Here is a 57,521-nt window from a genome sequence, read left to right on the forward strand (position 1 = left end):
CTTCGTTGACCTTACCAAAATAACCTAACCCTACCGGATTAACACCCAGCCAGACCTTAATTTTACCTTCGGCATACACTGTGGTGACACGTACTCGGTGTTTTTTAAACAGGTTTTTCTTTACCCCGGAGGCATCGACCACCGCTTGGATTAATAACCGTTCGATAAAGGTCGTGTATTTACGTTGGGCACGTTTAATGGCGCGCTTCACATCGACGTGCGTGCGATCTAATCCCATTAACACGTCATTCAGTGAGTCATTAATATCAACCGCGACTTTTAACGCCATCGACTCCCCTCCTTCGGCGCTTCATAAGGAGATAATTTAATAATGGCGATACCGGTATCTTTTTTTAATGGCGGCCAATTAAGTTGGAATTTCTGCTCGTCGATTACCACATATTCATGCTGTTCAAGCGTGCTTAACTCATTGACCGAAACATGTAATTCAGGCGTCGCATAATGTAATTGGATTTTATTCAGCTTCCCTGCCTGATCCCGCCAATAAAAAATACCGGTAATGGTCTGGCCATCCGTTAACATAATCGGACGGCCATACATGGTCATACGCTCCCGATTCAGCTCCTGTTGTAGGCTTTGGAATACACTCATAGCTTATTTTAAAACGTCAGTTAATAACGCCGAGCCATTGGGTCTGGCAGGTACCACTAACGGTGCAGATTGGGTCATCACATATTCCACCGACGGATCTTCCTGCACCCAGGATTTAGGGAAGGTACGCATAGGCCGTAATACTTTGACATCCATTATGGCACCAAAGCACTGCACACCTTCCACATCACCCACAGGCATCACCACACCTTCAGGTAAAAACGGCTGCATGTTGCCTGCATCATCCTGATACTGACGACTATCGCAGTGTAATTTTAAGCGTCCACCACCAAGCGAACCGACAAACACGACATCATCTGCAGCGGTTTGGGGACCACGATCAATGCTCGCATTAGTACCGGCCACTTGGGTATCCAATTGGTCCATTAGCTGTTTATTTTTACGCATGGATTTCCATACCGCTGGCCCAAAATAAATATCCTTGGCTTGCGAACCACCGGGAACGGAAGCCATGGCTACACTAATTTCTTCGATATCATCGACGATGGGCGCATCAACGGCGGTCCAAGGTTTTTTGGCTTTAATGGTCAGCGCCCCGTTTCGACCATAATTGACTTCGCATTTGGGATAATTTTCACCACTGATGGTGACTTTGCCATACAGTAAACTTTGCACCGCCATCCATTCCAAACGATTATCAATGGCTTCGGCCTGTTGGATAAATAATTCCATTTTGTAAATATTATAACGCTGTGCTGGGGTTAAACTGCCTAAATACGCTTCACCGACACGGCGCTTCATCATCGGTTGAGGTTTAACGGCATTTTTCGGTTTGATATACGCAGGCTTGAAGCTTTTTACTTCATAGCCTTGATCCGGTAGTGGTCTACCTTCCAACATCGGCGATACAAACGGCGCAAGACGTCGTTCACCAAACACTAATTCAAAATTAATTTGCTCCTCCTGTGATTCATAAATCGAGGAAAAGTATTTATTTAAATAATACGGAAACGGTTTTTTCTTGAATTCGATCGTACGCACCAGCGTAATCGTATCGCGGTCGATATTCACGGTCATGGCAGTAATTACCTATTAAATAAGCGATGTAAGAAGTGTTTTAAGAAGGTGGGAGGTGAGTAATAAAAGCGAGGATTAAAACAGTCATTTATGTATAACTAGGCGTTTTTAGAAAAATCCCACGCTCACGAAACGGTTGCATAAGGGTTTGTTCCGTATGACCATTGCCTAGGTGCAGTGCGGCAGGATTAAAACAACCAGAGGTATACACACCTGTAGATTGTGCTTGGCTTTTCGCATCCACGGCATACGCTAAAATACAATCGGGCACCTGGCTACCATCAGTCGCAGCCGCATCGGATAACACATATTCACCTTTATCATTACGGCCTAACACCGCATTCGCGGGTAATTGCTGCCCTTTGGCAATGGTGACAGTGATGGTATTAACCTCAGTTTCGCCGGTCATTAAGGGGACTAATGGTTGAACAGAATAATGATTACTGGCGGCATGCATGGCTGTTATCTCCTGTGATTAATTCAAAATCAGATAACATTTGCTGAATCGCGGATTTAGGTTCATTTGTTTTTTCAGGGGTATTTTCTGAAGGAATATTCGGGTGCTGATCATTATTCATGTGTTGGGTAAAGGCATTTTGCGTGGTGTTTTCTTTTTTGGGTGCTGACGCTTCCGCCTTAGGTAAGGTTTCCAGTAACGCTTTGGCATCCTCTGCAGCCATACCAGATTTAACCAGGTGTATTGCCGTGGTCATTCGGCCTTCAGCCGCTTCGCACTGCAGAATACTTAAGCAGCGCTTTCGTTCTTGCTGGATCGCATTGGCTTTAATGGCATCCGTATCAACCGGCTCTACGACAGGTTGAGTCTGTTGTGCATTTACTTTGGGTTCAGTGGGTGTAGTCATAATGGCCCTTGTATCGTTCAGGTGGTGAGTGAATACCGTCAGCACTTGGCTGGCTGGTAAAATCTGGTCAATTAAACCTATTTCTTGGGCTTGTTCGGAGGAGTAAATAGCAGCTTCTGTTTTACGTATCGCACTCGTCTCTAACTGACGATTTCTTGCTACCGTATCGACAAATAAGGCATACAATGAATCAACTTCTTGCTGAAAGCGCTCTTTAACGGCATCGGGTAGTGGCTGAAATGAATTACCATCGGCCTTATGCGCACCGGCATGGATAAAGGTGACATGAATACCCAGCTTTTCGTGGGCTTTACTCTGATCCACATGGGCCATGATCACGCCAATGCTGCCGGTTTGTGCGGTTCGAGGTGCAATAACATGGTTAGCACCTGAGGCAATGGCATAAGCGGCACTGGTCGCTTGTTCATCCACTAACGCCCAGACCGGTTTAACCTGTCGTGCTTCATAAACTGCATCGGCTAAATCCATGCAACCATTGGCACTGCCACCCGGGCTATTAATGTCCAGTAAAATACCACGCACGTCGTCATCTTCTAATGCGGTATCCAACTTGGCTTGTATGCCATCATAGCCCGTCATCCCGCTATAGGGATTTAAATAGCCATAACGGTGGGTTAACGTGCCTTCCACAGGAATCACCGCAATGCCATCCTGGATTTGGTAAAGCTTTCGCTCACGGGCTTGATAATTCGCAGCACTGGCTTTTAAATCGGTCAGTAATAATTGCTCACCATCGGCTAACGTTAAACTCTGTAATTTAAGCCGTTCAGTCAAGGCACCAAAAAAAATCCGGGCATACCCCGGATTCATTAATAATGGTTTATTGATTAATTCATCAAAGATCATTCTGCTGTGGCCTTGTTAACGACTGGATTAGAACTTGAACTAGGAGGTGACAAACCATAGGCTTTAAACTCCTGGGCTTCTCGTTGCCGTTGCTCTAATACCTCCTGATAATCTTTACTAAGTAGCATGCAAATCTCTTCAAAGGTAATGACACCCAGGGCGTATAATCGCTCCAAGCGCTCCACCTCTTTTACGCCATCAATATGGGTTTGGCCTTGCGCGATCCAATAACAGCGGGTCCAAGCTGAAGGGTTTTGATAAAAATTGGCATTACTGGGTAATTCAATCACGCCCTTATTAATCATTTCTTCCAGCCATAACGCATAAATCTGCTGGCAAAACCGGGCGGGAATAATATGCCGGACACTTAAAAAGAATTTCCAGCTCTCCAGCATACTGGCGCGTGCACTGGAATAATTGGTTTTGCTAAAGTCCCGGCTTAATTGTTCAAAGCTGATATTTAAACTGGCAGCAATATGCCTTAACAAGGTGTCTTCGAAATTCTCAAAATACGGGTTGGATTTGGCGGTTTTTAATTCGAGTTTTTCATTAGGAAATAAATGCGGAATACGTGCACCATTATAACGAATATTATTGGCCCCTTGATGATAACTTTGTACCGCTTGCATATAACTGTTCAGCGTATTTTGACCGCCATTATTCATCTCGCCACCACCCAACGCAGACAATACCGCCTGTGGATCAAACTCTGATTGAATCACTGCAGCATACATGGCATTAACAATGGCATTTTGTAAGGTGGCATCCTGGAACTGTTCCAGCATTTTTAGGTTGCGCAAAGTGCTGACAAAGACATTAATGCCCCGCGTTTGGTCCGGGCGTTCAGGCTCAAACACATGCAGGATTTGCAATCGACCCCACGGCTTACGTCGTTTAACCTTTTTCCAGATATAGGCATCTAACGATAAATCGACATCACCTGGATGAGAGCAACGGATATGGTACGCAGTGGCCTGGCCACGAGGACCTAATTCAACACCGGCTCTTAAGCGTTGGGTATCGGCCTGTTCAAATGGATTACTTAAGCGTTCACTGTCGATTAATTTAATACAGGTTTGTGGTCGATGGTTATTTGCATATCGCCGCCATTCTGCAGAGGCTAATATCTCACCTTGGCTGGCATAGTGTCGTACAGACTCTCGTGCCATCATGGTTAAGGTTCTTTTTTCTTCCGCATCAATCCAACAGTCTGGATCTTCTGCCCAGTCGGTAAAACGCGCTTCGACATCCTTGGCCCAATGATTGGCAACCTCTGCATCTACACCCAGTACTTTATAATTGGGTTTGGCCGATAGTCGAAACTGATGACCCACAATATTATCCACATAAATCTGTTCCGCACCATTGGCATAACCATGGGTGCGTTTAATATCCCGTGCCCGACTGTTGCGTAAGGGCATTTCCGGCAAATGTTCACGGTCAATGGACAGTAAGGCAGGTTGCCAAAAATCCATACTTTGCTGGACAGATTGCGTGGATAAAGGACGGGATGCCATGTGTAGGGGTTTTCCCGAGCTGTCAATAATCAGGGACATGGTAATATAGTGAAAAAGTCGATGAGGATAAATTTGACGGTGAATGTCAGTAAAAAAAAGATGTTTTTTATGTTGGCCTTATTTATAGGTACCATTTCGTTAATTATGCTCGCCATGACAGGCTATATTGTCTGCACACTTGATTTTCATTCCAGCCCTTTTTAGTGATTTCGCTAAAATAACACGCTAAATGCTCGCCGTTGTTTGGACTGATTCAGTTCAGCTTCCAACTGGCCAATATAACGCTCTAAATCCTCAGGTTTATGGTAGGTCACCATCGCCCCATCCGCATCACGGATGGATGCCCTTAATTCTCCTGTTTTCAGTTTATGCAAGGCTTGTCGTGCTTCCAATAAACGTTGCTCGGTATTCATCCAAGGGCTCTCCCTAATGCTGATAAATCTAATAGTTTTGGCTTTGAGGCTTCATTAAGATTGGTCACTTCAGGATCAAAAACCAACGTGTTTTCATCCCATGGCTGCGCCCAAGCGGGCGGGTAAGCCCAGTTAATAGTTTCAGCCTGCAGTTTGTGGACACAGGCGCTGTTATAAACGGACAAGTCCCAGGCTTCATTGGGTCCACCCAAAGATTCCCATTTCCCCTCAGCGTTACGAGTTTCAGCCGTGAGTTCTTCATAAAAGCTTAAGGGTAGCCAATCCGGAAAATGAAAATATTTTGGACCGGGTATGTCTCGATCCAATACATTATTTAACGCGTCTTTGAATAAATTGGTGTTCAATAGCTGTAACGGAATATCACCATAGATTTTGGCTTTACGCTGCGAGTTATGGGTATTATCCGGAAAGGTTTCTCGCATTTTTTGCTGAGTATGGCGGTCACCTTTAATCAGCATAAAGCGGTGCTGCAAACCTTGTTTTTTGACTTTGCGGTAAAAGGCATAAGCATTATCCGTCACGCCATCCTCACCACCGGAATCACACGCCACCATGCGTATACCCATTACCCGACCAGAGCCATCGGCCAACGGATAGGCTTTATTCAATACCTTATCCAGCAGTACATCCCAGTCCTCGGCATAAGCACCAGGATGAATCGGTAAACGTTCATTATCTTCATCAGTGCGATACGGGGAATACCGTAACGCTAAGCGATCAATGAGCCATCGCTCTAACCCTTCTCCCCAGCCTTCTACCTGTACCACAAACCGGCGACGACTACCGGCTTGCACATCGATGGCAGCGGTTAAGAACCGGACACCATGAGGTATCGTACGTTTTGTTAAGGGTTCTGCTCGTGCTTTTAAGCCTTTGGCGGTACGCTGATACTCATTAAGAATCGGGAAGTAAGGGCGACCTAAATCGATATTAAAGACTGATTTAAACTTTTCCTGACTTCCTGTTTGTTCATAATGCTGTTCCGCTAACAAGTAGGTATACAACAATTCTTGCCAGGTTTGGTACCCTGCTGCTGGGCCTTCCATCCAAAAGCTGGCATACCGCGATTGTCGTTTTTCCCCAATGACCTCACCTGCCGCAGTTAACTGCTGACCTTCAGCCAACCAACGGCACTGATTGTTAAGCTCATCTTTTTGGCTTGGTTCAATACGCAGCTGACAATGAGGACAGCGCATATAAACACTTTCAGAAGCCTTAACTGGGTCAGTGTGCTTTTCCCAATGCAATCGTTCAAAGATGGGTTGAAACCATTCCTGACAGTGTGGACAGGGCCAATATAAACGTCTTCGATCCCCCTGGTTATATAACCCTAAAATGCCTTGGCAAGGTGGTGCTTCATGAGGGGTACTTGCCTCCCAACGTAAATCAATTATGGGTTTACCTGGAGACGACTCGACTACGGTCATCCCACTCGACATAAAGGTTGTGGTGCGCTTTTTGGCGAGGGTAAACGGATCGCCTTCGGTATCAATATCGACTTTTAAGCGATCATAATCGGTGAGAAAAACATATTTATAGTCTGAGCTGGATAGGATGTTTTTAGTAGGCCAACCGATTTTTAAATAATTGCCCGCCCGAAATATTTTATCATGGACATTGTTGTCATGAGATCGTGGTGACAAACGTTTCGCTAACTCAGGGCTACAGTTAATTGCCCTATCTACCCGCTTTTTGGAGTACTCTTGTGCTTTTTCCTTGGCAATTTGCACAATCAGCATATCGCCCGGATTATGAGCGATAACGTAGCTTAACCAGCCTTCACCAAACGCCAGGGTTTTACCCGTACGTGCCGGACCGACAAAAAAGACAGCGGTATACTCACGACTGTTTAAACAATCCAGTGGCTCGATGATATAAGGGGTGATTTCCGGGGACCATGGATCACTCCCATTGCCGTTATTTTTGGGAACTCTTAAGGTTTGTTTAACCGCCTCACTAACGGATAACCTGCTGGGTGGTTTGATAATTTCAGCAACATCATCGGCAATATTAGTCGTTTCGCAATGCATGTTTTAACTGGTGATACAACGACTGCCGTATATCATTCACAACATTTTCAACGGCTGTTAAAGCTTTAGGAGGTAAGGCACATTTGCGTTCCAAGTGATCTGGCAGGGTCTCACAGGCCTGAATCAGGACTTGAACAACTGTGTTCAGTGTACGTCGTACGTCTTCTGCCTCACAGAGCTGGCTTTCACGCAGCTCAAAATTAAGCCGCTCATTCTCCGCCTGAAACCAGTCTTTACGATCCTTAGGCTTCATTTTTTTTGGGTCATGTAGATCAGATAATTCTGTACTACCAAATAACGCTGGCCCAACCTGGTCAGACGCGTACACATCATAGCCTTTCAGTTTACCAACAGGCTTAATTTCCATCTCTTTCAGTCGCTTTGAAACGGTTTTGCGACACATATTAAAGAGCTGTGCCATTTGGCTAATACTCCATTTTTCAATCAAAGGAGAAGTCATCCTGCTCACCTCAGATGTCGCACCTTTAAGTATCTGTTTTTATTAATGAAAAGGGTATATGGTGGTGCGGCCTATTAGGCCGAAATTTTTGCGTTTATCGCGGGGATTGGACCAGCGTGTTGTAATAAAAGTGTCAGAAGGGACCCGTCGATATTATTTTAATAGCGTTTATAAAACTATTCAATTTCAAGAAGACAAAAATCACAATCATTATTTGCCAGCTCATTTATCGTGCCAGAGCCTATTTCAAACTCCTCAGATACTTGACCTGACATAAAATTTACTAACTCATCAAAGTTACTATTTAAAGCAAAATCTTCGATAACCTCAAAGCTGTTTGTGTATAAAACCTTTTTTGCTCCTAGTTTTCTGCAAATGCCGTTTATTTCACTAATAATTGAACTACGATATTTTTCATCAGCAAGAACTTTAACTCTTGATAACCTCTCAACACAAATCAACTTTCTGTAAAAAGTAACAGTGTAATAGTGAGGCCCAAAAAAGGTAATGCTTCTTTCCTTTAAATACTCTTTCATTATTTCCTGCTTATCTGAAGGAGTCCACTTCCTATTAGAATGCAAAGGCACCCCCTCAAAAGCCTCAGAAAGGTTTAGATTGAAATACCCTAAATCTTGCTCACTAAATGGATTAACAAAATAGATAGCTGTTTCTATACTCATACGATGTTTATTGTAAAAAAATACTATTAACTTAATCAATGTTCTCACTGTAAGCAGATAGCTCATGAACTATGGCTTTAGCTTCATACTCCTTTACTCCACCCTCTCCAACCCATGATGGGGAAAGAAGCAGCAACCACGCAGCGACTCCATAAACAGTTTTGACTTTTTTACTTGCATCAACTGAAACTAACTCAGTTTTATCCTTTCCAAGCAATGTAACTTTATAACCTAGCTCGGCACATCCTACGTAAGGAATGAGTCCTAGTGATAAGACAGTAAGTAGTGGCTCAGCAAAGCATCTTCCTGTATAGACTGACTCCAATTCAACCTCGTATGTCGCGTCTTCCTTACTTGTTGATGCTAATACTACAGTTGATAATTTCTGCTTCATCAATGCTTTTGCTAGTAGTTCCTCAACTTTACCTTCAGGCTTATCAGTTTTAATTTTTACTGGGCCAGTCAAGAGTATTGAATTCGATTGTTTGGAATCAACCTCATCAGGTATTATTTTATATGCAGAGCAAGCTGATAATAAGATAGGAAATATCAGTGATAAAATATACTTCATCTTTATACCGAGTAATAGTCCGCGTAAAAAACCTTGAATGGAATTTTACTCTTTCTTAAATGATTAAAACCTGTCTCAGCCCGCAAGCATAGTAGACAATGAGCCAATTATAGCGAAAAATATAGCCATACACGACTACTTGATTGACTGCTTCTTGTTTAAATTCGCCTGAGTAACGGATACCTTTACCCATGATTTACCTCTTATGGTTTAAGTTACATTTTTACCATAAAGAGTGTCTAAGGTTTTCAGGCCGTACCAGGCGACTTTTTTGCTGAGCTCCAGCGAACGCACAAAAGGTGACAGTTGCTGGGGGTCCGATTGTCTGGCCTTGTTATCACTTTTACTCACGAAACAGTTCTTCCGTTAAAAAATCGATGATGTTTGTAGGCTCAAGATCCATAACTTCATGATGATAAAACTCTTTAAAAAAATAGCCATTCTCAGTTCTTTGATATCCGATCATCCAGCCAGAGTAGTCATCACCAACTAAGACATAGCCTTCTAGTTCTTTAGCTGTTTCTGAATCAAATATTTCGTCTGGATCAATTGGACCACCATAGATTGAAAAACCCATTTGACCATAACTTCCGTACCCAATCTCTTTTAGCAAGGCGAGGTATTCTTCAGGAAGACCGGGAAAGTCCCTAAGGTTCTTATAGATCTCTTCATCGGTAGCCTTAGTAAGGTTCGAATCCGTTAATTCAGACTCTACTTTTTCGCATAATGCTTGAATTGTATTCATGAGTTATAGCACTTAAGTAACCTGCACCACCAAGCGTCAGGTTGACTTATTTGTTATGTGATTTTCTTGATTTGCTACTTTAATGAACTCTTTCAATAATGGATATTTTGAAAAGCGCCCAGATTTTCTTGGTGCATACATTAGATAAGTACCAAACTTAGTCTTGGATCGGAACCATATTTTATAGTATCCGCTAGAAACCATCCTGCTACTCGCTTTAGTTATATTATCCAATCCGATGCTCTCAAACCCATTTTTGGTCTTTACATATATTGAGCTCCCATCAAAGTATATTTCTTTAACTTTTCGTAGGTGGTAAGGAAAATAAAATGCAGCCACTATTATCATTACTAAAGAAACAATGGAATAGGAGGTAATAAAAAGCATATACAAACAAAACGCGAAAAATACTACTGCAAACTTTAGTATGAACTTCGAGTCATCCTTATCCGATATTCGAATATCATCTTCCATACAAATCTCAGTTGCCTCACATAACACCTTAATAAACTGCCCCCCAAGGGTCAGCTTGATTTATTTTTTAGCTGCTTTATACCTTACAATAATTACTTTCGCTTCACTTTCAATTGTCTCAAGCTCTGTAGTTATTAGATTTAGTGACCAATCTTCACCTCGATTACCAGAACCTGTCCCAATTAATGGAAATGCAACACTGGAGAATTTCTCTTTGTTCACTATATTCATAGCATTTCGAACTGAATGGATTACTGAATACTCAGTACCGATCCAAAACATGTTAATACCTGCAACATGAATTATTGCTTTAAATGGCAGACTGCCGGCTGACGTAATCCTAGCTTCACCAAGTGGAATAGCTCCAAACTTTGCCACTTCTTTGAATGGGCCTGTTCCACCTCTTTTTTTAATAGCACCTGATACGCCTTGAGGCAGCAATAGCCACCAGGGAATAATATTCCTATTCCAGCTATTTACTATAACCTCAACATCTTGATCCAAGATGTCTCCATGTACCAATTTGTAATTCATCAGACCCCAATAAAGCTAACGCTTTAATAACCAGACCTAAAAAACCATCAGTTTTTTAGGTCTGGTTGATTTTCTTGTTAGGTTGCCATTCTGCTGTACCGAAGCTGGCATCGTTGAGATATTTTGACCAAACATCAACGCCGAGTTCTTTTGATAAACCGCTGATGATTTTCTGTGCTCTAGCCTCAACTTCATTTGCCCTTTGAAGAAATTTTTCAAAGGGCACTGACACATTGGAGTATTCCTCATCATAGTCAGGGTCGGTCTGCCTTATATGGATATTCTTTCCAACTCGAACAGCATCTATTTGCCACCCCTGATCCAGGTCTAAATATGGTTCTTCCGGGTTATCGTTTAACCAAGAAAAAAACTGCTGCATTTCAGATAGGCTGTCATACCATGGAAAAGAAACATAGACATCTTCTTCGGTATTCCAGAACCATAGCCGCAACCAAAAATCCTGTCTTATTTCGTTGAATGGCTTTTTTAGAGCAACTGACTTTTCAATGATGTTTTTATAGTAAGTAGCGAGCTCACCAACGTTTTCAATGACCTCGCTAGTTCTCGCCATAGTTGGAACAACACGTTCAAAGGGCGGCAGCTCCAAGGGCTCGCGATATTTCTCATCTTGCAATTGCTCATGGTTATTTGAATCACCAATATAAAAGTTATCCTGAAGCAGGAAGCACACTTCAAGATCAAGACTGTCAATTTCTGTTGATTTCTTTACCCAATCCATTTCTCGCTCGATTTTCATTAGCAACCTAATGCCCGCATAAGGGACAGCAAAACGTAGCGGCGATTGGTTTAAACTTAGGCGAAGCACCAAAACTAATCGCCGCGTAGTTTTGATGTCCCAGCCCCCGCTTTTCAGGGGGAGACTTGATGCGCTTGTTAGGTTTCTTGCTACTCTTTCTCAAGAAGGTCACAATCATTAACCACCCAATACCGGCTTTCATCAGGAGTACTTTTAAGCAAATCACCATCGGAAGACCACTCATCCGGAATGAATTTATCAAATATATGCTGCTCGTGGTAAGAGCAATATCTATTTGAATCAAAATCATAAATTACCTGGGGCATAAACGGAGCAATTTGCCACCAATCACCTGTAGGCATGTATGACTCAATTAACTCATTTAGGAAGCTGGTGTCCACCTTTTGAGATGCGATTTTGTTTAGAAATTTATCTATGTTAGATACCGACAATACACCGGTGTCAGCCCTTTCACAATCATCCGACACATAGGATAAATCAAAGCCAGCATCTATAAATGCTTGAGCATAAGTCGCGTTATCGATAACCCAAAGATCAGGCTCATCACACATATAAAATGAGTAAACCCCATGAACTTTGACCATGACGATAAATTCAGTGCTCATAACCGTCCTGAAACCTAACGCGTTGCTAAATTGCGCCGCCAGGCGTCAATTTGAGCAATTTGTTATGCATTTTTTTGTTCCGAAATTTGACGATCCAATTTTGCTATATAGATAGTGAGCATTTCTTTATCCATAGCTTTTTCAATTTCTTCCTTTAAATCCTGTGGATCAAACTCAAGGCCAACCAGATCTCCAGTCCAATTAGTACCGGCTGCTACCCCATCTTCTGCCATGCCCACAAGCCATCGAAAAAGGAAATCGAACAATGACATTGATTGAACTTCATATTCGTTCAATGATTGTTCTTTGGCTCTCTTAGCGTAGGCCTTATCTGAGAAAAACATAATCACATCGCAGTCTTCGAAATCATACGATTCACAAATAGCCGCGCCATTCTCGCCAGACAAATACCAAACCTCTTCTGATGAGACTACTCTACTCACGAATCTCTCATAATTCGCCTGACAAGTTGCACTATCTCTGATCATGTCTCTCCACTTGCATAACTATTAATGAACGTCACTCTGACGCAAGATATTACGTCGCATTGACGTATAACACTCTAATTAATTTTAACTGATTCTCACTATTAGAACCAGATTAATACAATGAAACTTAACATATCTAATTGATAATAATGGGTATTTTGTTTTATGAAGGTGTGTAATACGTCACTTTAGGAAAATTAACCGTCGCTATTTATGAGAGTGATTTTGATGCAGCCCTATAATCAGTCAAGTCTATAATTTACTAAACTAACTGATTAACTTAATTCCTTTAAAAGCATGTTCAGGCTGTATTAAAATAGCACCTCATTTTTTTAGTACCAGATAATCTATAAAAAAAATCCCACCGTAGTGGGCAAGGGACATTACAGGGAAAAGATGTAATTTAATGGTATTGAGCTAATTGATGGGCTATTTTTGCTACGCCTTTAGTTGTTAAACGCACTTGATCAACAATTTTTTCTGAACCATCTTGGCGCTCAATCGCAGTGAACTTATGAACTAAAAAACCTCGTTGAATTTTATCTTGGTAGGCTGTCCAACCAGGTGCGCCTGGGCGACGATAAATCCATTTGTTTGTGGATAACCAACTAAACAAATCCTTTGGCTTCAACTGCAAGTCTTTAGCAGCATTAGTGATACAATAGCTCTCATCCCCCCCTGCTATTTTCTCAAAAGCTTCGACCTTGGGGAGCACTTCTTTAATCTCTTCCTTAGCTGCTTCTAACTGGACCGTTTTTGTTTCAATAACGGATTGAGCCATGAGTAACGCTTTTGCTAACATCAGGCTTGGATCATCTTTTTCCTGACCAGCAATATACCACCATTTTTACGAATACTGGGCAGTACTTCATGTGTTACCCAGCGTTTGAATGCTTTGGCTTCAGACCGACGACTTTTAAGGATAGCTGAGTACAGACCAGACTCGTTAATCGTTTGTAGTTCCTGACTTCCACCAGGGGTATGCATAGTAGACATACCCTTTTCATCATCATCTAAATGCCTAGTCATAGCACTTGGTAGTGAGTAACCAAGAACTTCAGCCACATTTTTAGCCACAAACCAAGGTTCACCGTCTTTGTTAATAACTCGCACTGTTGATGCATTAAATTTGAAAGGTATTATGTCCATTATTATTTTCCCTATTGTTTAAAAAAAAGCCCACCGTAGTGGGCCGTGCACAACTATTGATTGTCTTGATTCTTTGGGTGGTTATTTATCTTCTGATAAAACAAAGCAGATTCGCGTTGGTCTTGCCGATGCTTATAAACCCAATTCACGATAACGGTTATAAACGTCAGTATTACACCGATAATCACCCCCCAGTCTTTTACCGTAAATCCTGCAATAACGGTCACGGCACTGGCCGCATAAGGTGCGTTAGAAATTATCTTCTCGGTAATCATCGGGCTAACCATTGTCTATCGTTGCCGGGCAACACCTTTCATTTTTTCCATAGTCCGAATACCACCTAAACCCAGTAGCGTAAGGACTAAAGTGATCAGCTGGCTGGTATCAATTGTTGGTAGCATCTTGACTACATCAGGGCGATTGGCGAGGGATAACCCAATAATAATCAAGTCTCTTAACACCCAAGCATACGTCAGTAAGCCGACACATAACCATCCTAGTCCAGGCCGCCAACCCGATACAAAAATGGATGGATGCTTAGCTTCTTCTAGTGTGGTTAGGGCTTGGAGGATATGCGGCTGGTTCAGTGTTTCGAGGGTTTTGTTATGGGCTTTTAGTCGTTCTTCATCACTGGTAAATAAATCATCAAGGCCACTCATGATGGAACCAGCAATATCAGGTATTAGCTTATTAATATTCATTTTTACACACGGTTAAACTCATCAATATCACTGACAACAGACCACCAGGATTTCACATCAAAATTAGGACATGTCTTGTGCATATCTAAATCACAATGCCCACACACTTCAGCATCAGGATATTTATCTTTCCATTCGCGTATAACGCGCTCCAGGCTTTGCATCTGCGCATCAGTAAATTGATCACGCCCAACCAAGCACACGCCCAGGCTTGTGCTATTGTGTCCAACTACATGAGCACCGATCCAGTAATCAGGACGTCCACGCTCTACTTGTCCATCACGGCGAATAACACGATGGTAGCCAATACCTACCCAACCTTGACCTGTATGCCAGCGGTGAATATCTGTAGCAGAGTCATCCCTTCCATTGGGTGAGTCAGAGCAGTGCACAACAAGTCGGGTAATGTTCATAGATTCCTTCCTTAAAACAAAAAAAGCCCACTTCTGTGGGCTTAGTTAATATCTTAGAAGCTAATTTGGACTGATACTTTATATTTTTCTTTTAAATCCTATCAAAAATTGACCCTTTTCTTGGACAGAATAGTTTCTCATACATACGAGTAGCATATTCATCTGTCATGCCTGAAATATAGTCACAGACAATTCTTTCTCTTTGATCATAACTACTAGCAGCCCAAACCATTCTTGTAGTCTTGGGTAAAAGTCTTTTGGGATCACTTAAAAAAGCCTCAAATAGCTCATATACAACCTTTTTCCCCTTAAGTTCAAGTTGCTGTACATTATCATTAAAAATGACTTCTCTTTTAACAAGATCAAATATTATATTTTTTATTTTTACTGCATTTTCTTCCATCACAGCTTTGTATTTTAGAATAGGACTGAAGAAACTTTCATCTTCTTCGATCTTAACATTTGTGATCATTAAATTAACTAAAATTCCAATATACTTTTTCCTTCCAAAACTATCACCAAACAAACCTTCAATTAGCTCTTCAGTTATTTTAGGTTTATCAGAAAAGAGTTCTATCATAGCATCCTTAAAAATATTATTTTGTATAATACCTTCCCAATCATCCTTTTTTATCATTCCTAAGGATATAGCATCTTCAAGATCATGCAGTGTATATGATACTTCATCAGCTAAGTCCATAATTGAACAATCAAGTGATTTACAAATCGTTTTTTTATTTTCTAAATAGGTAAACCTTTCTTTATCATCATTAGTAAATGGCCGCAAAATAAAATCAACTATATCTTGATCACAGTCATAATAACATTTAGGTGGATGCCAGTTATTTTTGAAATTTAACCAAGCGGGATTAATAATCTCACTATTGTTATTTTCCACTAGACTATTATAGCTACCAGGGTACTTCAGGATCCCTAGCAACATTCTTCGAGTAGGATTTAATCCTGATCCTTTAGTATGCTTTTCTAATTTTGAAAGAATGCGTAATGTTTGAGCATTTCCCTCAAAGCCTCCATAACTTCTCATGCAATAGTTTAGAGAAATCTCACCACCATGCCCAAATGGAGGGTGCCCAATGTCATGCGCAAGACAAACTGCTTCTAGCAACTTACCATCAGGTAACGCTTCAATTATACTTCTATCATTTTTATACTCATGACGTAAGTAACTCAAAATCCCTGTCCCGATTTGAGCTACCTCTAACGAGTGCGTAAGCCTAGTTCTATAAAAGTCACTTTCTCCTAATCCTAAAACTTGCGTTTTTGATTGTAACCTTCGAAAAGCTGAAGAATGTACTAACCTAGCAAAGTCCCTTTCCCACTCCGAACGACTGTCACGTTGTTTAAATGAAATGTCATCTTTTCTTCTTAACTGAAGATATTCTTCCATAATATCCCCCTAGATTTAAGGTGATCCGTATTATTATTGTTGTACCTTTAAGGGGTATAAATCATATTCATTAAGAAAGTTATACAACTTTTCAATTATATTAAAGATAGAAAGCTTAGAAATACTAAACATACATCCATTGGTTCATGGTATGAGCCATAGTCAGCTCCAAAAACCCTCTTCATAGGACTTTTTGGGGTTTAAATATTAAACAACATGGGAATATTTTCAGGAATAAATTTTTTTAGACGGAATAATGGATTCTGGAAAAAATATACCCCTGAAACGGTACCAAATCAACTTGTTTGTTGAAAAAAATTTATTTTAGTAGAAATGGCTGAGGTAATTTCTGTTTCCCACAGGTAAAACTCTGCTACACACGCTGTATATCGATCATGCCATGTTTTCTTCCATGCTTCGGGCTTCATTCCGCAGAACTTCGCCAAAATTGCTTTTTTGGGTGGTCTTCGACCATTTGAACATGAGCACTTTCGAGCTTTAGCAATGTACACCCCCGTCCCATTGCATGTAGGACAAATATTTTCCCCCACTAACTCATTGATCACCAACCGGCCCAACTGTAAGAAAAAAAACATACTGCGCTTGTCGTCATCCGCAAAAGGAGCACGCCATTTATTTTTCAGTCCAAAAAGAATAACAGCACGCTGCGTAAGTTTATCCAGTTCGTGAATAACTGTTTTGTCCCCCACGTACTTCAGTAACCCAAATAAGTACGCCTCTCGTGATATATCGGCCATCCCTAACGCGCCAGCCACGTCCTCCGCTGTAAGCCTTGAAATTCCGCCAGGTATCGCATCGTGCTGAACAGTTCGATGCCCTAATAACGCCATGACACTTGCGTTGGCCATACATTACTCCTTAAATGGTCTCAGGACATTCATGTCCTCTTGATGTCCTCTAGCTTGTTTATTAAATTAAGTACGCTTTCTTCTCGGCTTCTAACGCGCGTATTTCTTTCTTCAGCCTCAGTACACGTTGTTCATAGTTATGCACGATAACGGCATTAAATGTTTGAAGATCACCAATTCGCAGGCTAGTACGTCGTAATATGGAAGTCTGCATTGCGAGTTCCGCCTGGGTATTTGCCTGGAATATAAATTCAGTCTGTTGCTGTTTTTTAGGATGCTGGCCGTGAACTAATTTCACTCGTTTTTTTCCCTGAACTTCCAACAGTCCCCAACCAGGTGGTAAATCTTCAACCGTTAATAGCCGGGGTGGCGTCATGAAATACCGATATTTACCCACGCTAAATTCGGTGTGTTGTCGAAAAAACTTCTTACGGTCCGCATGAAAGTCCGCACGACTGACTTTAACCTCCACAAGAAAAGAATCTCTACCGCCCCGTATCCAACCTATCGCGTCAGGTTCTTCCAACGTCAACGAGTTGGCTTTCAGCTCGGCAAAAGCAACGGAGCAACCAACCGTTTTTAGTAACCACCGTTTGGCAACCTGGCAAAGTGTTGCATGTGAATATTTATCCATATGTACGTCCTGTAACTGGGTGAGAAACTTTCTCGTTTACTGAGCATCTAACTAATGGTCTTAAATACTGCGTACCTTTCATTGCTTCGTTGTAGTGCTCGGTAGCCCAGAAAGAGCTTACGAAGCAATGACTTTTTCTGCCTATAGCTCAAGCATCAACTGCCGTGATTTAAATTGGCGTATTGAATAATGGTCTCTTTAGCCGCAGCAAAGCCCTTGCAGACAACTGCCATATAGCCGTTCTCTGTTAACCTATTGATCCATTCAAGCTGTGAGTCACTCACTGGCGCACTTTTCGGCGGCGTTGCTTTAAACTCAATGGCAAGTCCGTGATACCCACCACGCGGCTGTAAAATTAAAATATCTGGCACCCCCGCTTTAACGCCCTCGCCTTTCAACTTCTTAGCCACAGCAACATGACGGTGACCACCATTCGGTACATGGAAAGCACAGTCATAAAGTGCTCTGTAACGTGCATACATCCAGATAAATAATGCTTTTTGTTCTTGTCCTTCGAGATCCTGTCGTTTAGCAATATACGCAGGCGTTAAGTGATCTATATATTTCTTTGGTCTTATGCTCATGCTTGGTTAGCTCCATTGGCTAAGCGTGATCTCATCGCCTCTAATGCTGATTTAGCTGACGTCAATTGTTGTAAACCTTGAGCTTTGATTTGCTCCTGAAGCTTAGCTTCGTGGTATCGCTCGTTGATATCCATCAGTGATTGACGCCTAGCGTCTTCTAACGCAGGTCTGACGTCGGGAATTTGCTCCCCGTGTGTAATGCGATTACACAACTGCCGATATAAGCTCTCAAAGGTCTTTCTCAGCGTTTTTACTTCATCACCCTGGGCGCAACGTATACTAAAAAAATCCGTGGCTTTAGCCGCTGCATAGACCGCCTCGTGACTCCAGTTGTGTGTCATTTGCTCGTGGCTATGCCGGGTTACTTCCTGCCAGGCTTGCTCAACCGAAGGTAAACCATGCTGTTCGTGATCAACGGTCGTGCAGTAACGGAGGAAGTCCGCCAACGTGGGTATAAATCGAGATTCAGACTCCGCGCGTTGTATACCCTGCTCCACCTGCGTAGGTGTGAGTAGTTGAAAACGCTCGTTGTTCAACCACTGCAGTTTGGCACTCCGGAGCTTGTAATCCAGGTTAACCCCGTTATTGGCCAACGTGGGGACATCCAGCGGCCAGGCCTTTTTGAACTGCAGGGGCCATACGGTTTCGAACATGCCAAACAGCTTGTTGATCAACGCTCGCTGGGCTTTTGCGGGTAATGCTGACACCGTTTGCGCGTGTTGCTGACCAGGGTCTTCACCTGTCGTCTGCTGCTCACCAGTCTGTGTCTTCGAGTCGTTGACGGAATGAATCGTTTTCTGAAGTAACTGCCGTCCGCTGTGCATAACTCACCTCCATGGTGTGTTTTTCATGGTTGATCATGTTTACCCGAGTGTTGTTTTTCTCATTGAGGGCGTGTTGAAGCTGGTTTTCTCTGGCTTGTTGCGCCTGGCATCGGCGATATTGGTGTCGTAGGTGATTAAAAAATTTGGCATCCCACGACGGGTGTTGTTTACCCTCACCCACCCAGTACAAAACAAATTCATCACGTTGTTCACTGGCAAATTGCTTGGGTATACCTGCGCGAATGAGTTTTGCTTCCAGCAATGGCCAATCAGGTTCCCAATCGTCGGTCATGGGTTTGGCCACCGGATTTTTTTTCGGGGGTGGTTCACCACGGTTAAAAATTTCTAGCGCTGGATCATTTTCCTCACGCGCAGAAGTCGTAGTAGTAGTTATTGGGGATTCTATTGATGGTTTGGGTGTCACAGCTCTGACACCCTCCCCCTTGCAGAGCTTTGACACCCCTTCTGTTATAGGGGTGTCACTAGGTGGTACCCCTATGGTTGTAGGGGGTTCAATTTGACACCCCTCATTTTGTTCGGTCTTTGGCGTGAGTGGTTCTTTACCTGGTTCAGGTTCTTTGGGTTTGGCACCTACATGTAATAAAAAATAATTTGTGCCGTTTGCGCCATTGGTTTTTACTCGAATTTTTTTAGTGAGTAATCCAAGGGTTTCGAGTGATTTAATATGTCGTCGTGCAGTGGATTTAGACATCGAGGATTTTTTAGCAATGGTGTCCATCGATGGCCAACAATAACCTTCGTCATTGGCATTATCTGCCAGAGATAAAAGCACTATTTTTTTATGGGGGTCTAACTGCTGCAGGGAAAAAGCCCAGGTCATGGCTTGAATACTCATACCGCCCTCCTAAAAAAATAGGGAAACCCGTTGTTTTTTTCGTCAGTTTTATCCATAATTACTGAGTCTCTTTATCAATGTTCAAAAACTGCTTATCTCTGGTCGGGTAAGCAGTTTTTTTCTGTCTGAAATTTGTAAGAAAAAACAGCCGTTAATAAATTCAGAGTGAAAAAAATCCTACCGAGCTGTTCAGTATTTTTTCTAATTCATCATCCACAAAAAAATGAAGACAATAAAAATGCTCTCGCCTTTTTTATGAACAAAAGACGTCGCTAATATTTATTGAATTAATGAAAACTTATTTAAGTGAAATGAATTTATGTCCCTATAAGTCCTCCTTGACCAGTCACTGTCCAGATATACAGCACTATCAAGCCTAATGACAATACCCCCCAGATTGGGTATATTGCCTTGCATACAAAGCGTTAGGGGAATGTCCGGTTTAGAGCTTTAACCACATGCAAACTCACCCCCACGGTAATGGGTGACTGAGTTTTATACCTAACCTTTGTACTGGTTTTTATATGGCCGGACACCCCAGGGTGTGCCGGTCTTTTATTGTTTAAAATTTATTACATAACGAACGCTTTTGTCTCAATCTAACACTATGTGACAAAGCTAGCAACCTTAATCATCTAATTCAAGAGCTTTTTGGTTATGAGCGAACTTTGGGAAAGAATTAGAGCCGCAAGAGCTAGTGCTGGCATGACTCAGGAAGAGTTAGCAAGTAGAATCGGTGTGCGAAGACCTACTGTTGGTGTATGGGAAACATCTGACCCCACAAAACGCTCACAACCAAGAGACCGAATGTTAAGAAAAATAGCTGATGCGACTGGTGCTCCATACGGCTGGCTTATTTCAGATAAATCAGAGATAGATGCAGATTTTATAAGTCAAAACCCAGACTTTAAAAACGACTCCTTGGATAGTCGTTTAATTACTCAGAAAAAAAATAACCGTAGAGACTTAGAAAGAGCCTTACTTGAGCTTCATTCATTACTGATACAAGACAAAATTAGTTTTGATGATGCTGAAATCATTATTGCTGTAGCAAATGCTATACGCGGCAGAATCAAGCACGACTAACCTTCCATTTACATCTACATTCTAATCCCCAAAAGAAAACAATTTTTTCTACCACACCACCCGCTTTCCGTACACTAATCCAACAGCATCTAAAAAAATACAAATCAATTCAGTTGGTTAGCTATTAGTTTCGCACCTTACCGTACTTTAAGCGTACCAATAGCGTACTTTTCCTTGCATTCAATTAAATCTGTACGTATATTTAAATCAAGAACAAAGAGAGGCCGCTATGGATAGCACAGTCACAACATCAGATGGACACTGGCAAGCACATCTCACCAATCCTTACCTTGCCCCACGCGAAACACTCTACTGCTTAGGTCTTCTATCTGGGAAAACGGATAAGGCTATTGCACGGGATCATAATATTGAACCTGACAGTGTTAGTCGTCGTATTAAAAATGCTCACTACAAACTCAAGACGACAAACCGCGCCCATCTGGTGGCTGAGCTTATTCGGCTTAAGGTTATCAGGTTAAAAATTCCACCTATGATTGCCATGCTTTTAGCGGTATTCACTATCAACAGTGTGGCAATCGTTGTAAATGACAACCCAAATAAACCCAGACAAGTGCGGGTTATACAGCGCACATCACGACGACCGGAGTATATGTCACTGGATGATGATTACCCTAAAGGAGAAAACTCATGGAAGAGTATGCCACAGTCTATCAGCTAAAAAGCAATGTGGATTATCTTGTCGAACACTTAGTGGGAGGCATATCAACCACAAGCCTTGTTTCATCCACTAATGATTTTAATTGTCGGGTGTGTTTTGTACCCGTCAATGGCTGCAGCACACTGGCCATTGTGGATAACCAATTATTTTTTCGTATTCATCTGCAGATGACATTACCTGAGTTAGATAAGCAATATCCCTATTTTATCAATATATTTATTACCGGGTGTATTAACGCAGAAAAAAGCTTGTTGGTTATCCACAGCAAAAACATGCAGCACACCAGTTTATGCCTGCAGTTATTGTCCAAGGTAGTCAACCAGCAAGATACTGTTGATTGTGTTCTGCAGGAGGCAGCATGAAACCGATGGCCTCCCCTATTCATTCAACAGCCACGTTAGAAGTACATCAGATTAAAAGGAGGAATCAAACAGAAGCCGAATTAGTTTGGGATAAAATATCCAGCGATTATCAACGCAATCAAGAAGTCAATACAGCGCGTTGGCTACGACTTCGTTATTTACTGCGTAAAACTTACCGTAAATTATTAATAGAGCCTGCAGGCTACTAACACGCAACATAAATTTATTTTTTAACACGCTCAGGTATGAGCCACGGCATCTTATTGCCTAAAAAAAGGGGAACGGCATGAAAGAGATGGAAACAGCGGTGGTCAATGCATTTAACAATCTGGCTGACACAGGCGTAATCAATGAAATTATTACTTCAAGCGTTGAACGGTGCGTTAAAAGTATTATTGAAGACTGTTTACGACCTTATTCTGACTTTGGTGATCACCTTAAAGAGACTATTAAAAATACATTAAATATCAATATCGAAAACTTATGCCTTGGTGGTTACAACGATTTTATTCTCAAGGTCATCAAAGCAAAGCTGGACGCAACTGTTTTTGAAGAAGGCCGAAAACAAATTGAAAGCAATCTGGAAGAATTGTTAGCGCCTGCACCAAAGGAAATAAAGTTTTCTGAGCTGATTGAAGACTTTAAAAAGTTCGCAATTGATAAAGAAGTTGAACTAGATGACCGTATTACTCTCAATATCTGTAAATTAAGCTCACTTTCATTTATTTATTTTGATGAAGAATCCGGTAAAAGCGATTATCAGTGTAAGTTCCAAATTACAATAAATGAAAAAGACCACACAATAAACTCAATAGAAATTGATGGCGATAAATATAGAGAAAAGCTATTTATCGGTAAATTATACGATTTTGAACGAGACTTATTTCAGCTGTATGCGGCAGGTACCAAGCTTATCCCGGACTTTGATGAAGTAGATCCTTACTACCCTGATCGTGAAGAGTATTAACCTGGATTCTCCACAGTAAGCCCCCTTGTGAAATCAATACAGGAATTAATATTGTGAGTTCAACAGCCGAAAGCAATTCCGTACAAAACTTTTTTGACACGTTGTTTAAAGACATTCCTCGGGAATTAACACTTTCCGAGCTGATTAATACGTTCAAGCTGTATGCGGGTATTGTAAGAGGAAAACCTGTTAGCCAGATTTCATTTCACACGACCCAGCTAAAGCTTGTGTCGATCATTTATTTTGACTCACAACCCGATATACAAGACTACCACTGTAAATATGCCCTTGTAGTGGATAGCAGCGGTAAAGCTATTTCACTCCAGACTGGCAAGCTTGTTGGATTTGAGCGTTATTTATTCCAGCTACAAGCCGCCTGCACCAAGCTCATCCTGGATTTTGATGTCGTAAATCCATATTGCTCAGCACATGAAGAGTTGCAACAGACGTTATCCACAGGCAGCGCTTTTACTACATTAACGCAGGAATAAAGCAATGAACCCCACAACCAAGGATAAAAACGGATTTATTCCCTGGAAACCGAATACACGCGTTATCCGTTATCAACATGAACGGAGAAGAGGTATGCAGTTTCTGGCAACAGAGCTGTCACTGGATCTGGCTGCAGGGCTTGCTAACCAGGCTATCAGTAACATGCTCAGCTCGGTTAAGAATGAGGATACAACACAGTAAACGTATAACACTTGCCTAGACATGGGCAGTAAACACAGGAAGTGCATCATGTTGATATTAGGTCGCCAAGTTGGACAGTCTCTGCGGGTAGGAGACTTCCGACTTATTCTTCGGGGTAGAAACCCAAAGGATGCCGAAATAACCCTGGTTTATGGCCATCGCGTGCGCATTATGACCGTTGCCTACACACTGGCTTTTAAGTTGGGTAAGTCGATCACCATCACCCCCTACCCTCACCGGGGTAATGAGTTCATCAATGAAAGAGCAATGAACCAAGTGAACTTTCATATTCGTGCACCTCGAGATGTACCCGTGATACGGGATGAGATTGAAGCAACTCGAACAGCACAGGAGCACTGACCACAGGAGGGTTACATGCTCAAGTGGATAAGAGCAACAAAGTTCAGGGAATTATTCAACGTGAGTGTCAGAGACTTCACCCAACTAAGAACAAAAGGCCTATGGATTGAAGACCGAGAATACAGGAAAGCTGCTGACGGTAATTTTTGGGTGAGCCTGACCTATCTAAATGAATTTACAGAACACTCTACAGAGGGATTGGAGGAAGACATGCTACAGTGGGTTAAACTTAAAAAATACTATGAACTATCAGGCGATACAGCCAACGCATTCAATCATAAAAAAAGCCGAGGAATCTGGAAAGAAGGCTGTGAATTCCGAAAAGCTGCGGATGGTGTCATTTGGATCAATCTTAAAGAAGTAAACAACTTCGCCGCCAAAAGTGTTTATAAACATCGGTAAGCAGCCATGGATGATATAAAAGAAATCATTGAAAGCTTGGATATCCCTAGTGGGCTTGAAGTTCGTTTACTTAAAGCAGCCGTCAGTATCAGAATTTATTTTTCTTACCGAGGGGTTAAGTGTCGTGAAACGATATCCAATCGTAAAGTACCTAAAATTGAAGCCCCTTCGCACAAAAAACAGTTTACGAGTGACCTCAAAAAAGACCTTGCGTATGCCGCTAGTAAACGCGGTACCATTATCTACGAGATACAACGTAGGACGTTTAAATATTCAAACCATTTCCCTGATTCCAAACGCTGCACGATGTTCGGTGAAACATACCATGATGGAGTTACTGTCGGCGACCTACTTGACGGATATCTTCAGAAGGTTGACCAGCTAAAGGAAAGGAGTACTGCACGAAACTATAAAAAATCTGTCACCGGACAGTTATTACCTGTGTTTAGGGATATCCCAGTGCAAGAGTTACAGGCAAAACACATACGGGACTGGATTTATACTAAGAGCCTGTCATGTAAACGAAAAACAATTGTTAATCACCTGATACCACTAAAGCAGGTATTGAAACAGGCAGTAACCGACCGGATCATTCTCAGAAGCCCTTTGGAAGATATCGACTTAGACCAGGAAATTATCAAAGAGGCCAAGGAAAGTGATTATGAATGTGACCCCTTTAGCCTGCAGGAAATCGAGCAAATACTGTCGTGTATGAAAGGCCAGGTGCGTAACATATTTACCACCGCATTCTTTACCGGTATGCGGACCAGTGAACTGATTGGCCTTACCTGGGAAAAGGTAAACTTCAGGGAAAACTATATTCTTGTGGATCAAGCTAAAGTTGACGGTGTCATTAAAGGGACAAAAACAGGCAAGAAAGGCGTTCGCAAGGTCATCATGCTTGAACCAGTAAGAAAAGCATTAGAGGACCAGGCAAATTACACTCTTAACCAGGATGCCTTTGTCTTCCATCACCCAACTCAGAATAAACCCTGGGAAAACGATAAACAACTGCGTATGACAGGCTGGAGACCGGCCATCAAAAGCTCCGGAGTTCGATACAGAAACCCTTATCAAACTAGACATAGCTATGCATGTTTGATGATCGCTCAGAATGAAAACCTTTTCTGGCTAGCTGGGCAGTTAGGCCATCGAGGGATTGAAATGCTTAATAGGCACTATGGCTCTTTTATCGAGCAAACAGGTGAAAAGTATCAACCTAAAAATGAGTTTGATATTGTATCGCGTGAGCTATACTAACCTGATTATTGTTATAATTTAAGCTTATCCACCTGATGAAAGAAATTGGCATTATACTTTTTGGATTTATTGTATGGTTTTTATGTGAGTATAAACGAGGCAAGATAGAGACTAGTTCACAGCTATCTCTATCATTGAAATTCATTGGTCCGCTCTTCAGTTTAGCTTGTTCGATTATAAGCTTCTTACTCTTCATCAGCTAGCGACATTTTAGCTTATACAGGCTGTAAAAAACACAGGTTTCACATGTTTGCCAATAGATCGCCATAAATTTAGAAGCTGTTCAACATTAACTCTTAAATGTGCGTCTATAATTTCCAGCGAATATTCAAGGAAAAAAGTATGAATAACGCAGGTCTAAAATTATTTTTCATTATTTTTTTTATTGGTTGTTTATCTTCTTGTACAGAACCTCCTACAAGTTTATTCGAGGCAGTAGAGTACGGAGATTTAGATGCTTTAAAAACCTTCATTAAAAAAGAGTCAGACATTGATCAAAAGAATAAAGATGGTTACACACCTCTAATGATTGCAGCAAGAGAGGGTCATGAAGACATTTTAGAATTTTTGCTCAATAAAGGTGCAACTTTAGAAGCTAAGAATAAAAAAGGATGGACTGCACTCATAGCTGCCGCATCTAAAAGTGAAACTGATACCATGGAATTATTACTCAAAAATGGAGCCAATATTGAAGCAAAAGACAACCAAGGTAATACAGCTCTTATACTGGCAGCAAAAGAGGGAAATAACAACATTATAACTTTTTTGCTAGATAAAGGTGCAGACTTAGAAGCTGAGAACAAAGAGGGTTGGACGGCATTTATTACAGCAAGTGTCGAGGAAAAAATGGATACCATGAACCTGCTTCTAGAAAAGGATGCATATATTAATGCAAAAACAAACAAGGGCAATACTGCTCTTATGTTTGCAGCCCAGAAAGGGAAAAAAAACATCGTATCATTTTTGCTTAGCAAGGAGGCTGCATTAGAAATAGAAGATGAGAAAAGGTGGACGGCGTTGCTAGCAGCTACTGCTGGAGAGCAAAAGGATATTATGCGTATGCTATTAGAGAAAGGAGCAGATATTGAAGCAAGAAGCTACCAAGATGAAACAGCGCTTGTCTTAGCAGCTAAGGCAGACAATAAAGATCTCATATCTTTTCTATTAGAAAAAGGAGCAAAGACAGAGATAGGAAACTACCACAAGACATCTGCCTTACGCGTGGCAGTAAAACATGAAAAGCTAGATATAATAAAGTTACTCACTAAAAATGGTGCAGATATTAACGTGGTAGATGCTGATGCTAGAAGTGCACTTACTCACGCAGTAAACCAAGAAAATATAAATATTGTAAAGTATCTACTTAATCAAAATGCCGACGTTAATAGTAAATATGAAATCTTTTCTAAACCTCTCACAGCTGCAGCGTCAAAAGGTAACTTGGAAATAGTTGAAATCCTATTAAACAAAGGAGCAAATGTTAATGCAAAGTCAAACGGCGTAGACTCACTACTAAGAGCTATTGAATTCGGAGACACAAACATTATAAAAACGTTAATTAACCACGGAGCAGATATTAATACCAGAGAAGATGGTGGTTTACATAGAAGTGCTATATATTACGCTGTTTCTGAAAACAACCTTGAGGCTGTTAAATTACTTTTAGATAAAGGTGCTAATATACATGATAAAAACAAACATCATAGAACATTACTAATAGCTGCTGTAAGCAATAATATTAATCAAAATAGCGTATCGCTAGTTAAACTCTTACTTAACCAAGGTGTAAATGTAAGAGCTACTGATGAATTTGGGAATACAGCTTTGCACTATGCAGCCCTTGAGCATAATGCAGACATTGAAATTATCAAACTTTTGGTTAAAAACGGTGCTCCATTATCAGTAAAAAATAATGACGGTCAATTTCCATTAGACTTGGCTAAGAAATATCACCGTACAGAAGTAGTTAATTATTTAAACCAGGTCATGAAAAAGCCCCCCCTCATAGAAAGTAGTTTTGCCCCCTGAAAGGGGGTCTTTACATAAACTATAAGCTGTGCACAATAACACCGCTAATTAAGATAGCAAAATGATTGTGGTGGAACACCACTAGGAACTACTGTTGTCAGCTCAAATGGCTGCTGGTAGGTAAAAGGGTTTTTTATCTTGATTGCCACAGCTTTATCTTTACCACTAAAGTACTCTTCAAAAAAATCTTTTGTAATTCCTGAGTACCTTCTGGTTTTTTTCCATATAACACTTGGCTGATCTTGTAGGATATCGTCAATCTCAAACTCACCAATGATCATCCCTACTGGTTTAGTAGCATATATAACAACAATCTTTACACTTCTGTTTTTGAACAAAGCTTTTCTAAATTCATACTTTTTCTTTCCTGAAAGAATTTTTTCAGCATATTCAGGCTTAATTGATAATAAGACCTTCATCTACTCTTCCTTTTCTAACAACACCCAAAAACTGTTGCTCATTAAGAGGAAAGAATCCCCAATAAGTGTTGGGGTCAAAGCCTAACTCGTCTATCATTTCACCACGAGTTACTCTTTTAGTTAATGCTATATTGTAGCAAAATTTTATAATAATAGGATACTTTTTATTATTATAAAAACTTTTTAGTTCTTGATTAGAAAATATGCTATAAGAAGCTGTATATGCCAAAAACTCTTTTTCAGAATTAAAAGTGTTGATATCTTTAACATCTTCAACAACACAAAGAGAAGTTGCTACTGACCTATAATATGCCGGCCCTTGGTTATCTTTTGTTCGATAAATTACCAGGATATCTCCTCTTTTTAGCTCTTCAGTTCCTTTCATTGCAGTCAAGTAGATCTTATGGATACTATTTGTATGCGAAACATCCTCCACAATTGCACTTTTATTCTCATTACTTAAGATTGAGTCAGGTAGAAGCCTACTATGCCATTTAGGATATAATGCTAAAAGGTATTTTCTTTTTGCATTATCAATATAAGGATAGTTAAGGGCAACATCTCCTAGATTTTCGCCCATTTTTTTTACAAGCACTAATTCTACCCCATTATTCGTTTTCTTCTGTGCTGTCTCCCTAAAACCATATCGTTTAAAAGCCTCGATCAATGACTCATGTTTAGGGAATACAGTAACATATATTTCACTAACTTTTTCTAATACGGCATAATCTAACGACTTTTTTATAAACCTCTCACCAAGCCTTGTTCCATGAGCATTTATTTTAAAAGTACCAATCTTAAGCCTCTTCATAACAGGCATTATAGGCTCAACATCAGTTACTGCTTCATTTTCTATTTTATGATACAAAAATCCATCAATACCATTTGACTCATTTTTAAATACATATGCCTTATTAGTGGCTTTTTTTGCAAACCAGTATGAAAACTCTTTATAGTCTTCTTTTAGTGAATCAAAAAATTCATCGGTCAGATCAATGTCTCTAAACTCTAAATATTGAAAATCCACTGTGCTGACTCCCATCCGTGGTCAACGTCCTATCCTTTTTTATAGCTAGAGCTTGGACTCAATTAGCTAAGGTTGTTAGCATGAACGTCTAATTTAACAGTTTTATGACATCTATATAATCAGCATTTTTAACAATTTCTTCTTTAAATTCTTTCAGCATCAACCTGTAGTCATTGATATCAAACTCAAAAGTTGGACTATTTTGAATCCATTTAACATCTGTTCCCAACCAAGTTGGTACGTAACTATCTCCACAAGAGTCATCTAAACCAAACCTCTTCCAAATAACGACTTTGTCCATTACAGTCACTTCCACGACAATAAGAGTACAATATAAATCAACATCATCTGGACACATCAGGACAGGCAAGATAGATGCCCTTTCCTTGGGTAAAACTCGTTCCCAAACGACTTTAGCTTGAGCATCATTATGCAATGCAGAAAACAAAGTGGGTATTAGTCCAAGATAATCTTCATCGGGACATAATTGTTGGACAATTTTATCGAGGCGTTCACCATCAATAAAAATACATGGGTGGGGTTCAGACCAAAATAGTGTCTGTTCGTACTTTACTTCAATGAAGTTCATACTATGAACCTACTTTGCTACTCATATATTAAAGCCACACATCTACTAACAAGATTCCTCATGGATCACTTCGATAACACCTACAATATTGTCATTCAAAGTTTCTAGGTCATCTGCAGGAATCCACCACTCAGTATGGTACTTGCTACCTACCGTCTCAACCTTACTAGTTATCCACAAAGCTTTTTCTGACCTCAAAGCGAGTAACATATCCTTTACCGAATTGACTCACATTCCACTTGTTCACCTCTATGGCATACTGCTCATTTGTAACTGGATAGAATATGGGTTGATCTGAGAGCCTTGGTGGTCATCTTTTGTAACCACTCGCCGCAACCAAATCTAGCTCTTTTTGACCACATGGCCGATACATTGTTACTGTTGTATTATCCATACTGACTTACGTGTTGTTATCTAACCTTTTGTGTATACTAGTATTTTGGCAGGATAACTTCACGCTCAAATGTGACAGAAATGTTTTTCCCCATTTTTCACCCATGGGCTTAAACAAAGTTATAAATTCTTTTAAGTTATAAACATTTACATTTTTATTGCATTGGGTTCAAATCCCGCGGTATCAAAGCTCTTCAACACTCAATATATGAACACTGAACGTCAAAACACAAACGCGGCTGTACTGCATCCATTGCTTTTACTTGTTTTGGCATAGCCAGTTACTCTACGTTGTACCTACCATTTGAATTAATGTAGAGAACCAATTCAGTTTCAACATTAATTCTATGTTCACCTTTCGCTTTAGATCTGAAGACGCTGCCAGGTAATAGTGGAGTTTTCGTATTTATATCGTTATTCCACTGATGGGTACCACTCACAACTACAGCTTTTAATTCATTTTGGCTTTCGATTGCGCCTTTGAAGCCCGCTGGTAATTTAATGAAGCTTCCATTAGCTATCTGAGGATTTCCCCATAAGTACGCTATTTGCACTTTGCTTTTCTCTAGCCACTTAGCGTCATTTGTATCGAGCCAAACTAGATTACGTTCATCTACATTAATTGGACGCTCTCAATTATCAAAAGCCTTTTCCGCAGAAAGCACTAGGTACGGTCCACTATCGATTTCTAAATAGATAAGGCTATTTTTTCCTTCAGCTGCTGTGATATAACTTTCGCCTGCTGGCTGAGTCCAAAACGAGCCTGACGACATCCACATCTTTTCTGCTGCTGGGTCGTCGTTATGCATTAACCCTTCGATCACTACACCACGGCATGTAACATTGTGAATATGTGGTGGAGAAGAAAACCCTTTTTGAAACTTCACCAACATACCTGTTGCCGTATCTTTAGTTCGGTCGCCCCATAAATCAGCTGCAGAGGCACCGCATTGTAGCATTTTGGTTGGTGCGTTTTTTTGATTATATTTCCATCTAGTTTTGCGTTGTTTATTCCAGCTTCTCTGTCGGTTAACGACGTGTAGTGTCACATTAAATTATCTTAATTCACTTGGGTTCTTGATTTGGTAATAAATCGTAGTCTTTAAGAATACGTAACCAGGAACCATCTTTTTTCATCTCAATTATAACATTATCTATTTCGCTCGCATACTGATGAGATAAAGGTTTTACTGGGGAAAAAGCGACATAGACAGGATCAAAAGAACTAATCCCCGCTTCGATTATTTCATTCGACATATTAATTTTTTTTAAATAGTGTTTCATGACCCATCGATTTTCTAGTACAGCATCAATTCTATTTAATTTCAACAACCTAACTAAGTCATTTATTGGGGTATCACCAGAAGCGACATATACCCTTTGCTTTCCATAGCTCTGTATATATTTATCAATTTCTGCGCCATAACTATAACCAAGTACTATTCCGAATTTAACATCGTTTAAACTATCTAATCCAGAATATTTCCAGTTACTACCATCAAGAACAAAAAAAACATTAACAGAATAAGCTAATGGTTCTTTATGAAATATAAAGTCAGGGGCATCCTCATAAAATGAACCGATGATACCATTAAAAACACCTTTACGAGTCATCGCAATAGCTCTTTTCCATGGAATAATCCGATAATTAAGCGTATGACCTTTTTGTTCAAAAATGTGCTCAACAATATCAATCAAAACGCCTCTCTGACTAACACTATCCTCACATGTATAAGGACACCAATAGTCTGTTCTTAATGATATTTCGTCAGAAGAAATGCTCGGGTTGAATAACAGAGTAACGAGTATACAAAGTTTTATGGAAGCAGTATTGTTCGCTTTTCTCATTGTTTTCTCTACAGAATACCTTATTAGTATACAGTCTAGACAATCTTATTCTTAAGCAAGAAACGATGACACTAGGATCTTGCTATTGTGCATACACTGTACGAAAGTCTAGTAAGTAACCATTATTCGCAAACGTGGTAGACTACTGAATGAGAATACTTATTCATGTATACTGCCTATGATGATTAATACTACGAATCCAACTATTGGTCTTAGATACTCCGTACCTTTCATACACGACAGTATTCAACGTAGATGGTTTCATAAAAGAGACACAAACTGGAAAAGCTGTTCGAAAGATTATTATGCTTGAACCTTCCAGAAAAACATTAGATGACCAAGCATATTACACGCTTAACCAGAATGCCTTTGTCTTCAATCACCCTACACAGAATATGCCCTGGGAGAATGATAAATAGTCGCGTATGACAAGCTAGAGACCTGTCAGGCGTTCGTTAAAGAATCCGCTATCAGACTGAGCATAGTTATGAATTTTTTATGACCGTTCAGAATTAAAACCTTTTCTGGCTAGAAGGACAGTTAGGGCATCTAGGGATTGAAATATAATGTTATATTTTAATCATTAAACACATGATTTTAATATAGTTTATATTTACCAACTTTCTTTCGGTTTATGATATCCCAAACAATTAGATAAATATTTTTTACGAGAAATATACCCATAACAAACAATAAGCACAAATCCCGACAAACAAAGCCATACCACTCAGCCATGAAGCATTATTGAATTTCCATTAAATTATGAAATCCACCTACAATAGATTAAGACAATCCCAACACAATAAATAAGTTAACTAATTATTCCTACACCAAACCTTTATTATTCGGTTTGCCATCTAAAACACCACATTCACAACAGCTTTTAATATTAAAAATGCGTTTTATTCAAAAATATTTCAACTCCACTCTATAAACCACCGTATGATTTTACTTAGATCACTTTCCAGTTTAATCCTGCCCTTAGCTTATCAATGCTAAAAGAATACTTTAATTTCATCAAACCAAGCAGGAAGATTTTTATTGTACCATTTTACGTATTTATTACTCATTGAATTATTTCTTTCAGTCAATAAATTAGTGACCTCAACCACTAACCATGCTTTAGAAATGATAATATGCTTGAATAGTTCTGTAGCGTTTGAGTTAGGATTGTACTTAGTATAATGCTCAATTATATCAGTATAAGCATCTTTATTGCCCATACCTTTTACTAATGGAGCAAGATCAATCGCGGGGCTACCTTTTCCAAACCTCTCCCAGTCAAATAGCACAAGTTCATTATTTTCACGTATTCCCCAATTTCCATCATTTGTATCACCTGAAATATAGTTATTGAGTTGAAATAAAATGGAGCTTTGTTGGCAAACACGAATCAATGTATCCTCAGAAGATTTTGGTAGATTGAGGATAGCTAACGCTCTTTTAGTTTGTTCATTTGTCCAACTATGTGTTTTCAAGCATTTCAAATAAGGTAAGCTACAATTATGAATGATTGCCAACTGCTTATACATTTCTGCTTTCTTACACAAGTCACAAAGCGTAATTTTTCTCGGAATATACTCAATAAATAAGTCATTTTCATTAATATCTATTAACTCAGGAATATTAACTCCTTGTTCTCTTAAAACGGGGGCAATCTGTTGATAAAAAACTAATTCAACAAGAGAGGTATTCTTTTTACTTATGCAGCGAATACCTAAATGATCAGTTAGATACACTTTTGAACTTCCCATTTGGGATAATTCTTCTTGACTCATAAGGTATCCTCTGTATCTTATTTCATCATAAAACAATGAATTCCAAAAGGTAGTTTCTTTAAAAACCACCAGAACAATTTGACTCCATACATCCAGAAGCAACAATATATCCAGCAATAATTGCAGCATCGCCAACGATAGCAAATGGAACTGCTCCATACCACAAAAATCCGGTATCTATAGACACACCATTGATTTTTTTTATTTTCTTTACCCGTAATATAATCGTATTATTTTTACCCAATATTGGTTTAACTGAGGTAAAGGCAAGGTAGTTTTGCTTTGCATTAGATTTTTTCACTAAAAATAATTTAGTTTCTGCAATATTTTTCTTAAACTTTTTAATTTGTTGTGGCGTTATTTCTTCTATAGGTAAACTTTTTAGCCCACTTGGAATGCGACAGCCTGCAGAAAAATGCAGATTATCAACCTCATATACAGTGAATACATCACTAACTATTTTTTGACTAACATATTTACTTAGTTCATCAAACTGAATTTTATAGCTATATTCTTTCGAGGGCTGCCCTTTATCCATTTGAACGTTCATACACAAACTTAGGTATTCTTCCGCTAGGTATGCATTTTTCACATAAGTAATAGCTGGACGTTTGTACGAGTACTTCCAGTTAAAGTCAGGCTTTTTAGCTTTCTCTAAAGTATATTCAGTTAAAGTACAACCACCCATTAGAACAACAGCTAGCAATAAGAAAGATAGCCTAAAAAAACTTGTCATAGCTAATATATAACCCTAAATTATATTATGTGATCACTAAGTATGTTGATATACCCTTCACGAATGATTTCTAGGTTTTGTTATCTTCACTCCCCACCCCACACAACTATTAATATAGGCTCATGGGGCTTCGTCACTCGATGGCCGCACCTAAAAACCATTCGTATTGGATATAGAATGGTACTATCAACTTTAGTACTATGCCAAATAATAGTTTTTCCTTACTTATTATTTATATTCACGTTATTTAAAAAGAACATTAATAGTATCGCGCACACTATGGATTAATATGATTCATCATTTTTATAGTAAAATATTTGTTACTTGCTCTAACTATAAATACTTAACCAAACTTTAGTACTTATATTTTTAGAAGGTACTATAAACATATCCTATCAACATTTTTTCATCAAATATTAATGCTTGATATAATTTGCGACAAACTGAATAACCATTCATGATGAATTAAATTTTCATAGCCAGTAAAATATTGTTATGTTAGAGTATAAAAATATATGTTTCTGGAAAGCTACAAGCTATGACGAAAATAAACTTACTTTCAGTCTTTTCGGTTTTAATTTCTGCACTGTTTATTTCAGGGTGTTTAAAAACAACTCTAATACCACAGCAAAATGATACTTATAGTTTAATTGCTACCGATGATACAAAAGAGGAATCTCTTGAAGGCGCTTTAGAGGAAGCCGAGGACTATTGTGATGATAAAGGTAAAAAGCTCATTGTTCTAAACTATGTTTTGCCATCAAAAGATTCTGACATGGCATTTAAAGCTAAATCAGCTGCTAATACCTTTTTACCCTTAGGGATGAGTTTTGATACTACAGAATATCGCCAAGTAAAACTTTTGTTTAAGTGTGAATAATTAGCTATGAGATTAATCAATTACATATTTTTTAGTACTTCTATCTTATTGTGTGGCTGCACCACTATTGCTGAACTCCAACAAGATCTTGTATCAACATCTGTTATTGATATTCTACCAATGGAAAATAATATATATCAGCTCGAGGCCAGCGCATATACTAAGAATGAGGCACATAAGAAAAGCTTTGCTGAAGCTCAAGATGTATGTAACCGGCAAGGTCTAAAGTTCGCCATGGTTAACCTTGATGAAAAAACTGAAAACTCTGGTGAAAAACTAACATCTTTAGCTAGATTAAAAATGATATTCAAATGTGAGCCTTATTAAAAACTTAAAATCGTGGCTAATAATTAATTAATCAGCTGCTCAAAACTCTTTTTTTGGTTACTATTAATACTCTAATTTTAGTCATTAACTAGGCTATACCCTTCACGAATGATTTCTAAGTTTTGTTATCTTCACTCCTCACCCCAATCACCTATTAATATAGGCTCATGGTGCTTCGTCACTCGATGACTGCACCTAAAAACCATTCGTATTCGGTATATAAATATAGTCTTCTATTTTTTTATTTATAATCTATATTATTACGTTCAATGCCACTTCTAGTTATTCATTGTATTACTCTTCAGTGCGGGTATATAACTCATAATATGTGCTCTTACTTCCAGAAGCAGTTAAATTGCTTTCTTTAAACCCACATTTCTTTAGTAAACTAATTGATTGTTTATTATCTCTTTCAACACCTGCCAGAATTCGCTCTATATTATTTTGCTCTTTTATTTTTTTTATCAAGCAGCTTAATAATTCGCTGGCATAGCCTTTCCCCCAGTATTGCTTATTCAATAAGTATCCTATATTAAGAGTATCGCTATTATCTTTACTATAATAAAGAAATAATAGCCCAATGATTTTTTTCTCGCCCTTTAGCTCAACCAAACATAAGTCACTTTCTTTTAATTGTCTCTTTAGCCAGTTTTCAACTTGATCTTCAGTTTTAATATTCTTCCAGTCGCTAGGAAGAAACTCTAGCACTTCTGGATTAAATAACATTTTTATATCTTTAATAATTTGTGTTTCATTATCCTCAAAAAAATCATTTAACTGATCAATAATTAGTCTAGATGTTGTAAATAATGTTTTTCTTGACATTTTCTTTGAGTTCACCATCGTCTTAACTTTTAGCATTCGAAAACTGAGTACCATTTGTTATCATTTTCAATTACCCTGTTTAAACGATTGTTTCAACTGATATCCCTTAACTGCTAGTCCAGAGATTGCGTTAAAACACAGGCTTCCAAACATGATCAGCAATGAAGTAGTAAGTGCATCCAAAAACCAAGCTATTGGAATGCCTGCAGCGCCTAAGTATTGTGGCATTGTTGCTAAATGCCCTATCGTATACTCTCCCGTTAAAGCGTGCAATGTCAGCCCCGCCCAGAAACCAAAGCAAAAAGGGCAGTGCCATGCATCATATAAATAAGCTAATGGTCTGGGTAATCGCTTAACTATCCAGTTAAACCAGTTGCCCCAATCAGGAAGCTTTTCCCAAATCAGAATATGGAGCGCTAATCCCATTAATGCAAGTGTAATATTCATTTACGCAACTCCTACAGTCATTTAACTTACCAATATCGGCTTATCATTCGCTCGTAGTAGAGTATTAAACAAAATACAGCTAGTTTTAATGGCTCAGATTGCGTTAAAATCGGCTTATTGTTTGATTATAAAAACAGAGCTACCAGTATGCATTCCCAACATACAATCAGCATCACACACCACATCATTGATAAAATCACACCAGAAGTGCATGGTTCTCAGACGGAGTACCTAGTTGTAATTGTAAAATCTGGTCATCTAAAAATGCATCACAAAGGGCTCATTGAATTGCAGCCCAATATGGGCTTACTTATTCCTTCTGGGGCTGCACACTCAATCCTTGAAGGTGAGAACCTCGATATCTGGACAATTAGTTTTTGTCCAAGTTGCTTACAGCTCAATGAAAACAGTCCTCTTATGCACTCCTTTCGCAAGGTAAGATTAGGTGCACATCCGTTTTTTAGAATCAATGAACAACGCATAGGCTATTTGATAACCTTGCTTGAAGAATTACAAAAAGAATTAGAAACAGCCCAATCTGATTATACTGAAATAGTAAAATCTATATTAATTCTGGTGCTCTATGAGGTTAAAAAGTCAATCCCTGAAGATAATGACACTTCCAACGGTACAAATAAGGTTATCGAAGCACTTGATTTTATTCAAAATCATTATTTGTCAGGTATATCACTTAAAGATGTTGCAACAGCAACTCATACAAGCCCTTCTCATCTTGCAACACTATTCAAGAAGAATACTGGTTACTCTATTGGAGAATGGATTATCAAAGGTCGTTTAACTGAAGCCTGCTCACATCTACTACATAGCAGTATGCCAATCAGTTTAATTGTAGAAAAGCTTGGTTGGAGTGATCAAACTCATTTTATAAGGCAGTTTAAGAAAGCATATGGTATTACGCCTGCTGCATGGCGTCGAAAATATCAAAAAATTACTTAACTTGCTTTTTTAACTATAAATTTTTGGGTACTAAGCAGTATAGAGATTATTCTAATGCCAAGGTAGGTAGCTCCCTCGTCCCAAGTGACCACCTTTACCATAACATCTTAGTAAGATTTATAATTTATTTATAATCTGTCCCCCTCACCTAATCGGTTAATATTTTTCAATTATTACAACGTCGTTCAATAAAACTAATAGCTTGTGCTTCTTCATTATCCATAGCTAATTGATATTTTTGTTTTATATATTTCCATTGCTTAATGTAATCACATTGATAATCCCATTTGTCGGGCATCCAACCTGCAGGATCTTTATCTCCTTTTTTTCTATTTGAAGAATTTTCTACAGCCAATAAGTTTTCAAAGTCATTCGCAAATGCTCTTTTCTCCTGTCTATTCCATACACTCGCTCCGCTTCGAAATGCTTCTTTTAGAGGTACTATATGATCAATATCTAAATCTTTTGGATTAGTGAACACTAGACCTGTGTAGGGACACCGCCAAACACCATATGTAACTTTACAACCTTTAGGGTTTAAACCAGGGTTTTCTGCATCACGTAAAAGAATCTCATTTCTAGTGTTTTGGCAATCCCTATCATCATCAACCCAATGAGGCCAGTTTTTTCGCTCATACTGCTTTACCATTAAACTAAAACAGGGTTCCCTATGGCAATGATACTCTCCTGTTGACGTATTCATATGCCCTCCCTTTGCGTCTAACCCTCCAGGATGGGCATTTACGTTTATTGATACTACTAGAGCGACTATCGAAAGGCTTATTTTTTTCATAATTATCATCCATTCAATAAAACATTTTTATTTTAAGTAAAGCATGAATAAAAAATTATGAAAGCCGCTAAGCGTATACAATACCTTTGATGAATGGTTTTATTCAACACTTATTAATAACAATTCGCTAATTAAGCTATTCAGGAGAACCAATAATTTCAGACTTAAGCACTCTGAAAAATACAAACTCAAAAAATATATTTTCTTGTAAAAATACTAAAATTTAGCTTTTAGTATTTTTTATTCTTTCTAACTTATGCCTACCTAAAACTATACCCAAAACGAAGGTTTTTTAGTGAGGCTAGTCTGGTCTGTTAATACTAGCGATAACATCAACAGTTTTTTAGTGGTGCTAGCTGGGCCGTCAAGGAATGAAGCCCCTGGGCAAGTTTACTGTTGTGAAACTTGCGGTAGCCACTTTAACTGATATAACAGTGCTGCTGGGCGGTTATATTAATAAGTGACTGGAGTGGCAGTTAAATGCTCCTCGGCAATAGCTCCTGCATTGCTCTACTATATGACATCCATGTCATTATGCATAAATTGCATTCCTACCTTCCTTTGTGGTCAAGAGTGCTGACAACAAACTCTAAAAATGATTCGTGAAGGGTATATACGCAAGCAAAACGCATAAATCGTTTTAGACAGTTAATACAAACTTTATGAGTATAGATACCATTCACAAGTCAATTTTATTAACGCTCTCGAGAACGTTTCCCTTAGGCCCAGCTAGTACTTTTAAAACAACTATTGATACTACTGCGTATTTTAACAGTCCAGATTTGCCCTACTAAAAACTTTTGGCTGTGGGCATATATTATTTTTAACTTATGGAACGTTGTATATTGACTGCCAAATCTCAACACACAATTGGCTACGCGTTTCTTTATTATTGTGTATTAAGATTAATGTATATACAGTTATTAAACTTAAGCATAAAGCGATCTGTCATTGTGGTGCTGTTGAACTGGAACTGTTCTTACCTAATGGTATTGTTGATCCAAGACGCTGTGATTGCTCTATATGTCGTAGAAAAGGAGCAATTGTTGCTTCAGTTTCTCTTTCTGACATTAAACTTATAAAGGGTCAGAAAGAGCTGAAGCTATATCAATTTAATACAAACACAGCCAAACATTATTTCTGCTCGATTTGTGGTATTTATACTCATCACCAACGCAGGTCAAATCCTGATCAGTATGGATACAATGTAAGTTGTCTCGTAGGTGTTAACCCATTTGATATAAAACAAGTACCGACTAATGATGGCATACATCACCCTGCTGACAGATGACTTGGAGATTTTCTCTTTCGGTGTATGCTAGCCCCTTTACTTTTTGGACTACTTGACAAAGCAAAGGCTGGTTTACGTACGTCGAGCGGTTTGCCACAAGCATGCAAATGTATATATGACTACCTTGTAATACAACTACAACCTTCTATCTCATAGAGTCAGGATTAGCGCCTACAAGTCATCAATTATCATTTATTTTGATAGCCTCAGCTGTTTGTTATAGGCATTTCTTATTGGTGTTCGTGTTGCCTTCATAATACTGTATATATATACAACACTTAGAGTTACGATGGTAAGGCTATGATGCAACAAGCAACAACTCCTCGCTTTGATCATTCTATTGCAACCCGTTTTCCACAATTAAAACAACAGTTTATTGAAGAACGTGTCAATCTGCACAACTATATTGTCAAACATCCTGAAGCCACATTTATTATTGAAGTAAGTGATGACTATATGAGCGCTCATCACCTCAAGACGGGAGATTTACTTATTGTCGACCGATCACTTAAACCTGCTCACGGGGATATTGTTGTTGTAAGTCACCATAATCAGCTTCTTATACGCCAGCTGGTGGTTAAAGAGTTGAGTGCCTGGTTATGTACTGGGAGCATAACAACAGCTGACCTTGCAGTAAAAGAGGATGGAATCCGTATTCTTGGAGTGGTTACCTTCTCACTGAGCAGCAAGCGGGGATAAACATCCCCTTCTTCTGCTGAGGGCAAGAAAGACAAAACCAATAAAACTTCAACTCATCTGATATAAGTTGCTATATCTTGCTATCTACTCTAAACGTCTGCTAATAACATCGATCTACAGACAATTTCTTTTGTAGTTTATTCTACTCCTTAAAAAATAATGTCTACGATACATAAAATTCATATTAATTTGCTCAGTAAGTTGGTATTGTGCAAACAAGATTTACAGTATGTTAAAGGACTCAGCCGTTTAATGGCCAGTTAGTATATAAGATTTTCTGTATGTAATACATTTGTAGACTGCGTAACTCTGTTACCAACTACTTTCTGCTAATATCATACCTAATAACTATACTCAGCAAGAGTAAGCGTCTTCATACTTAGCTTTAACTATATTAAAACCATGAATCACACACCTAAAACCAGTAAGTCTAATACTGCTATACCAAAGTGTGTGCAATAATGAATATGCCGAACGTCGGCTTTCGCTATCGAATAATTTGTGTGTTTGGTTTTCAATAGCGTAATCTCAATCAACACACTGAATACTAGGATAAAATATGAATCTTTATGTTGGCAATCTGTCTTACAGCGTTACCGAAGAAGACTTGAGAGACGCTTTTTCTGAGTTTGGTGAAGTATCTACAGTAAACCTTGTAACAGACAAGTTCTCCGGGCAGTCTAAAGGTTTTGGTTTTGTTGAAATGCCAGATAATTCAGAAGCAGATGCAGCTATCAAAGCTTTCAATGATAGCATGTTCAAAGGCAGAAATATAAAAGTCAACCAAGCACGTCCCCGTGGAGAGCGTCCTCAACGCAGAGCACGTTACTAACACATATATGTAGTTTTGTGAGCACTATTCTCTATAGTGCTTACATATGTTACTTTAATAGTATTTTTAAAGTAACATTACATGAAATAAATGTGAAGCAATAGTTCAATAAAAACACTGATTTCAAGTAATAATTTTATATCTTTTTCACATGCTCACTCCACATCACTATCTACTGTATTAATCAAAGTATTTGAATATTGATACGCAGACCCTTCAGTGATGAAAATAACTTCGCCGCTTTTATACCCAAAACGAATCACTCATTTTACTAACCAGCACTTCGTTACATACTTTATGTGATAAACTCAACCATATTAAGTAGGACAATTTTATATAAAATGTAAAATTACTGAAGTGTTTGGGTAATTGATTGTAGTGTAAAAATAGTATATGACAACTATAACTAATCATTAATAATTGCCTAAATTACTATGGATAACCTACAGAAAATCAAACCAGGCAGCTTACTGGCATGGTCTGTGTCTGACCATGACGGGGTTGAAAGATATTTTAAGATAATTTTCCACGAGCATGAGGAAGGGGCGAAACAAATAGCTAAATACGCTATGCGTTATAAAGCCGAAGAACTTGTTGCTCATCGAGAACCAAAGTTTGACCGTTATGCAGCTTTAGGATATGTGCCCGTTTCTGAACTACTTTTATACGGTTGGTCTGCCGTATGTGGTGGCTGTGGCAAGGCAATAAGCCTTCATCAAAAAAAAGCCTTCAAAAATGTGCTGACTGAAGGAGAGGATATTTGGTGTAATATTGACTGCTTTATTAAGCAGAGATTCCGTGAACAAAAAAGTAATGCATATAATAATGATACCAACCAACAGCCAGTACAACTTGAGCTTTAGGAAAGTGATTTATTCGTTATATAGCAATATTAAAATTACAATATTATTTTAAGGTTAAGATGCTAGGCAAATTGCTTGTCCGTGGTCATGAACCTCTACAAGACAACGATGCAAATTTTTTACGGCTTTTTCATAGTCATCCTCACTCACTATAAACCTCATTTCAACCTGTCGCATCGTTTGATGTACTGCCAAAATACTAATATTTTGTTCTGCCAAAGCCTGAACTGCCTTAGCTAACATCCCTGGTACCTGCATATCACTGCCTACCACCGAAACAATTGCCATTTTTTGCTGATTAATATGTGCTTCACAGAATTTATCTTCTAATGCTTGACGTATTCGCTTTATAGTTTTTAGATTTGTGGATATATAATGAGTAATTGTATTTGCGTTGGTATCTTTTCCTATCGGGTGGCTTTTGAAGCGGTGAAGTATTGCTAAAATCTCTTTATCATAAGAATCGATATTACCTGCCATATTTTGATCAAAAAGTTCAACCGCATAAATACCTTTACAACCAGCAATAATCTCAACACAAGGCTTATCACTTACATAGTTTCCTGTAATCAACGTGCCTGCATGATCGGGTTCAAAGGTATTTTTTACTCTTAGGGGTATTTCGTTTTTGCGTAAACCTTTGGCAGCTTTTGGGTGAATAGCTTCCATACCCAAGTTGGCTAGCTGATCAGCCACATCATAATTAGTTCGTCCAATTGGTACTGCATTAGTTTCTCCAACCAGTTTTGGATCAGCACTACTTAAATGAAACTCCTTATGAATAATTGCTTCTTGTGCTTCAGTCAACACAGCAATTCTGCTAAATGTAATCTCACTGTATCCTCTGTCAAATGAAGACATTAAACCTTTTTCACAATGAGCATACCCAGTTACAATAGGTAATTGTTTGCTTAAATCAATTGTATTAAAAGCTTGAATAATTCTATCGTCTAGAGATATATGACATGGTGATTGCCAGCCTGTTAGATCTACAAAACATGTGTTTATACCTTCCTGTTTGAGTAATTGAGTCATATTCCAGGCGCTATGAGCTTCACCAATACTTGCAAGCATCTCTCGGACTGTTGCTAAATGCATATCTAATGCAAAGTGACCGTGTTGACATAACCGTTGTAAGTCTTTCAAACAACGCTCAGCATCGTTTAAACGCTTGCCTATAAATTTATTTGCTTTCTCTAATAAAATATCGTCAGAAAACAGACTTTTATTAATTGAAAAAATGTAATTTCTTAAGTTTTCCAGTGCATCCTGCCAACTATCATCTTTAACACCATTAGCAAATAAAGCATAAACCCCTGATTTACCAGATTTTTTATACTCTAACAGTTGATCCGTAATTCCACCGTAAGCAGATACTACAAAAATACGCTGGTATAGCGTATTATTTTGTGTAGACTTAAGAATTACATTATCTCTAATAGCGGAAAAGTCATTCATTGATGTTCCGCCAATTTTTTCTACACTATGCATCTTCATTTACTATCCTCATAAACTTCTTTTGAAATAATCCTCATACATTAATTATATATTCAAGCTATAACGAAAGCTGTATATACCCTTCACGAATGATTTCTAGATTTTGTTATCTTTACTCCTCACCCCAATCACCTCTTAATATAGGCTCATGGGGCTTCGTCACTCGATGGCCGCACCTAAAAACCATTTGTATTGGGTATACATAAATGACTTGTAACACCGCTAGGTGGAAAAATAATCACGGCCCGAAGGGTTATGACGGTAAAAGCACTACTCGTTGTTGCTCACTGTTCATTTAGGACCACTAAACTTCACGCTTCGCGCCAAGATGAGTGCTTTTACCGTCATAACAGTGATATTCAAATAGTGTTAACAGGACCTAAATCAGCTTATCAAAAAATAATTTATTAGGATGCAACTGTCAGTGGGTCTGCTTCAACTTCATAAGCACCTTCTTTATTATGGACTTCTGTGCCATTCAATGGAGGGTTGAATACACAGGCCATTTTCATCTCTGAAAATGCACGAAGAATATGTTTATCATGCTTATCTAGGATATAAATAGTTCCTGGCTTTATCGGGTATTTTTTTCCATCTGCTAATATTTCAACCTCTCCGTTACCAGAAATACAGTAAACAGATTCCAAGTGATTTTTATAGTGCATTTGGAAATCAGCACCTTCATAAATTGTTGTTATATGGAAAGAAAATCCCATATTATCATCTTTCAATAACAGCCGAGTACTGTCCCAATTTCCATCTGGTGAAATGATCTTACGTCCACACTCTTCACTTTCTTCCAATGTTCTTACTATCACTTAATCACCAACTTATTTGATATTTATTTGCCAACCAATTTCGATCAAAAGTCATTCAGTCAGGGAATATAAAAGATATTAATTTTGATCATTAATAAATTTGAAGCTTAATGATATTTTATATACTTAAGCTTCAAATATTAACTTGCTAGTTTTTGAGGCTCAAAATAGTTAACCAGACCTGGGATTATTTTTTCCTCAGAACATACCTCTTTAATCGCTTGTTCTACAATAGTAATGCCTTTTCTCAAGTTGACATCTGTAATTGTAAGAGGACACAAGAATTTAACTACATGGTCATCAGCGCCACTTGTTTCAATGATTAAGCCATCATGAAAAGCTTTACGTGTGATTTTATTTGCCAAATCTCCATTAACACAGTTAATTCCCTGCATCATACCTCGGCCACACTGTGCAAAATTACCTTCTCCATACTTTGCAGCAATTGATCTCAAACTTTTTGAGATATACTCACCTTTTCGCTTAATATCATTAGCAAACTGATGGTCTGCCCAATAATGCTCTATTGCAATTTTAGCAGTCACAAAAGCCAGATTATTGCCTCGAAATGTGCCATTATGCTCACCAGGTTTCCAACGATCTAACTCTGGTCTAAATAGAACAACGGCAAAGGGCAAGCCATAACCACTTAATGATTTCGATAAAGTTACAATATCGGGTTTGATTCCTGCGGCTTCAAAACTAAAATAATTGCCTGTTCGACCACATCCTGTCTGAATATCATCAACAATCAATAATATATCGTGCTTACGACATACGGCTTCAAGATTACGTAACCAATCCAGCGAGGCTACATTGATTCCTCCCTCACCCTGTACTGTTTCTACTATGACAGCAGCAGGTTTATCCACACCACTGCTTGAGTCAGATAAAACTTTATCCAGATACGCCGTAGTATCAATGCCTTCACCTAAATAACCATCATAAGGCATTCGAATATTTCCGTTGAGACTAACACCTGCTGCACCACGGTGATGAGAGTTACCCGTTAGTGCTAGTGACCCTAAGGTGACGCCATGAAACCCATTTGTAAATGAAACTATTGTCTCCCGTCCAGTTACGTTTCTCGCCAGTTTTATAGCAGCTTCAACTGCATTCGTACCCGTTGGGCCAGTAAATTGCATCACATATTCATAGCCCCTAGGTTTTAATATTAATTCATTAAACGCTTCAAGAAATTCACCCTTGGCACGGGTATGCATATCAAGCCCATGAGTAATACCATCGTTACTTATATACTGAAGTAAAGCTTCCTTAAAGATAGGATTGTTGTGACCATAGTTTAAAGTTCCAGCACCTGCTAAAAAGTCCAGATACTTGTTCCCTTCTTCATCATAAAGGAACTCGCCTTTGGCTTTATTAAATATACGCGGAAACGAACGCGCATAGCTCTGTACTTCTGATTCAATCTCATCGAAAATTTTCATGTTTTTTCTCCCAATATATTTTATTCAGCTTTATACCTAAAACAGAGAATATGCTAAAAATGCACTTAACCCTTATAATTCAGCTAGAAACGATTATTAATAAGCAGGGATTTTTTGATTTTTTATTTACTATCCGTTTGTATTCGTATATTTGAAGTTAATATAACCTCAATAATTTAGGCTTCATGCTGAGTGCTGAATGGGCCTATTTTCATTAACAGCTCTGACTCATGATTTCCTGAAAAATGTTTGCTGCTATCAAAAAAAACTGATTTATTGAATGGCGCTTTTAACTCTTGTGCCAAACGCTCAAAAAGAGCCCAAGATGCTAAGTTTGATGCAGTAATGGTAGTTTCTACTGTTACTATCTGACGACTGTGGTTTCTAGCAAGAATATCTCTCAACATGCGCAGCGCTAAACCAATCCCTCTTGCCTGCTCAGCAACAGCTACCTGCCAAATAAATAAGCAATTAGGTTTATCAGGGATCACATAACCCGATATAAAGCCAACAATTTTTCCTCTTAACTCCGCAACGACTGAAGTCCGCGAAAAATGTGTGCACTGCAACAAGTTACAGTACGTAGAGTTAGTATCAAGTGGAGGGCACTGACTAATTAGTTCGGAAACAACAAATCCGTCGCTAGGCCTTGGTAACCGAAGCTTTACTTTGTCATTATCACATTCATACATATCAAATTATTTGAACTCTATATATTTAAACACTAAGAATTCAAACAAATTTCCAGCAACAAATCAACCACTGCATTATAAAGAGGCAAATCATGCCTCACCTCATATCTCACACCACAGAATATATATAGTACACTAAATATATATTTACTATCATGTCACAAAACAAAACTAAAAAATTAGATCCCTTACTAGTTTATGGATAAACAGTACTTATGTTTTCACCTTAATGACGAGTATTTTGTGCACTCTGTAAGCAATATCAGAGAAGTGATGCCTTATCTTGGGCCAACACCAGTTCCTGGCTCACCAGATATTGTAGAAGGTGTGCTAAACATTCGTGGTAATGTAGTGTCAATTATTTCTGCTCAAAAATCATTCAACTTAATTAAAACCAAACATCTGTGGATTCATGCATTATCATTTTTGACAGCCAGTCAGACCTCTATGGACTGTCAGTGGATGCTGTTGATGAAATAGTCCCTTTTAAGCAAAACAAGATGCGTGTCTCTGAGGTTGAAAACTATCTTTCCAAGTCAGCATTTATCAATGGGAACCATTAAGCACTCAAAGGGATTACTTATTATTATGGATTTTATGAACCTATTAGCAATTGAGCAAATTATACAACAAAAAGAGATTTTTTTCTTTAATCTGCTAAAGAAAGTTTAGAAAGATTGGAAAGAAGCCTAGTCATTACAGCGCGTAGCCAACATGATGAAAAAATAGACTGATTAACTTAATAAAAGCTAAATATTTAGTCAGTACCGTAGTAAAACTTATGCTTATACCTTGAGAACTTTCCTCCACGCTAAGCGGATATTTTTTAAAACACTATTACAGATCCATTTATAAACATCATACATCTAGTCATAACAAAAATATTCTATTAATAGTTTATATCAATTGATTAAATTTTTTTAATCAAACAAGCTTCATTAACTAAGTTAATAGCCATGATTATTAATTTTAATTGAATAGTATGAGTCCTTTCCTTGAATTATTCATTTTCTTATCTATCATAGCGATTCCATAGCATACGCATCCCGTCATTTGTTCATAATAAGCTACAAAAACAAGTATAGTATTCAAGTTTATAACAAGCATCAGGAGATTTATAATCTTTTAATTACCTTAAGTTTTCCAATAAAAAAATAAATAATTTATTAAAACAGCTCATTATTATCTTTTACAAGTAAGGAGATCTTTGTGAACAGGCTAGTTTCTATTATTGCCTTCTTAGTTGCCGGACAAGCTTATTCATCTTCAAATACAAGCATTTCCAGTAATGATCCGATCATTTTTCCAGATAACCCAATCCTTAATCGGTTACCTGACTCCCAAGCCAATAAATTGCCAGGAGTAAATCCTTTAGTTCTTAGTGTTGATGATATAAACAATACAGTGAGCAACATCTTTCTATCCTCCTTAAAAGAATCTAAAGCTGTCGCAGATGAATTGTCAGATATTGGTAAACAGGAGGGGTTTACAGTAAAGCTCACTGATGATGGAGAGTTATGGGCAGAAGATAACAAATGGATGTCAGCAGATGGCACGAAAATATACCGCCCCGCCACTGCCTTGGAAGGTAGTGATAAAGATAATCTTGCTGCATTCACTACAGCACTATACTCAAATCCCCAAACACCTGGCTCTGCGGGTTACCTTCGTGAAGGTCATCACAGTTATGGTCAAAAGGAAATGTTCGGTGTCCGGTCATCAAGTCTTAGTAATGCCAAAGTTCTTGCAGAAAGCATTGGAGCCCAAATCGAAAAAACAATTTCAACCATTGATGGAGGTAATCTATTAATGGGCAAAAAAGCGAATGGTGAGCCTTATGCTATTGTTGGTCGAGATTCAGTTCTAGCAACAACTTTATTGCATAATAAACTAATGCCTGAGCATATTGATGCCGTTAGAGCTCGTCTTAAAGCCCAAAATAGGCTCTATTATCCTCCTCGTAATGAACCTCCATTTGGTATAGTTTATGGCCCTGACATTGATGTCGATATCAAATTACTTGAATTCACAGGTTTTCTAAAAAATGATGCCAACAGCATACAAAAGGAAACACAAGCAGAAAACTATAGAGCGAGAGTATACATAGCCTTTTCATATTATGACTTTGATACGGTTAATAAAATGGCAAGCGAACTCAGCATTCCTGAGAAAAAGTTGAACGAGCTTGTGCTTCTATTTAATGCAACACACCACACTAACTTTAATTATGATTTAAAAGACCCCAACGAAATAAAAGAGGCAGAGCAGTTTGTTAAACGAGAAATAGCCAAAATGAAGTTTGTCATGGCTAAAAAAATGCTTTACTCAGAATCTGCAATTCAAAAGATCCTCAACAATATGTATTTTGATGCCATTGAAGTAACGCAAACTATTACTCAGCTACAAGCTGGCCGTTATCTTAATAAAGACCAATCTTCTCTTTATAAAGAAGAGGCAGCTAAAAAGTTTTTAGCAATGAATGAGTTAACAAAAGATATCATGGCTAAAGAGCTTGGTGTAAAGCGGAAAAATCTGGCTATTGTTTCACAACCAGCATTTCATATTGATATGCACATGCGCCCACTTAACTCGGGTGAAGTCATGTTAAATGACCCACAAACTGTATTACAACTTATCAAGGTTGTTATGCGAAATACGCCTGAAACTGATCCTTTCTACCCAGAGCTAGTTAAAGCAAAGCAAAATGTTCAAAAGGAGTTTGAGAAATACCAATCATTGTATAATGTAATTGCAGAGCAATTGATGGAGATTGGTTTGCATGTCAATCGTGCACCAGCAGTGTTTCACACTGGGAAACGACATATTAATTTTATAAATGGAATCGTTGGCTATGGTGCTAGCGGTGCTTACTACATTACTAATGCATCTAGCTTTGAGCCATTCAACGAAGCATTTGCCTATTATTTACAAGGACAAGGCATTACAAAAACTTATTTTGTAGGTAAGGCTGATTCAAAAAGTGTTTCAAGGAGGGGAAGAGATGGAGAAAACATTGCTGAATTTCTATTGCGAAGTCAAGGCGGATTAGACTGTATTACTACACATATTTCCCAATAATCTAGTTGTACATTTGTAATTTACTACCGCTTTTATACGGTAGTAAATTATAATTAAAAAATTTAATCTCTTTAGGATAAACTAACCTCAATATCACCTTCAACTGTGCTCGAACAAGCCAATACCCACCCCTGATTGCGCTCAGCTTCTGTAAGTACATCAGCCGGCAATGAGTCAACCTGACCTTGGGTAACTTTACATTTGCACGAACCACATATACCTTGGCGACAGGCAGCGATAATGGGAATCCCTCCTTGCTCTAACGCATCAAGCAGTGTTGAACCTTGTGCTACTTCTGCTTTATAGTTAAAAGAAGGAAGAACAACCGAAACAACATCTTTTTCAGTAGTTCCTTCGACTGAAGGCGCCTGTAAATCAGTTAACGTATTAGCAATAAAGCTTTCTTGGTGGAAGTGAGACATATTAAAATTAGCTTGTTGTGCAACAGCATTTACTGCTTCCATAAAAGCTGTTGGTCCACAAAGAAATATCGTTCTTTGCTGCCAGTCTGTACATAGTAAATCAAGTTTTTCTTTGTTGATTCGCCCTATTAGCTGCTCAGGTTCTTTCTCATTTTCATCAAGTGTATTTTCTAATAAAAATTGACACCTAAAGTTTTTATATTTTTTATCTAGTGCTTTAATTTCATTATGGTAAATAATGTTATTATGATCCCGAGCACAATGTAAAAAATCAATATCAATGTCTGAATTCGCACTTAACAATGTACGCGCCATAGACATCACAGGAGTAATACCACAACCAGCACTTAACAGTAAAATACGCTGACCATACTGGCAGTCATTTAAATTAAACTGTCCAGCAATACCAATAGCATTTAACTGATCACCAGGCTGTAAGTTATCAATAAGCCAGTTTGATACCTTGCCACCAACAACTCGTTTAATAGTTAATTGCAGGTATTTATTGCCAGGTATTGAGCTAATAGAGTACGCCCTATATTCTTTTTTTCCATTAATCTCTACACTTACATTAACAAACTGACCCGCTTTAAAATCAAACTGCGCTCGATTTTGTCCAGCAAACAAAAAGCTCGCAGTATCTTCTGTTTCCAGCCAACGTTTTTTTAGAATTAATGGTGAATGTTCAGAATGCCATACATCATCTGACACTAACATATTACTCATGACTTTTATCCAAATAACCGGCAAGAGACCCTAACCTAGTAAAGTTGAGAAAACATCAACTCACGCATTTTTAATGGAGAACACATCAAAAAATTCAAAACTATAACCTTCATTTTTAGGGTTTGATTAGGGCCTGTTAACACTATTTTAATATCACTGTTATGGGGGTAAAAGCACTAATCTAGGCGCGAAGCGTGAAGTTTAGTGGTTCTAAATGAACAATGAGCAACAACGAGTAGTGCTTTTACCATCATAACCCTTCGGGCCGTGATTATTTTTCCACCTAGCAGCGTTACAAGTCACTTATGTAGAATGACTACACGGCATTCCTTGTGCCTTGCCAGGTGGAAAAATAGTCTACGGCAGTGGTGATTCAAATAGTGTTAACAGGCCCTAGGGTCATTTTTATCATTTACGCTGCGCTTTCTTGCAAAACTGCCTGCATATCTTCCGTCACAGAGCTAATCATGCGTAGATCAAACTTATCCTGCAAAGCTTTAATTAAATTATCTGTTAGAAATGCAGGAGCGGTTGGTCCCGTATAAATACCTCGCACCCCTAAAGCAAGTAAAGTAAGTAAAATAACAATGGCCTTTTGTTCAAACCAAGATAATACTAATGTCAAAGGTAATTCATTAATATCACACTCAAATGCTTCAGCTAATGCTAATGCCAACTGTATTGCTGAATAGGCATCATTACACTGACCAATATCCAACAACCGTGGTATACCATTTATGTCACCAAAAGGCTCTTTATTGAAACGATATTTACCACAGGCAAGGGTTAAAACCAGTGTGTCTTCCGGTGTTTGGGTTGCAAAATCTTTAAAATAACTACGCTCAGCACGACTGCCATCACACCCACCCACTAGGAAAAAGTGTCGTATATTGCCTGCTTTTACTTGATCAATGACTGCTGGCGCTGCTGTCATTAAAGCATTACGTCCAAAGCCAATGGTTATACGCTGCTCAATTTCGGTACTGGTAAAACCTGGCTGCGCTTGCGCACAAGTAATTACTTCAGCAAAATTTTCTCCTTCAATATGCTTTACACCTGGCCAACCAACAATACTCCGAGTAAAGATACGTCCTGCATATTGTCCTACATTTGGATTTAATAAACAGTTCGATGTCATTACTATTGCACCAGGAAAATGAGCAAACTCCTGCTGCTGATTTTGCCAGGCACTTCCGTAATTACCAACTAAGTGAGCATATTTTTTTAGTTCGGGGTAGGCATGAGCTGGTAACATTTCACCGTGAGTATAAACGTTAATACCAGTCCCTTCTGTTTGCTGAAGAATCAGTTCCAAATCACAAAGGTCGTGGCCAGATACAAGAATACACTTACCTTGAACAGGCTTGACGTTAACTTGTGTTGGCTCTGGGTGGCCATAGGTTTCTGTTTCACCGTGATCGAGTAATGCCATAATTTTGTAGTTAAGACGACCTATTCTCATTGCCGCTTCAAATAAAGCGTTCTGGTCGGTGGGATCACTACCTAGCCATGCAAAAATAGAGTGAAATGCGCCCGCAATATCCTGATCCGTCTGTCCTAAAACCCGCGCATGTTCCATATAAGCAGCTGCGCCCTTCAATCCATATAAACACAACAGCCGAAGTCCAATCACATCATCACTGACATCACCCTGCCCACGGTTTACTGCAACTTCAGGCGCTAAAGCTGCTATTTCTGCAGCAAGCTGTTCAGGATCATTTGTTGAAAGAGGCAATGCAAAAGTGGCTACCAAAGGCAAATTGGCAATAGACTTTCCTTGTGCGGCAACGAGGGTTTGTAACTCGTGTCTGAATGTCTGAGCCTGCAGTGCATACTGTACTATTCGAATAGGGTCAAAGTTGACATTCGTCAGCGTTGAAAAAAATGCTTTTGGCACCCAGGTATCAATGTCAGGCTTAATAATACCCAAGCCTCGCGCCAATTCAGCCCAGTATGATACACCTTGCAAGCAATAGACTAGAACATCTTGCAGGTCAGAAACCTCTGCTGTTTTTCCACACATGCCCTGGGCAAATGAACAACCCTTACTGACGGGTGTTTGAATGGTTTGTTCGCATTGGATACAAAACATTTCAAGCTCCTGATTAAGCTAGTGATCAATCAATAATATTAACCAACAGCTTTAGCAGAAGTTGTGCCAACCATATTTTAAGCCATAAAAAAATAAAGTCTTTATAAAACAGCGTGTTAAGTAAATGCAGTCAAAATCAAAACCATAGCTGATGTATTATTAACAACAGGTTCGTTGTCATTAGCACAACAGAGATGCTGTCATTAATACAACCGTTAGCTTTACTTTAATCCAAGTTTTTTGCCCAGCTTATGAAAATTCCCTCGATCCATTTGTAGAAAAGCAGCTGCTTGATTCCAAACCCCATTAGTCTTTTCTAAAGCATGTCTAATTAAAGCCCGTTGGTAATCCTCAACCGCATCACGCATAGCAACTGAGCTGGCAGGCAAACTCACCGTTACTTGTTCATCATCATGACCACCGTTCAACTCAAGCCCCAAATCTTTAACCATGATTAATGCCTGGCCTCGCTGAATCACCCTCAAACCTGCACGCATTAAAGTATGCTCAAGCTCCCGAACGTTACCTGGCCAGCTATAGTCCTCTAAATGATTAAGTGCTTGGGGATGAATATGAAGACGATCAAGCTTAAATTGTTGCCGTACCTTATCGAGAATATAACCCGCTAATACAGGAATATCACCATCCCGCTCCCGAAGACTCGGCACCCAAATTGGGAAGACATGTAAGCGGTGAAACAAGTCGGATCGAAAGCGGCCTTCCATCACTTCCTGCTCAAGTTGACGGTTCGTGGCAGCGATTACTCGTACATCAACTAAACGATTCCGATCAGCTCCAACCCTTTGCACTTCCCCCTGCTGAATAACACGCAACAGTTTGGCTTGTAGTGATAAAGGTAATTCACCCACTTCATCCAGAAAAATTGTGCCACCATCTGCCAGCTCAAACTTCCCTGCACGATGACTTGCAGCTCCTGTAAAAGCACCTTTCACATGACCAAACAACTCGCTTTCAGCAATCGATTCTGGCAACGCTGCACAGTTAACATAAACCATCGGTTTATCCGCTCGCGTTGATCCTGCATGTACTGCATGAGCCACAAGTTCTTTACCTGTGCCTGTTTCACCCTGTATAAGCACTACAAAATTTGACTGGGCGACAAGTTGGATATTATCTCTAAGGCGCTGTATTTGAGGGCTTATACCTACAAGCTCCCCACCTTTATTCCGTGCTTCTTCAATCAAGAGTTTGTTAACACTCTGCTGATGTAAATTCGCCTTTTTTAATGCATACATTAGCCTGACATTGCGAATAGTTGCGGCGGCTAATGCCGCAAATGTTTCTACTGTAACATCCTCCACTTGATCAAAAGCCCCTACATCAATCGCATCAAGCGTGATAATGCCAACCTGCTTTTCTTCTACATACAAGGAACAGCCCATACAGGCATGAACTTCTGCAGAGCAGTCTGGGTCTTTTTTAAATAAGCCATCAAAAGGGTCAGGTAGCCCACAGTTTGCAGTAAAACGAACAGGTTTACGGCTTTCCATTATGGCTTTTAACCGAGGGTGTGCAGCAGGGGAAAAGCGGCGTCCCAGCACATCTTCCGTGAGTCCATCTGTAGCAACGGGATGCAATAGTCCTTGTTCATCAAGAATAAACAGCACACTGGCATCACAAGGTAATACTTCATTAAGCGCATGAATCAGCCGCTGATAATGGTGTCCCTCAGGGAGATGTATATTGAGATCTAGCGCGATTTGCAGCAGCGCTTGGGCAAGAGCATTTTGCATAAGAAAAGTGACTTTTGTCGTTAAGGCATTCAACTGTTGTATTAATTACAACAAACAATCGAATCAAAAGCCAACACTGCATCTATAATAAATGGGCTATACAGCATTTCACCTGGTTTTATCCAGCTTCATTTTTTCGTTTACCCCCAACAAACTATTGGCATGATAATTGACTACACGAGCTTAACTGTAAATATCAAGATCAAGTATTAAGGGTTCCATGATTAATATTATTGACCGCCAATACGAAGCTCGTATTCACCCACTTCTTCGCTTAGGTTTTCGGCCTTTTTTTCTGTTTGGCGCACTGTATGCGGTTATAGCTCTAGGTATTTGGCTTTGGTCGTTTCGATATGGCCAGCCAACCTGGTTAACTGCACCTGCTTTATGGTGGCATGCCCATGAAATGTTTTTTGGTTTTGCAATGGCCATTGTTGTCGGTTTTTTACTCACTGCTGTTCAAAACTGGACAGGAATTCAAGGAACCAAAGAAAAAAGGCTTTTATTAATCATTACTCTTTGGTTAATACCTCGTCTTTTATTTTGGCTGCCTGTTCCCTTATGGGTAGTGGCTGTACTGGAAACGCTGTTTATTACCTTTGCCTGTTGGGAAGTTGGGTATCGTGTCGTTAATGCCAAACGTTGGCAAAATTTACTTTTTTTACCCATGCTGTTTATTGCCATACTGGCAAATCTTGCCAGTTATGCCAGTGTACTGAGGATCTGGGATATTCCAGTGCTTGCTATATGGCAGGCTGTTTTATGGTGGTTTATTTTACTTATATCGATTATGGCTGGTCGTGTCGTACCTTTCTTTACTGCACGAAAACTTAACTGTGATAAACCTCAGCCTATTCTGTGGTTAGAATTAATTGCCAACTTGTCACTGCTTTGTCTCCTTGTATTATGTTTCTTTCCTAATTTAAACCAACTCTTTTACAAGTCACTTCTATTAATCGCTGGCTTATCTCAACTAATTCGTATGATAAGATGGTTAGGCTACCGTACCTTTAAAGAGCCACTGCTATGGTCTCTCCACCTGTTTTATTTATGTATTCCTTTAGGCTTGCTAGTAAGTGGACTGACTCATAACCCCTGGATTCAGCATACCATGCTCCACATTTTCGCTATCGGTGGATTGGGTGGCATGATACTCGCCATGATTCCACGAGTATCTATGGGACATACTGGTCGCAATATTTATCAAGGCCCTTGCTTTTGGCCTGCTTTTGTTTCATTAATCGCCGCAGTTTTTATCCGCACTGTTGGTGTCATTCTATTTCCTACTCAGTTACAGTCACTAGTCCTGCTCGCAGGAATATTTTGGATGATTAGCTTCACACTTTTTGCCATTGTATTTGGACCTATGCTTATTAAACCCAGAGCAGATGGCCAACCTGGCTAGGGTCTGTTAACTTTTATTCGTCAAAGCTACGCATTATTTTTTACCCTGTATAAAGGATACCTTTAATACTTTTATTACGTTTTTATGTATATAAAATGACATCAATTATATCAATAAAAACTGTTTTATTTGTTATAAAAAAGAGTGTAGTGTTATTGTGAGATTGTATTTTTATGGCTGTAACAATGCGTATATTGCTAACTCACCTCATGCTGACATCATAATTATACCTATAACGAAGGGTATAACTAACTTGTTAGTCAAACCCCTGTCAGCAGATAGCTGTATACGATAAAACACACCTCTTTTTAACAAAGAGCTTTTGTTTTACTAGAAAGGTAATCATTTAAGGAAAAGGAGCCACGAATGGAACTGTGGATCACCCAAGCAGTGGTCATCGCTGCTTTATCTGTTTGCGTTTTTATAAGTGCAAGCAAATCAAAAGACATGCATATGGCCTTTATTTGGGGATTTAATACCCTACTTCCAGTGTCACTGGTATACTGCTACTTTGGCCAAGGTGACTTAGCTCACAAAGTTTTAATTATGAGCTTTGTTATTATTTACCTGATACGAATGAATATCGTATTAACTGTTTGGTATGAAAATACGGCTGCTGCTAAATTAAATGAAATTGTTCCACCCAAGCAGTTTGCGTTACTTTCCATCGTACTTGTTAATGTTTTTGGTTGGATCTACTGCTTACCCTTTTACTGGGCAGCTGATATGCAGGGACCTTTCACCTACCTGGAATATACAGCAATTATCGTTTATATCATTGGTAGCATCTGGCACTTTGGCAGTGACTATCAGAAGCGAAAGTTCAAACAGAACCCTAATAATAAAGGCAAGATCATTAATATTGGATTCTGGCGCTATTCACGTCATCCAAACTACTTTGGCGACTTTTTAAT

At 38.9% G+C, this 57,521-nt stretch carries 66 protein-coding genes and 1 pseudogene (1 of these 67 running past the window's edge); 22 read left to right on the forward strand and 45 right to left on the reverse strand.

Annotation, left to right across the window (positions count from 1 at the left end; all coding sequences use genetic code 11):
- The 28 genes from KHS79_RS18165 to KHS79_RS18300 all read right to left on the reverse strand — a co-directional run.
- The coding region (locus KHS79_RS18165) for a hypothetical protein (protein WP_212720817.1) at positions 1–289 on the reverse strand (289 nt) is incomplete at its 3' end.
- Positions 280–561 (reverse strand): head-tail joining protein, encoded by a 282-nt coding sequence (locus KHS79_RS18170; RefSeq protein WP_212720818.1) that lies wholly within the window; start codon positions 559–561, stop codon positions 280–282. The genes KHS79_RS18165 and KHS79_RS18170, both read right to left, overlap by 10 nt.
- Before the next feature lie 54 nt (positions 562–615).
- The gene (locus KHS79_RS18175) at positions 616–1,614 is read right to left on the reverse strand and encodes a major capsid protein (protein ID WP_212720819.1); all 999 of its coding nucleotides are present in this window, start codon (positions 1,612–1,614) and stop codon (positions 616–618) included.
- A 124-nt stretch (positions 1,615–1,738) separates the two neighbouring features.
- The gene (locus KHS79_RS18180; protein WP_212720820.1) at positions 1,739–2,107 is read right to left on the reverse strand and encodes a head decoration protein; all 369 of its coding nucleotides are present in this window, start codon (positions 2,105–2,107) and stop codon (positions 1,739–1,741) included.
- Entirely contained in the window at positions 2,091–3,380 is a 1,290-nt protein-coding gene (locus tag KHS79_RS18185; RefSeq protein ID WP_212720821.1) for a S49 family peptidase, read from the reverse strand. Before KHS79_RS18185 ends, KHS79_RS18180 begins: the two co-directional genes overlap by 17 nt.
- Positions 3,377–4,897: a phage portal protein gene (locus KHS79_RS18190; RefSeq protein WP_212720823.1), complete on the reverse strand. Its 1,521-nt coding sequence runs from the start codon at positions 4,895–4,897 to the stop codon at positions 3,377–3,379. The genes KHS79_RS18185 and KHS79_RS18190 overlap by 4 nt, the downstream gene beginning before the upstream one ends.
- Positions 4,898–5,109: 212 nt before the next feature.
- Complete coding sequence (gene gpW, locus KHS79_RS18195) at positions 5,110–5,310, reverse strand: gpW family head-tail joining protein (protein ID WP_212720825.1); 201 nt, start codon at positions 5,308–5,310, stop codon at positions 5,110–5,112.
- The gene (locus KHS79_RS18200; RefSeq protein ID WP_212720827.1) at positions 5,307–7,361 is read right to left on the reverse strand and encodes a phage terminase large subunit family protein; all 2,055 of its coding nucleotides are present in this window, start codon (positions 7,359–7,361) and stop codon (positions 5,307–5,309) included. The genes gpW and KHS79_RS18200 overlap by 4 nt, the downstream gene beginning before the upstream one ends.
- A complete protein-coding gene (locus KHS79_RS18205) occupies positions 7,342–7,821 on the reverse strand; it encodes a DUF1441 family protein (protein ID WP_212720829.1) in 480 nt (159 codons plus the stop codon). The genes KHS79_RS18200 and KHS79_RS18205 overlap by 20 nt, the downstream gene beginning before the upstream one ends.
- A 176-nt stretch (positions 7,822–7,997) precedes the next feature.
- A complete protein-coding gene (locus tag KHS79_RS18210; RefSeq protein WP_212720831.1) occupies positions 7,998–8,501 on the reverse strand; it encodes a hypothetical protein in 504 nt (167 codons plus the stop codon).
- Between the two features lie 31 nt (positions 8,502–8,532).
- A complete protein-coding gene (locus KHS79_RS18215; RefSeq protein ID WP_212720833.1) occupies positions 8,533–9,072 on the reverse strand; it encodes a hypothetical protein in 540 nt (179 codons plus the stop codon).
- A 55-nt stretch (positions 9,073–9,127) separates the two neighbouring features.
- Complete coding sequence (locus KHS79_RS18220; RefSeq protein ID WP_212720839.1) at positions 9,128–9,265, reverse strand: hypothetical protein; 138 nt, start codon at positions 9,263–9,265, stop codon at positions 9,128–9,130.
- Positions 9,266–9,415: 150 nt separating this feature from the next.
- Positions 9,416–9,817 (reverse strand): hypothetical protein, encoded by a 402-nt coding sequence (locus KHS79_RS18225; protein WP_212720840.1) that lies wholly within the window; start codon positions 9,815–9,817, stop codon positions 9,416–9,418.
- Positions 9,818–10,351: 534 nt separating this feature from the next.
- Positions 10,352–10,795: a macro domain-containing protein gene (locus KHS79_RS18230; protein ID WP_212720841.1), complete on the reverse strand. Its 444-nt coding sequence runs from the start codon at positions 10,793–10,795 to the stop codon at positions 10,352–10,354.
- An 85-nt stretch (positions 10,796–10,880) separates the two neighbouring features.
- The gene (locus KHS79_RS18235; protein WP_212720843.1) at positions 10,881–11,582 is read right to left on the reverse strand and encodes a hypothetical protein; all 702 of its coding nucleotides are present in this window, start codon (positions 11,580–11,582) and stop codon (positions 10,881–10,883) included.
- A 149-nt stretch (positions 11,583–11,731) separates the two neighbouring features.
- On the reverse strand, positions 11,732–12,208 hold the full coding sequence (locus tag KHS79_RS18240; protein WP_212720845.1) for a hypothetical protein: 477 nt from the start codon (positions 12,206–12,208) through the stop codon (positions 11,732–11,734).
- Positions 12,209–12,270: 62 nt separating this feature from the next.
- Complete coding sequence (locus KHS79_RS18245) at positions 12,271–12,696, reverse strand: DUF2750 domain-containing protein (protein WP_212720846.1); 426 nt, start codon at positions 12,694–12,696, stop codon at positions 12,271–12,273.
- Positions 12,697–13,099: 403 nt separating this feature from the next.
- A complete protein-coding gene (locus tag KHS79_RS18250; protein ID WP_212720847.1) occupies positions 13,100–13,498 on the reverse strand; it encodes a phage antirepressor KilAC domain-containing protein in 399 nt (132 codons plus the stop codon).
- A complete protein-coding gene (locus tag KHS79_RS18255; protein ID WP_212720849.1) occupies positions 13,498–13,845 on the reverse strand; it encodes a BRO-N domain-containing protein in 348 nt (115 codons plus the stop codon). The genes KHS79_RS18250 and KHS79_RS18255 overlap by 1 nt, the downstream gene beginning before the upstream one ends.
- Positions 13,846–13,898: 53 nt before the next feature.
- Entirely contained in the window at positions 13,899–14,120 is a 222-nt protein-coding gene (locus KHS79_RS18260; protein ID WP_212720851.1) for a phage holin, read from the reverse strand.
- Positions 14,121–14,135: 15 nt separating this feature from the next.
- The gene (locus KHS79_RS18265; protein WP_212720853.1) at positions 14,136–14,546 is read right to left on the reverse strand and encodes a 3TM-type holin; all 411 of its coding nucleotides are present in this window, start codon (positions 14,544–14,546) and stop codon (positions 14,136–14,138) included.
- A gap of 2 nt (positions 14,547–14,548) precedes the next feature.
- On the reverse strand, positions 14,549–14,959 hold the full coding sequence (locus tag KHS79_RS18270) for an N-acetylmuramoyl-L-alanine amidase (RefSeq protein WP_212720855.1): 411 nt from the start codon (positions 14,957–14,959) through the stop codon (positions 14,549–14,551).
- 91 nt (positions 14,960–15,050) lie between these two features.
- Positions 15,051–16,367, reverse strand: a complete 1,317-nt coding sequence (locus KHS79_RS18275) for an anti-phage deoxyguanosine triphosphatase (protein ID WP_212720857.1) — start codon at positions 16,365–16,367, stop codon at positions 15,051–15,053.
- A gap of 296 nt (positions 16,368–16,663) precedes the next feature.
- Complete coding sequence (locus KHS79_RS18280; protein WP_212720858.1) at positions 16,664–17,236, reverse strand: hypothetical protein; 573 nt, start codon at positions 17,234–17,236, stop codon at positions 16,664–16,666.
- Between the two features lie 61 nt (positions 17,237–17,297).
- Complete coding sequence (locus tag KHS79_RS18285; RefSeq protein WP_212720860.1) at positions 17,298–17,870, reverse strand: hypothetical protein; 573 nt, start codon at positions 17,868–17,870, stop codon at positions 17,298–17,300.
- Between the two features lie 155 nt (positions 17,871–18,025).
- Positions 18,026–18,454, reverse strand: a complete 429-nt coding sequence (locus tag KHS79_RS18290) for a VRR-NUC domain-containing protein (protein WP_212720861.1) — start codon at positions 18,452–18,454, stop codon at positions 18,026–18,028.
- A complete protein-coding gene (locus tag KHS79_RS18295) occupies positions 18,451–19,278 on the reverse strand; it encodes a replication protein P (RefSeq protein WP_212720862.1) in 828 nt (275 codons plus the stop codon). Before KHS79_RS18295 ends, KHS79_RS18290 begins: the two co-directional genes overlap by 4 nt.
- A complete protein-coding gene (locus KHS79_RS18300) occupies positions 19,208–20,134 on the reverse strand; it encodes a DnaT-like ssDNA-binding domain-containing protein (RefSeq protein ID WP_212720876.1) in 927 nt (308 codons plus the stop codon). The genes KHS79_RS18295 and KHS79_RS18300 overlap by 71 nt, the downstream gene beginning before the upstream one ends.
- Positions 20,135–20,791: 657 nt before the next feature.
- Here KHS79_RS18300 and KHS79_RS18305 point away from each other — a divergent pair.
- From KHS79_RS18305 to KHS79_RS18355, 11 genes are all read left to right on the forward strand, one after another.
- Positions 20,792–21,220, forward strand: coding sequence for a helix-turn-helix transcriptional regulator (locus KHS79_RS18305; protein WP_212720878.1), 429 nt, complete (start codon positions 20,792–20,794; stop codon positions 21,218–21,220).
- A gap of 229 nt (positions 21,221–21,449) precedes the next feature.
- A complete protein-coding gene (locus tag KHS79_RS18310) occupies positions 21,450–21,899 on the forward strand; it encodes a helix-turn-helix transcriptional regulator (protein ID WP_212720880.1) in 450 nt (149 codons plus the stop codon).
- Entirely contained in the window at positions 21,869–22,261 is a 393-nt protein-coding gene (locus KHS79_RS18315; RefSeq protein ID WP_212720882.1) for a hypothetical protein, read from the forward strand. The genes KHS79_RS18310 and KHS79_RS18315 overlap by 31 nt, the downstream gene beginning before the upstream one ends.
- Positions 22,258–22,470, forward strand: coding sequence for a hypothetical protein (locus tag KHS79_RS18320; protein ID WP_212720884.1), 213 nt, complete (start codon positions 22,258–22,260; stop codon positions 22,468–22,470). The genes KHS79_RS18315 and KHS79_RS18320 overlap by 4 nt, the downstream gene beginning before the upstream one ends.
- A gap of 77 nt (positions 22,471–22,547) precedes the next feature.
- Positions 22,548–23,228 carry a hypothetical protein gene (locus KHS79_RS18325; protein ID WP_212720889.1) on the forward strand — a complete coding sequence of 227 codons (681 nt, stop codon included), beginning with the start codon at positions 22,548–22,550 and terminating at the stop codon, positions 23,226–23,228.
- 53 nt (positions 23,229–23,281) lie between these two features.
- The gene (locus KHS79_RS18330) at positions 23,282–23,719 is read left to right on the forward strand and encodes a hypothetical protein (RefSeq protein WP_212720890.1); all 438 of its coding nucleotides are present in this window, start codon (positions 23,282–23,284) and stop codon (positions 23,717–23,719) included.
- Between the two features lie 4 nt (positions 23,720–23,723).
- Positions 23,724–23,921 carry a hypothetical protein gene (locus KHS79_RS18335; protein WP_212720891.1) on the forward strand — a complete coding sequence of 66 codons (198 nt, stop codon included), beginning with the start codon at positions 23,724–23,726 and terminating at the stop codon, positions 23,919–23,921.
- A 48-nt stretch (positions 23,922–23,969) separates the two neighbouring features.
- Positions 23,970–24,281, forward strand: a complete 312-nt coding sequence (locus tag KHS79_RS18340; RefSeq protein ID WP_212720899.1) for a hypothetical protein — start codon at positions 23,970–23,972, stop codon at positions 24,279–24,281.
- Positions 24,282–24,296: 15 nt separating this feature from the next.
- The gene (locus KHS79_RS18345) at positions 24,297–24,683 is read left to right on the forward strand and encodes a hypothetical protein (RefSeq protein WP_212720901.1); all 387 of its coding nucleotides are present in this window, start codon (positions 24,297–24,299) and stop codon (positions 24,681–24,683) included.
- A gap of 6 nt (positions 24,684–24,689) precedes the next feature.
- Complete coding sequence (locus KHS79_RS18350) at positions 24,690–25,943, forward strand: site-specific integrase (protein WP_212720903.1); 1,254 nt, start codon at positions 24,690–24,692, stop codon at positions 25,941–25,943.
- Between the two features lie 342 nt (positions 25,944–26,285).
- Positions 26,286–27,971 carry an ankyrin repeat domain-containing protein gene (locus KHS79_RS18355; protein WP_212720905.1) on the forward strand — a complete coding sequence of 562 codons (1,686 nt, stop codon included), beginning with the start codon at positions 26,286–26,288 and terminating at the stop codon, positions 27,969–27,971.
- 44 nt (positions 27,972–28,015) lie between these two features.
- On the opposite strand, the gene KHS79_RS18360 is transcribed toward KHS79_RS18355, so the two are convergent.
- The 7 genes and pseudogenes from KHS79_RS18360 to KHS79_RS18395 form a co-directional block, all read right to left on the reverse strand.
- A complete protein-coding gene (locus KHS79_RS18360) occupies positions 28,016–28,390 on the reverse strand; it encodes an ASCH domain-containing protein (protein WP_212720908.1) in 375 nt (124 codons plus the stop codon).
- Positions 28,368–29,417 (reverse strand): N-acetyltransferase, encoded by a 1,050-nt coding sequence (locus KHS79_RS18365; RefSeq protein WP_212720910.1) that lies wholly within the window; start codon positions 29,415–29,417, stop codon positions 28,368–28,370. The genes KHS79_RS18360 and KHS79_RS18365 overlap by 23 nt, the downstream gene beginning before the upstream one ends.
- A gap of 88 nt (positions 29,418–29,505) precedes the next feature.
- Positions 29,506–30,006, reverse strand: coding sequence for a hypothetical protein (locus KHS79_RS18370; RefSeq protein WP_212720912.1), 501 nt, complete (start codon positions 30,004–30,006; stop codon positions 29,506–29,508).
- Positions 30,007–30,680: 674 nt separating this feature from the next.
- Positions 30,681–31,358 (reverse strand): annotated as a pseudogene (locus KHS79_RS25960) (DUF4437 domain-containing protein).
- Positions 31,359–31,464: 106 nt separating this feature from the next.
- Positions 31,465–32,097, reverse strand: a complete 633-nt coding sequence (locus KHS79_RS18385) for a substrate-binding periplasmic protein (protein WP_212720915.1) — start codon at positions 32,095–32,097, stop codon at positions 31,465–31,467.
- Between the two features lie 1,145 nt (positions 32,098–33,242).
- Complete coding sequence (locus KHS79_RS18390) at positions 33,243–34,025, reverse strand: phosphotransferase family protein (RefSeq protein WP_212720916.1); 783 nt, start codon at positions 34,023–34,025, stop codon at positions 33,243–33,245.
- A gap of 58 nt (positions 34,026–34,083) precedes the next feature.
- Positions 34,084–34,761 (reverse strand): hypothetical protein, encoded by a 678-nt coding sequence (locus KHS79_RS18395; RefSeq protein ID WP_212720917.1) that lies wholly within the window; start codon positions 34,759–34,761, stop codon positions 34,084–34,086.
- A 538-nt stretch (positions 34,762–35,299) separates the two neighbouring features.
- Between KHS79_RS18395 and KHS79_RS18400 the strand changes: the two genes are divergently transcribed.
- Positions 35,300–35,641: a hypothetical protein gene (locus tag KHS79_RS18400; protein WP_094788764.1), complete on the forward strand. Its 342-nt coding sequence runs from the start codon at positions 35,300–35,302 to the stop codon at positions 35,639–35,641.
- Between the two features lie 6 nt (positions 35,642–35,647).
- The gene (locus KHS79_RS18405; RefSeq protein WP_212720918.1) at positions 35,648–35,968 is read left to right on the forward strand and encodes a hypothetical protein; all 321 of its coding nucleotides are present in this window, start codon (positions 35,648–35,650) and stop codon (positions 35,966–35,968) included.
- A 294-nt stretch (positions 35,969–36,262) separates the two neighbouring features.
- Here KHS79_RS18405 and KHS79_RS18410 read toward each other — a convergent pair whose 3' ends face one another.
- Positions 36,263–36,793: a GNAT family N-acetyltransferase gene (locus tag KHS79_RS18410; RefSeq protein ID WP_212720920.1), complete on the reverse strand. Its 531-nt coding sequence runs from the start codon at positions 36,791–36,793 to the stop codon at positions 36,263–36,265.
- 66 nt (positions 36,794–36,859) lie between these two features.
- On the reverse strand, positions 36,860–37,240 hold the full coding sequence (locus KHS79_RS18415) for a hypothetical protein (RefSeq protein WP_094788767.1): 381 nt from the start codon (positions 37,238–37,240) through the stop codon (positions 36,860–36,862).
- A gap of 147 nt (positions 37,241–37,387) precedes the next feature.
- Here KHS79_RS18415 and KHS79_RS18420 point away from each other — a divergent pair, with 147 nt between their 5' ends.
- Entirely contained in the window at positions 37,388–38,197 is an 810-nt protein-coding gene (locus KHS79_RS18420) for an AraC family transcriptional regulator (RefSeq protein WP_212720922.1), read from the forward strand.
- 166 nt (positions 38,198–38,363) lie between these two features.
- On the opposite strand, the gene KHS79_RS18425 is transcribed toward KHS79_RS18420, so the two are convergent.
- On the reverse strand, positions 38,364–38,990 hold the full coding sequence (locus KHS79_RS18425; RefSeq protein ID WP_212720930.1) for an HNH endonuclease: 627 nt from the start codon (positions 38,988–38,990) through the stop codon (positions 38,364–38,366).
- Between the two features lie 892 nt (positions 38,991–39,882).
- Here KHS79_RS18425 and KHS79_RS18430 point away from each other — a divergent pair.
- The 4 genes from KHS79_RS18430 (at position 39,883) to KHS79_RS18445 (ending at position 42,675) form a co-directional block, all read left to right on the forward strand.
- Positions 39,883–40,281 (forward strand): GFA family protein, encoded by a 399-nt coding sequence (locus KHS79_RS18430; RefSeq protein WP_233468500.1) that lies wholly within the window; start codon positions 39,883–39,885, stop codon positions 40,279–40,281.
- A gap of 300 nt (positions 40,282–40,581) precedes the next feature.
- Positions 40,582–40,980, forward strand: coding sequence for a LexA family protein (locus KHS79_RS18435; RefSeq protein WP_212720932.1), 399 nt, complete (start codon positions 40,582–40,584; stop codon positions 40,978–40,980).
- Between the two features lie 559 nt (positions 40,981–41,539).
- Positions 41,540–41,812 (forward strand): RNA recognition motif domain-containing protein, encoded by a 273-nt coding sequence (locus KHS79_RS18440; protein ID WP_027710214.1) that lies wholly within the window; start codon positions 41,540–41,542, stop codon positions 41,810–41,812.
- 434 nt (positions 41,813–42,246) lie between these two features.
- Positions 42,247–42,675 (forward strand): hypothetical protein, encoded by a 429-nt coding sequence (locus tag KHS79_RS18445; RefSeq protein WP_027710215.1) that lies wholly within the window; start codon positions 42,247–42,249, stop codon positions 42,673–42,675.
- Positions 42,676–42,729: 54 nt separating this feature from the next.
- Here KHS79_RS18445 and KHS79_RS18450 read toward each other — a convergent pair whose 3' ends face one another.
- The 4 genes from KHS79_RS18450 to ectA form a co-directional block, all read right to left on the reverse strand.
- Positions 42,730–44,172 carry an aspartate kinase gene (locus tag KHS79_RS18450; RefSeq protein WP_212720933.1) on the reverse strand — a complete coding sequence of 481 codons (1,443 nt, stop codon included), beginning with the start codon at positions 44,170–44,172 and terminating at the stop codon, positions 42,730–42,732.
- A 407-nt stretch (positions 44,173–44,579) separates the two neighbouring features.
- Complete coding sequence (locus tag KHS79_RS18455; RefSeq protein WP_212720935.1) at positions 44,580–44,990, reverse strand: ectoine synthase; 411 nt, start codon at positions 44,988–44,990, stop codon at positions 44,580–44,582.
- Between the two features lie 140 nt (positions 44,991–45,130).
- Positions 45,131–46,438 carry a diaminobutyrate--2-oxoglutarate transaminase gene (gene ectB / locus KHS79_RS18460; RefSeq protein WP_212720937.1) on the reverse strand — a complete coding sequence of 436 codons (1,308 nt, stop codon included), beginning with the start codon at positions 46,436–46,438 and terminating at the stop codon, positions 45,131–45,133.
- A gap of 176 nt (positions 46,439–46,614) precedes the next feature.
- Positions 46,615–47,130 (reverse strand): diaminobutyrate acetyltransferase, encoded by a 516-nt coding sequence (ectA, locus tag KHS79_RS18465; protein ID WP_212720946.1) that lies wholly within the window; start codon positions 47,128–47,130, stop codon positions 46,615–46,617.
- A 198-nt stretch (positions 47,131–47,328) separates the two neighbouring features.
- On the opposite strand from ectA, the gene KHS79_RS18470 reads away from it, so the two are divergent.
- Together KHS79_RS18470 and KHS79_RS18475 are read left to right on the forward strand one after the other, a co-directional pair.
- Positions 47,329–47,610: a chemotaxis protein CheW gene (locus tag KHS79_RS18470; RefSeq protein ID WP_233468497.1), complete on the forward strand. Its 282-nt coding sequence runs from the start codon at positions 47,329–47,331 to the stop codon at positions 47,608–47,610.
- A 729-nt stretch (positions 47,611–48,339) separates the two neighbouring features.
- Positions 48,340–50,208 carry a hypothetical protein gene (locus tag KHS79_RS18475; protein WP_212720951.1) on the forward strand — a complete coding sequence of 623 codons (1,869 nt, stop codon included), beginning with the start codon at positions 48,340–48,342 and terminating at the stop codon, positions 50,206–50,208.
- 71 nt (positions 50,209–50,279) lie between these two features.
- On the opposite strand, the gene KHS79_RS18480 is transcribed toward KHS79_RS18475, so the two are convergent.
- From KHS79_RS18480 to norR, 3 genes are all read right to left on the reverse strand, one after another.
- Entirely contained in the window at positions 50,280–51,356 is a 1,077-nt protein-coding gene (locus tag KHS79_RS18480) for a hybrid-cluster NAD(P)-dependent oxidoreductase (protein ID WP_212720953.1), read from the reverse strand.
- A gap of 412 nt (positions 51,357–51,768) precedes the next feature.
- A complete protein-coding gene (gene hcp / locus KHS79_RS18485) occupies positions 51,769–53,448 on the reverse strand; it encodes a hydroxylamine reductase (protein WP_212720955.1) in 1,680 nt (559 codons plus the stop codon).
- Positions 53,449–53,669: 221 nt separating this feature from the next.
- Positions 53,670–55,202, reverse strand: coding sequence for a nitric oxide reductase transcriptional regulator NorR (gene norR, locus KHS79_RS18490; protein ID WP_212720957.1), 1,533 nt, complete (start codon positions 55,200–55,202; stop codon positions 53,670–53,672).
- 220 nt (positions 55,203–55,422) lie between these two features.
- On the opposite strand from norR, the gene KHS79_RS18495 reads away from it, so the two are divergent.
- Positions 55,423–56,607, forward strand: a complete 1,185-nt coding sequence (locus tag KHS79_RS18495; RefSeq protein WP_212720959.1) for an NnrS family protein — start codon at positions 55,423–55,425, stop codon at positions 56,605–56,607.
- Positions 56,608–56,973: 366 nt separating this feature from the next.
- Positions 56,974–57,521, forward strand: partial view of a DUF1295 domain-containing protein gene (locus tag KHS79_RS18500; protein WP_212720961.1) — the 5' portion only. The gene runs 181 nt beyond the window's last position; the window shows 548 of its 729 coding nt (coding positions 1–548); its start codon is at positions 56,974–56,976; the stop codon falls past the right edge of the window.

This window comes from Zooshikella ganghwensis, assembly GCF_018263875.1.
Classification (GTDB): Bacteria; Pseudomonadota; Gammaproteobacteria; order Pseudomonadales; family Zooshikellaceae; genus Zooshikella; species Zooshikella ganghwensis.

Excerpts from the sequence above, each read along its gene's own strand:
- KHS79_RS18395 (WP_212720917.1), bottom strand. The coding sequence starts at position 34,761 with ATGACAAGTTTTTTTAGGCTATCTTTCTTATTGCTAGCTGTTGTTCTA.
- KHS79_RS18170 (WP_212720818.1), bottom strand. The coding sequence starts at position 561 with ATGTATGGCCGTCCGATTATGTTAACGGATGGCCAGACCATTACCGGT.
- KHS79_RS18440 (WP_027710214.1), top strand. The coding sequence starts at position 41,540 with ATGAATCTTTATGTTGGCAATCTGTCTTACAGCGTTACCGAAGAAGAC.
- KHS79_RS18235 (WP_212720843.1), bottom strand. The coding sequence starts at position 11,582 with ATGAAAATCGAGCGAGAAATGGATTGGGTAAAGAAATCAACAGAAATT.
- KHS79_RS18355 (WP_212720905.1), top strand. The coding sequence starts at position 26,286 with ATGAATAACGCAGGTCTAAAATTATTTTTCATTATTTTTTTTATTGGT.
- norR (WP_212720957.1), bottom strand. The coding sequence starts at position 55,202 with ATGCAAAATGCTCTTGCCCAAGCGCTGCTGCAAATCGCGCTAGATCTC.
- KHS79_RS18295 (WP_212720862.1), bottom strand. The coding sequence starts at position 19,278 with ATGCACAGCGGACGGCAGTTACTTCAGAAAACGATTCATTCCGTCAAC.
- ectB (WP_212720937.1), bottom strand. The coding sequence starts at position 46,438 with ATGAAAATTTTCGATGAGATTGAATCAGAAGTACAGAGCTATGCGCGT.
- KHS79_RS18305 (WP_212720878.1), top strand. The coding sequence starts at position 20,792 with ATGAGCGAACTTTGGGAAAGAATTAGAGCCGCAAGAGCTAGTGCTGGC.
- KHS79_RS18285 (WP_212720860.1), bottom strand. The coding sequence starts at position 17,870 with ATGGATAAATATTCACATGCAACACTTTGCCAGGTTGCCAAACGGTGG.
- KHS79_RS18265 (WP_212720853.1), bottom strand. The coding sequence starts at position 14,546 with ATGAATATTAATAAGCTAATACCTGATATTGCTGGTTCCATCATGAGT.
- KHS79_RS18325 (WP_212720889.1), top strand. The coding sequence starts at position 22,548 with ATGAAAGAGATGGAAACAGCGGTGGTCAATGCATTTAACAATCTGGCT.
- KHS79_RS18410 (WP_212720920.1), bottom strand. The coding sequence starts at position 36,793 with ATGTCAAGAAAAACATTATTTACAACATCTAGACTAATTATTGATCAG.
- KHS79_RS18270 (WP_212720855.1), bottom strand. The coding sequence starts at position 14,959 with ATGAACATTACCCGACTTGTTGTGCACTGCTCTGACTCACCCAATGGA.
- KHS79_RS18315 (WP_212720882.1), top strand. The coding sequence starts at position 21,869 with ATGGAAGAGTATGCCACAGTCTATCAGCTAAAAAGCAATGTGGATTAT.
- KHS79_RS18445 (WP_027710215.1), top strand. The coding sequence starts at position 42,247 with ATGGATAACCTACAGAAAATCAAACCAGGCAGCTTACTGGCATGGTCT.
- KHS79_RS18495 (WP_212720959.1), top strand. The coding sequence starts at position 55,423 with ATGATTAATATTATTGACCGCCAATACGAAGCTCGTATTCACCCACTT.
- KHS79_RS18310 (WP_212720880.1), top strand. The coding sequence starts at position 21,450 with ATGGATAGCACAGTCACAACATCAGATGGACACTGGCAAGCACATCTC.
- KHS79_RS18370 (WP_212720912.1), bottom strand. The coding sequence starts at position 30,006 with ATGAACTTCATTGAAGTAAAGTACGAACAGACACTATTTTGGTCTGAA.
- KHS79_RS18345 (WP_212720901.1), top strand. The coding sequence starts at position 24,297 with ATGCTCAAGTGGATAAGAGCAACAAAGTTCAGGGAATTATTCAACGTG.
- ectA (WP_212720946.1), bottom strand. The coding sequence starts at position 47,130 with ATGTATGAATGTGATAATGACAAAGTAAAGCTTCGGTTACCAAGGCCT.
- KHS79_RS18190 (WP_212720823.1), bottom strand. The coding sequence starts at position 4,897 with ATGGCATCCCGTCCTTTATCCACGCAATCTGTCCAGCAAAGTATGGAT.
- KHS79_RS18290 (WP_212720861.1), bottom strand. The coding sequence starts at position 18,454 with ATGAGCATAAGACCAAAGAAATATATAGATCACTTAACGCCTGCGTAT.
- KHS79_RS18280 (WP_212720858.1), bottom strand. The coding sequence starts at position 17,236 with ATGGCCAACGCAAGTGTCATGGCGTTATTAGGGCATCGAACTGTTCAG.
- KHS79_RS18320 (WP_212720884.1), top strand. The coding sequence starts at position 22,258 with ATGAAACCGATGGCCTCCCCTATTCATTCAACAGCCACGTTAGAAGTA.
- KHS79_RS18420 (WP_212720922.1), top strand. The coding sequence starts at position 37,388 with ATGCATTCCCAACATACAATCAGCATCACACACCACATCATTGATAAA.
- KHS79_RS18480 (WP_212720953.1), bottom strand. The coding sequence starts at position 51,356 with ATGAGTAATATGTTAGTGTCAGATGATGTATGGCATTCTGAACATTCA.
- KHS79_RS18255 (WP_212720849.1), bottom strand. The coding sequence starts at position 13,845 with ATGGACATAATACCTTTCAAATTTAATGCATCAACAGTGCGAGTTATT.
- KHS79_RS18350 (WP_212720903.1), top strand. The coding sequence starts at position 24,690 with ATGGATGATATAAAAGAAATCATTGAAAGCTTGGATATCCCTAGTGGG.
- KHS79_RS18245 (WP_212720846.1), bottom strand. The coding sequence starts at position 12,696 with ATGATCAGAGATAGTGCAACTTGTCAGGCGAATTATGAGAGATTCGTG.
- KHS79_RS18185 (WP_212720821.1), bottom strand. The coding sequence starts at position 3,380 with ATGATCTTTGATGAATTAATCAATAAACCATTATTAATGAATCCGGGG.
- KHS79_RS18400 (WP_094788764.1), top strand. The coding sequence starts at position 35,300 with ATGACGAAAATAAACTTACTTTCAGTCTTTTCGGTTTTAATTTCTGCA.
- KHS79_RS18300 (WP_212720876.1), bottom strand. The coding sequence starts at position 20,134 with ATGAGTATTCAAGCCATGACCTGGGCTTTTTCCCTGCAGCAGTTAGAC.
- KHS79_RS18425 (WP_212720930.1), bottom strand. The coding sequence starts at position 38,990 with ATGAAAAAAATAAGCCTTTCGATAGTCGCTCTAGTAGTATCAATAAAC.
- KHS79_RS18405 (WP_212720918.1), top strand. The coding sequence starts at position 35,648 with ATGAGATTAATCAATTACATATTTTTTAGTACTTCTATCTTATTGTGT.
- KHS79_RS18200 (WP_212720827.1), bottom strand. The coding sequence starts at position 7,361 with ATGCATTGCGAAACGACTAATATTGCCGATGATGTTGCTGAAATTATC.
- KHS79_RS18240 (WP_212720845.1), bottom strand. The coding sequence starts at position 12,208 with ATGAGCACTGAATTTATCGTCATGGTCAAAGTTCATGGGGTTTACTCA.
- KHS79_RS18470 (WP_233468497.1), top strand. The coding sequence starts at position 47,329 with ATGGATAAACAGTACTTATGTTTTCACCTTAATGACGAGTATTTTGTG.
- KHS79_RS18250 (WP_212720847.1), bottom strand. The coding sequence starts at position 13,498 with ATGTTAGCAAAAGCGTTACTCATGGCTCAATCCGTTATTGAAACAAAA.
- KHS79_RS18335 (WP_212720891.1), top strand. The coding sequence starts at position 23,724 with ATGAACCCCACAACCAAGGATAAAAACGGATTTATTCCCTGGAAACCG.
- KHS79_RS18210 (WP_212720831.1), bottom strand. The coding sequence starts at position 8,501 with ATGAGTATAGAAACAGCTATCTATTTTGTTAATCCATTTAGTGAGCAA.
- KHS79_RS18435 (WP_212720932.1), top strand. The coding sequence starts at position 40,582 with ATGATGCAACAAGCAACAACTCCTCGCTTTGATCATTCTATTGCAACC.
- KHS79_RS18360 (WP_212720908.1), bottom strand. The coding sequence starts at position 28,390 with ATGAAGGTCTTATTATCAATTAAGCCTGAATATGCTGAAAAAATTCTT.
- KHS79_RS18205 (WP_212720829.1), bottom strand. The coding sequence starts at position 7,821 with ATGACTTCTCCTTTGATTGAAAAATGGAGTATTAGCCAAATGGCACAG.
- gpW (WP_212720825.1), bottom strand. The coding sequence starts at position 5,310 with ATGAATACCGAGCAACGTTTATTGGAAGCACGACAAGCCTTGCATAAA.
- KHS79_RS18215 (WP_212720833.1), bottom strand. The coding sequence starts at position 9,072 with ATGAAGTATATTTTATCACTGATATTTCCTATCTTATTATCAGCTTGC.
- KHS79_RS18450 (WP_212720933.1), bottom strand. The coding sequence starts at position 44,172 with ATGAAGATGCATAGTGTAGAAAAAATTGGCGGAACATCAATGAATGAC.
- KHS79_RS18415 (WP_094788767.1), bottom strand. The coding sequence starts at position 37,240 with ATGAATATTACACTTGCATTAATGGGATTAGCGCTCCATATTCTGATT.
- KHS79_RS18220 (WP_212720839.1), bottom strand. The coding sequence starts at position 9,265 with ATGGGTAAAGGTATCCGTTACTCAGGCGAATTTAAACAAGAAGCAGTC.
- KHS79_RS18340 (WP_212720899.1), top strand. The coding sequence starts at position 23,970 with ATGTTGATATTAGGTCGCCAAGTTGGACAGTCTCTGCGGGTAGGAGAC.
- KHS79_RS18180 (WP_212720820.1), bottom strand. The coding sequence starts at position 2,107 with ATGCATGCCGCCAGTAATCATTATTCTGTTCAACCATTAGTCCCCTTA.
- KHS79_RS18275 (WP_212720857.1), bottom strand. The coding sequence starts at position 16,367 with ATGGAAGAATATCTTCAGTTAAGAAGAAAAGATGACATTTCATTTAAA.
- KHS79_RS18390 (WP_212720916.1), bottom strand. The coding sequence starts at position 34,025 with ATGAGTCAAGAAGAATTATCCCAAATGGGAAGTTCAAAAGTGTATCTA.
- KHS79_RS18260 (WP_212720851.1), bottom strand. The coding sequence starts at position 14,120 with ATGATTACCGAGAAGATAATTTCTAACGCACCTTATGCGGCCAGTGCC.
- KHS79_RS18225 (WP_212720840.1), bottom strand. The coding sequence starts at position 9,817 with ATGAATACAATTCAAGCATTATGCGAAAAAGTAGAGTCTGAATTAACG.
- hcp (WP_212720955.1), bottom strand. The coding sequence starts at position 53,448 with ATGTTTTGTATCCAATGCGAACAAACCATTCAAACACCCGTCAGTAAG.